The following is a 57173-nucleotide window of genomic DNA, read 5'->3' as shown; positions in this document are numbered from 1 at the left end:
GCCAGAGCGTCACCTCGCGGGCGGCGCTCGCCGCTCCCCGGCCGCGGGCCTGGATCGTCAGCTCCCGGCACCGCAGGCGCCCCCGTCCTTCCCCGAGCCCGCCCCAGCTCTGCCGCACCGGCGAGACCGTCACGTCGGCGCCCGCCCACGCCCCCGCCGGCATGAGCACGCTGCCCCGCTGCCGGGCCCGCGCCGCCAGCCGCCCGGCCACCGCCGGCTGGAGCGTGCCCGGCACCGCCGCCACCACGATGTCCACCCCGTCGAGCAACGCCGCGACGATGCCCGCCCATTCGGCCCCGGGGTCAGGCACCAGCGCCAGCCGCTCGAGCGCGATCCCCATCTCGGCCGCCGCCACCGGACTCAACGCAGGCATCCCCACCACCGCACACCACGACCCGGCCCTGCTCGCCGCCGCCAGCAACGCCAGCAGCACCGACGACGTCTGCACCGCGATCGTCGCCCCCCGCCGCAGCCCGCCTCCCGGCAGCAACGCCCGCAGCCCCGCGAGCACCGGCAGGACCTTCCCCACCCCGATCCCCGCCTCAGCGGTGTGCTCACTGGCCGGCCGCACCGTCCCGGCGCTGACCAGCCCCGCCAGCCCCCGCCCACGCTCCCCCTTGCCCCGCCCCTCCCCCACCGCCCACAACTGCGCCCCGCCCCGCCCTTCCCTGGTTTCGCGAGGGGACCGGGCTTCGCGGACATCGGCATCGTGGACATCGCGGACAGCTCGGGGCTCGCGGGGATCGGGGGTGGGGGTGGGGACGGGCTGGAGGGCGCGGTGGAGGGCAGGGGTGGTCACGCCGCCGGTCCTGGGCACAGCGTCGTCGTCGACGTGTGCGTCAGAGGACTCGGCGGCCGCCGAAGCCGACATGCCAGCCACGGCACCTGCTCCCCCACTGTTGTGCTGTTCTCCCGCCGCGCCCGGGCCGCCACTCCGACGACCGCACGCGACGCTGTCCCGCTGCCCTGTCCCGCTGCCCTGTCCTGCTGGGACCGGGGCCCGGCCGGCCCGTCCCGCTGTGCTGTCCCGTCCGGTGAGCGGCCCGCGATGCCCTCGTCCGATGCCGGCCCTTGGAGGGGCTCGCCTGCTCAGCGCGAGGCGAACCTTCCAGGGCGACGACGGAACGGCGGGGCTGACGTCGTGGATGGCGGCCGGCCCGGATGTCCCGCGCCGCCGGCCCGGCAGGGCCACCGGCGCGACCCGGCCATGAGGCTGATCAGTGTGCGCAGGGCTCGGGTTCTTGATGATCCGGAAGAGTTTGTGCTGCTGTGACGACACAAAGTCTTCCGGATCATGGGGAAGAACCGCCCGGCGGTCGCGGCTCAGCGGCCGGGCCCAGCAGGGCTGAAGGTTCACGGGTCAAGGCTTCACCGGCCGGTTTTCCGATGCCGCCCCCGGCGCCCCCACGCTCGGGAACGGCCAGGCACGGCATGTCGAGGGCCATCCGTGGCCAGTTGCGAAGTGCATGACGGAAGCAACCGCTCCATCACCGGAACCCCGACCCACCCGGGCTGCCGGCAGTGCCAGCACTGTCCGGGCAGGCCGGCGAACCGGCTGGGTCAGGAGCGTCGACCGAGTCGGCCGGGAGCCTTGCCGGGCTGACCGGGCGTGGCGGGCCGACCGGTCTGGGTGGGGCGAGCGGGCCGGGCGGTGGCCTGGTCCGGTCGTGGTGTGCCGGCACCGCCGCGGGTCAGCTGGCGAGGCCCTCGAGCCTGGGCTGATAGGAGAAGCCGAGCCCGACCTCCACGACCGCGATGAACTGCTCCGCGGAGCGCATGAGGTCGTCGGCCTCCCGGGCGGTGACCACCCGCGGAATGCCCGCCTCGGCGGCGGAGCGCTTGCTGGCGCCGGCGGCGAAATAGGCGGCCCACTCGGTCAGCTCGGGTGCGACGAGCACCAGCAGCGACCAGACGCTCGTCACGCGGCTGCGGCGGCCCGGCGCGGCGGGCACGGCCCGGGCGGCGAGGACGGCGGCGGCGGCGCGGAGCGCGGCGAGGTGGGCGGTGGCATAGCGCATGCCGTCGGTGCGGATCTCCGCCGCCTCTTCGAGGCCGCGGCGGGCGAGGGTCAACAGCTCCCGCGGGGTGCGGTGGGGAAGCGCATGCGCGGGAACCGGAAGCTGCTGCCGCGACGGCAGGTTGCCGGCTTGGCCTTGGAGTGCACCACCGGCCGGGCCGGCGACCGGAGCGGTGGCCGGGGCGGTCGGGAATCGACTGACGTTGGACGAGGGGGTCGAACGGTTCGTCGGCATCGGTGTCTCCCTCTGCGGTGCGTCGGCGGGTCCCGCTCTGGGTCCCGTGGTGCGTGCGTGCCGCCGCTGGGGGAGTAGCGATGGCACGCGGGCCGGGCGATGGTCGGGCAACGTCGAACAGCGACGTCGCCGGCCGGGCGTGGAGCTTCCCCACACCACCCCCGGCCGGCGGGCCGGCTGGGTCGCTGCCCGCCGCCCGGGGGTCGTGGGCGGCGGGCAGCGACCCCACCTGAGGCCAGACCCGCGAAAATCCGGCCTCCGCGGTGTCGCGGACCGCGCTCGGGAAGAACGCCGCGAATCGCCTTCCCGAAGCAGTTCGAACACTCGTTCGACTGGGGTAAGACTACACCCGGGGGGCGGGGGAGGCGCAACGGCGCGGGGAGAATTTTCGAACATCCGTTCGCACGATCATTCGACAGTGGCGCCGTCCGGAGCGGCAGGGGCAGGGGCACCGTCCAGCGGTGCGGCGGACCCCGGATCAGGGTGCAGGTGCGTGCGCTGCCCGTCGTGGTCGAAGATGCAGAGGATCTCCGCCGGCCCGCCGTGCGCCCCGAACGCGTGCGGCGTCATCGTGGAGAACTCGGCGGCCTGGCCCGCTTCCACCAGGATGGTCCGCTCCCCCAGCCGCAGTACGACAACACCTGACAGCACCGTGAACCAGTCCTTGCCCGGATGCACCCGCAGCTCGGCGGGGACCGGCCGGGTGATGCGCATCTTGGCCACCGACACCCCGTGCGGCCCCGGCTCCCGGGTCATCATCCAGGTGGTCACACCGTGCGCCACGTCGCGCCGCGGGCGGATCACCACGTCCTCGTCGTCGACGGACTCCACGAGCTGGTCGAGAGTGGTCCCGAGCGCCCGCGCGATCGGCGCGAGCTGGTCCAGGGCGATCCTGCGGTGGCCCGTCTCGATCCGGCTCAGCGTGGAGGGGCTCAGGTAGCACCGGGAGGCGAGGTCGTCGAGCGACCAGCCCCTGGCCACCCGCAGCCCGCGGATCCGCTTGCGCACCAGGCCGTCGAGCGAGTCGTCTTGCGTCATACGCAAGAGCATATGTCGTAGAAGCAAAATCCGGCTATGGTCGTGCCATGGCACACGACCACGGCAACCACCACCACAACCACGACCACGGGGCCCTCACCGAGATCCTCGACCTCGACGCCGAGGTGCTGCACGAGCACCTCACCGAGGTCATGGCCTGGGTCCACGAGCGGGCCGGCGCCGTCTCGACCGTCCTGGACCTGGGCGCGGGCACCGGCGCCGGCACCCTCGCCCTCGCCCGCCGCTTCCCCGGCGCCACCGTCACCGCCGTCGACGTGTCGCCGGAGATGCTGCACCGCCTGCGGCACAAGGCCCACGCCGCGGGACTCGCCGACCGGATCCGCACGGTGGAGGCCGACCTCGACACGGCGGAGCACGACGACCAGCACGACAACCAGCACAATGACCTGGTGTGGGCGGCCAACTCGCTGCACCACCTGGCCGACCCGGTCGCCAGCCTGTCCCGCATCCGCGCCGCGATCCGCCCCGGCGGGCACCTGGTGGCCTTCGAGATGGACTCGTTCCCGCGGTTCCTGCCCGGCGACGAGCTCGAGACCCGCTGCCACGCCGCGGTCGCCGAGGCCCGCGCCGCCGACATGCCGCACCTCGGCGCCGACTGGGGCCCGCTGCTGCGCGCCGCCGGCTTCACCGTCGAGGACCAGCACCGCTTCGAGATCGACCTGAAGCCGCCACTGCCGGAGGCCGCCGGCCGCTACGCGCAGGCGACCCTGCGCCGCCTGCGGCACGGCCTGGAGGACAGGCTCGGCCCCGAGGACCTGGCCGCCCTGGAAAGGCTGGCCGACACCGTACACAACCGGCCGGATCTCACCGTCCAGGCACGCAGGACCGCCTGGCTCGCCACGCCGTAAGGGGCACAATCCAAGACCACACCTGACCTGTACCCTCTGCGGGTGACCCACCAGCCCCGACCCGTCGCCGGTGTCGCGATGGTCCTCGCCGGCAGCGCCCTGTTCGCCGTCAACGGCACCGTGTCCAAGCTCGCCGCCGGCACCGGGATCGACGCACCGCAGCTCACCACGCTGCGGGCCGGCGGGGCCGCGCTGGGACTGTTCGCGCTCGCGCTGGTGTTCCGCCCGGCCCGGCTACGGATCAGCCGCCGCGAGGTGCCGATGCTCGTGGCGTACGGTCTCGCCGGTTTCTTCCTCGTCCCCATGCTCTATTTCGTGGGGATCGGGCGGCTCCCGGTCGGCATCAGCCTGCTGTTCGAATACACCGCGCCGGTACTGGTGGCGCTGTGGGCAAGATTCGTCCAGGGACACAAGGTGCGGCCGCGGCTGTGGGTGGGACTGGCCGCGAGCCTCGCCGGGCTCGCCTGCGTCGCGGAGATCTGGGGTGAGCTGCGCCTCGACGGGATCGGGGTGGCCGCCGCACTCGGCGCCGCCGTGCTGCTCGCCGTCTACTACCTGCTCAGCGCCCACGGTGTGGCAAGCCGCGACACCCTGTCGCTGACCGCGTACGCGTTCGGGGTGTCCGCCCTCGCCGGGTCGGTGGTCCGGCCGTGGTGGGACTTCGACTTCGCCCGCACGACCGTGACCACCCACGGCGTCCCGGTGTGGGTACTGCTGCTGTACGTGGTGATCGGCGGGTCGATCGCGCCGTACCTGCTGCTCGCCGGGGCGATGCGGCACCTGCCGCCGACGAGCGTCGGGATCATCGGCATGTCGGAGCCGGTGATCGCCACCGCCGTCGCCTGGCTGGTCCTGCACGAGCACCTGAACGTCGCGCAGCTCTGCGGCGGCGCCCTGATCCTGGCCGGTGTCGGGCTCGCCGAGACCGCGCGCGTCCAGACGACGCCGGCCGAGCGCCGTCCCGAAACTGTCGGTGCCCCGAACTAGAGTCGACGCCATGCAGCTCCACCCAAACGTGCAAGCGATGCAAGACGCTCTCGACGCCGCCGGCGCCCGCGCCGCCGACGGCACCCCGTGCCAGGTCAAGATCCTCACCGAGGCGGTGCACACCGCCGCCGCGGCCGCCGCGGCGGTCGGCGTCGAGGTCGGCCAGATCGCCAATTCGCTGATCTTCGACGCCGACGGCGACCCGCTGCTCGTCCTCACGTCCGGCGCGCACCGCGTCGACGTCGGGAAGGTCGCCGCGCTGCTCGGCATCGCCAAGAGCAGGGTCAGGCGGGCCAGCGCCGAGTTCGTCCGCGAGCACACCGGCCAGGTCATCGGCGGGGTGTCGCCGCTGGCCCACCCCAAACCGGTGCGCACCCTCGTCGACGTCGACCTCGCGCAGTATGGCGAGCTGTGGGCCGCCGGCGGCATCCCCCAGTCGGTCTTCCCCGTCACGTATGACGAGCTGGTCCGCATCACCGACGGCACCCCTGCCGAGGTCGCGTGACGGTCCGGCTCCACGTCTGGCGCGTCCGCAGGCGCGCGGTGCCCCTCGCGTTCTGGGGCATGGCCGCCGACCGGCGGAGGCTGCGCCGCCAGGCGGGCTTCGTGAAGCTGCTCGGCACCGGCAGGGGCAGCGACTTCGGCGCGGGCAAGGCCGACCTGACCCGCTGGGCGGCGATCATCGTCGGCGACGCCATGGTCGCACCGCCGATGCGCGGCGCGACCGCGAGCTGCGTCATCACTCTGGAGCCGGTCGCGAGCCGCGGGACGTGGGCCGGGCAGGAGCCGTTCGAGCCGGCGGCGCCCCCGTCCGGGACCGGCATGATCGCGGTCCTGACCCGGGCCAGGCTGAAGACCCGCAAGGCGCCCGCGTTCTGGAAGGCGATCGATCCCGTTTCCCGGGCGCTGCCCGGCGCCGAGGGCATGATCTGCGCGTTCGGCGTCGGTGAGGCGCCAGTAGGATTCCAGGGCACGGTCAGCCTCTGGCGCAGTGCGGCAGATGTCATACGCTTCGCGTACCGTCAGCCCGAGCATGCCGCCGTCGTGGACCGCACGGCCCGCGAGGGCTGGTATGCGGAGGAGTTGTTCGCCCGGTTCCGTGTGCTGGACGTCGCCGGCGACCGCGAGGTGATCGGTTGGAGGGACAGCCCGTGAGGCTCGTGCGGTGGCGCGGGGACGACCTCCTCGCGCGGCTCGACGACGTCATCGCCGTCTATGGGGAGGCGATGGGCTATTCGGTGCAGCTCCTGCAGACCCGGCGCGGCTATGTGGCCGGGCACACCCGGCGCGAGTCGTTCCAGGCCGTCGCGACCCTCGACGACGACGACAACCTGCTCGGCTTCGGCTATGGCTACCGCGGCGCGTCCGGGCAGTGGTGGCACGACCAGGTGCGCAACGCGCTGCGCCGCGAGCACCGCAAGTTCTGGCTCGGCGACTGCTTCGAGCTCGTCGAGCTGCACGTCCGCCCGCACGCGCAGGGTCACGGCATCGGCGCCCGCCAGCTGCACGACCTGCTCACCAACGCGCCGCAGCAGACTGCGCTGCTGTCCACGCCCGAGGCGCCCGAGGCGACGTCGCGCGCCTGGCGGCTCTACCGGCGGTTCGGCTTCGTCGACGTCCTGCGGCACTTCAACTTCCCGGGCGACGACCGCCCGTTCGCCGTCCTCGGCCGGCAACTCCCGCTGTGAAGGCGCTCTGGGCGCTGCTGGCGGCGCTCGTCCTCACCGAGATCGCCTATCCGCTGGTGCACGGAGACACCCGGGCGGCGCTCACCATTGCCACCGTCGTGACCGGCTACGTGCTGTCCGTCGGGCACGCCTGGTTGTCCCGGGGGCCGCGCGCCGCCGCCGTGCTCGTCCTCGTCACCACCGGCGGCGGGTTCGCGGTCGAAGCGGCCGGCAGGTCGACGGGCTTCCCCTTCGGCGACTACGACTACGCCGGTTCGCTTGGGCCCAGGCTGCTGGGCGTGCCACTGGTGATCCCCCTCGCATGGACGTGGATGGCGTGGCCCGCGTGGCTCGCCGCCGCCCGACTCACCGGCCGGCCGTGGCTGCGGGCGGGCGCCGCCGGGGTGGGCCTGGCCGCGTGGGACCTCTTCCTCGACCCGCAGATGGTCGCCGAGGGCCACTGGCGGTGGGAGGCACCCGGAGCGACCCTGCCGGGCGTCCCCGGCATCCCGTTGACCAACTATCTCGGTTGGCTGCTGGTCGCGTGGGTCCTGGCGGCGGCGCTCACCCTCATGGTGCCCGACGGTGACGGCGACGACCGGCCGATGCACGCGCTGTACCTGTGGACGTACGGCTCCAGCATCCTCGCGCACGCGGTGTTCCTCGGCATGCCGGCGTCGGCGGCGTGGGGCGCCCTGGGCATGGGCCTCGTGGCGGTCCCCTTGGCGGTGACCCTGTGGCGCTCACGATCATGACGTCGGTGGTGCTCGCGCTGACCGCGGTGGTGCTCGCGCTGACGGTGCACACGCTGATCAACGCACGGTTGCTCCGCCGGCCGCCGGGCGCCCCGCTCCTCGCCGCTCGCGCCGCCGCTTCTCCTGTCGCCGCTCCGGCGGCGGCGGTGCTGCTGCCGTTGCGGGACGAGGTGGAGCGGGTCGAGCCGTGCCTGCGTGCGCTGCTCGCGCTGGACGGCGCGCCGCGACTGCTGGTCCTCGACGACGGCTCCACCGACGGCACCCCCGACCTGGTCAGGTCGATCGGCGGCGACCGGGTCACGCTGCTGACCGGCAGACCGCTGCCACCGGGCTGGCTCGGCAAGCCCCACGCCTGCCAGCAGCTCGCCGACGCCGCCGATGCCGACCTGCTGGTGTTCCTCGACGCCGACGTGGTCCTGCGCCCGGACGCCCTCGACGCGGCCGCCGCGATGCTCGGCGACGCGGGGGCCGACCTGCTCAGCCCGTACCCGGGAATCACCGCGACCGGTGCCGGCGAGCGGCTCGTCCAGCCGTTGCTGCAGTGGTCGTGGCTGACGTTCCTGCCGCTGCGCGCGATGGAGCGCTCACCGCGTCCGTCCCTCGCCGCGGCCGGCGGGCAGTTCCTGCTGGTCAGGCGTGCCGCATACGACCGCGCCGGCGGGCACGCCGCGGTCCGCGACAAGGTCCTGGAGGACATCGAGCTGGCCCGCGCGGTGAAACGCTCCGGCGGCAGGATCGCGCTCGCCGACGGATCCGACCTGGCGACCTGCCGCATGTACACGTCCTGGCGCGAGGTCGTCGACGGCTACAGCAAGTCGCTGTGGGCGTCGTTCGGCTCGCCCTCCGGCGCGTTCGCCGTCGTGTCGCTGCTGCTCTGCCTGTACGTGCTGCTGCCCCTCACCCTCGTCGCCGGCTACTGGCAGGGGCTGGCCGGATACCTGCTCGGCGTCGCCGGGAGGGTCGTCAGCGCCCGAACGACCGGCGGGCGGGCGTGGCCGGACGCCCTCGCCCATCCCGTGTCCGTGCTGCTGTTCGCCTGGCTCGTCGCCCGGTCCTACCGCCGGCGCGGCCGGGTCACCTGGAAGGGCCGCCCCACATGGCGGCCGTGACCGTCACCCGGCAGGGGCGCCGCGCATGGCGACCGTGACCGTCATCGGTGCCGGGGTCGGGGGGCTCGCCACGGCGGCCAGGCTCGCCGCGGCCGGGCACAAGGTCACCGTCTTCGAGCAGGCGGCGACCGCCGGCGGCAAGCTCGGCCGGCACGAGCGGGTCACCGACGCCGGCACCTTCCGGTTCGACACCGGTCCCAGCCTGTTCACGCTGCCGCAGGTCGCGGCGGAGCTGTTCGCGCACACCGGCGGCCCCGCTCCGGAGCTCGACCTGGTCGCGCTGGATCCGCTGGTACGACACCGCTTCCCCGACGGCACGACCCTCGACTCCTGCGCGGGGGCGGGCTTCGAGGACCGCATCGCGGCCACGTTCGGCGCCGGGGCCGCGGACGACTGGCGGCGGCTGTGGCAGCGGGCCGCCCGCGTCTGGGAGACCTCGTGGCGGCACGTCCTCACCGCCCCCGTCGACAACCCGCTCCAGCTCGCCGGCCTGGCGTGGCGGCTGCGGGACCTGGCCGCGATCGCGCCCGGACAGACGCTGCGCGGCCTGGGCCGCCGGCACCTGCGCGACCCGCGGCTGCGGATGCTGCTGGACCGGTACGCCACCTACACCGGCGCCGATCCCCGCCGCGCGCCGGCCGCGCTGCTCGCGATCCCTTACGCGGAGCTGGCGTTCGGTGGGTGGTACATCCGCGGCGGCCTCGGAACGCTCGCCGACGCGCTGCTCGCCCGGTGCGCGGCCCTCGGCGTGACCGTCCACCTCGGCACGCCGGTCGAGTCCGTCCTCGTGGAAGGCCCCCGGGCCGCCGGGGTCGTCCTCGCCGGCGGCACCACGGTCCGCTCCGACCTGGTCGTCGCCAACGCCGACGCCCTGCACGTCTACCGCGACCTGCTCCCGTCGCCGCGCCGCGCGGCCGGCCTGCGGCGGCGCAGTCTCGGTGGGTTCGTCCTGCTGCTCGGCGTCCGCGGCACCACCCCGGACCTCGCGCATCACACCGTGTTCTTCCCGCGCGACTACGACGCCGAGTTCGACGCGATCTTCGGCACTCCGGCCCGCCCTCCGGACGACCCAGCCGTGTTCGTCACCGCCGCCGACGACCCTGCCGCCCGCCCCGCCGGCCACGAGGCATGGTTCGTCCTCGTCAACGCCCCACCGCACGGCGACTCCGGGAATCTCGCCTCGCGGTCCCCCGGTGGGTCCTCGCAGGCCTCTTTCTCGTCTTCGCGGGCCTCCGGCGCGTTCTCGCGGGATTCGAGCTCGTCCTCGCGGGCTTCTGGCTCGGCCTCGCGGGGCTCTGGCTCGTCGTCGCAGGGTTCTGGCTCGTCGTCGCAGGGCTCCGGCTCGGTCTCGCGGGGCTCCGGCGACTTCGACTGGCGTGCCCCAGGTGTCGCCGACGCCTACGCCGACCACGTCCTGTCGATCCTCGCCGCCCGCGGCGCCGACGTCCGCGACCGCCTGCTGTTCCGCGACGTGCTGACCCCGGCGGACCTGGAGACCTCGACCCACTCCCCCGGCGGCGCCATCTACGGCACCGCCAGCCACGGCCTCACCGGCCTGCTCCGCCCCCCGACCCGCGGCGCGGTCCGCGACCTGTTCCTGGTCGGCGGCTCCGTCCACCCGGGCGGCGGCCTACCGTTGGTCATGCTGTCCGCAAAGATCGTCGCCGACCGCATCGGCCCCGCCTAGCCGCCCTCACCGGCGCCGCTCAGCACCGTCCGCCAGCCCATCAGGGCGCTCCACGCGCCTCCGCCCGGCCACCACACCTGCGCCGCTGAACATCGTCCCCGCCCGGCCGGCCGGATCGGCTCCACTGAGCCTCGACCGGTCGGATCGGCGCCGCGGAACATCGGCGCGCTGCCCGTCCGGCCGCCGCGCCGGCACTCGACATCGGCTCCGCGCGGCCGGCCTCAGCGGCACCGCTCAACAGTGGCCTCGGGTGGCCGGCCGCGCCGGCACGCTCGACGCCGGCTCCGGCCGGGTCCACGGCGGCCGGTGTCGGCGGCGGCCGGTGTCGGCGGCGGCCGGTGTCGGCGCTGTTCAGGACAGGGCGCGGCGGACGCCGGCGATGAGCTGGGCGAATCCGGCGGCGGTCAGGGCGGCCATGGCGATGAGCACGGCGAGGACCGTGGCGTCCTGCCAGTGGCCCGCGACGGCGGCGATCGCGAGGAGGCCGAAGATCGTGACGAGGACTCGGGTCGGGCGTTCCGCGACGGTGACGGTGCCGATGTCGGACATGCCGGCGACGGTGGCCCGGGCACGGACGTACTCGTGCAGCCACATCACGCCGCCGCAGGCCACGGCGAGCCAGGCGGGGCCGCCGAGGAGGACCAGCGCCACGAGCCAGCAGGCCTCGGCGACGCGGTCGGCGGCGGAGTCGTAGACCTGGCCGAGGCGGCTCGCCCTGCCGGTGACCACGGCCAGGACGCCGTCGACGGTGTCCGCGACCGCTGACAGCAGCACCAGGACCGCCCCGGCGAACGCCCAGCCGCGGCCGCCCGCCACCGCGAGCGGCACGGCGATGGAGAACAGCAGGCCAAGGACGGTCACAGCGTTCGGACTGCGCACCCCGGTCCGGACCAGGACGGCGCCCAGTTCGTACGACATGCGCAGCCAGCCCCGCACGAGCGGTGTCGCGGACCGAGGGTCATAGCCGCCGTGCGCCGCCGCCCAGCGCTCGGCGTAGCCGTCCCAGTCGCGGACGTCAGGCGCGCGTGCCGACACCGAGCTGCTGCCAGACCTCCCGGGTCGCCGTCGACCGGTTGAGCGTGATGAAGTGGATCCCGGGCACGCCCTCGTCGAGGAGCCGCTCGCACATCTCGCTGGCCAGGTCGATGCCGAGGCGCCGCACCGCCTGCGGGTCGTCGGCGACGCGCTCGAACCGGGCGGCGAGCGCCGGCGGGAACGGCGCGCCGGACAGCTGCTGCGAGCGCGCGATCGTGCCGATCGCCGTGACCGGCATGACCCCGGCGACGACCGGGGTGTCGCAGCCGGCCGCCGCGACCCGGTCGCGCAGCCGCAGGTAGTCATCGGCGTCGAAGAACATCTGGGTGATCGCGAAGTCGGCGCCGGCCCGGCATTTGCGGACGAAGTTGACCGTGTCGGACTCGATGTCGGCGGACCTCGGATGCTTGTACGGGAACGCGGCCACGCCGATGCTGAAGTCCCCCGACTCGCGGACGAGCCGGACGAGCTCCTCCGCGTAAAGCACACCTTCCGGGTGCTGGACCCACTCGCCCATCGGGTCGCCGGGCGGGTCGCCGCGCACGAGCAGGAAGTTGCGGATGCCGGCGCCCGCGAGCTGGCCGATGACGTTGCGCAGCTCGGCGACCGAGTGGTTGACCGCGGTCAGGTGCGCCATCGGCAGCAGCGTCGTCTCCGTCGCCACCCGCTCCGTCACGGCGACGGTGGTGTCCCGGGTGGTGCCGCCCGCACCGTACGTGATGGAGACGAACGACGGTCTGAGCGGCTCCAGCTCCCGGATCGCCTGCCACAGCTGGCGTTCGCCTTCCGGGGTCTTCGGCGGGAAGAACTCGAAGGAGAACGTCGGCGCCGGCGCCGCGATCAGGTCACCGATCGCCGCGGGTCCGCCACTCATCACTGAAGGAAGTCCAGATGCCACGGTACCGACTGTAGTGCCACCGCCACCGCCACCGCACCGCTGAATCGTGTCGTACCCCTGGGGTAGAAAGAGGTTGGACGGTTCGACGTTCGAGGGCATCGCGAAGCCCGCGGCGCGCCGGGTCGTCCTGCTGGACCGCGAGCGGACGGGGGTCGCTGGTTCCAGGAGGTCGTGACCCATGTCTCAGACGATCGATCCGACCGAGTCGCTCGGCGCGCTGCTGACCCGCGTGCGCCAGGCGCAGGGCAAGTCGCAGGTGCGGCTGGCCGGGCTGCTGTGCGCGGCGTCGGGGCAGCCGACGCTGACCCGCCACGAGGTGTCCCGGTGGGAGCGGGAGGAGCGCATCCCGAGCCAGGTCTGGCTGGGCTGGCTCGCGCTCGTGCTCGACACCCCGCTCGACGAACTGGAGCGCGCCGCGGCGCGGACCCGGCGGCGGAGGGAGCCGACCATGACCCGCACCACGACGACCGGCACGGCGACGACCCGGCCCGCGCCGGCCCGCGTCACACCATCCGGCGGCGCTCCCCCGGGCGGCGAAGGCCCGGGCGTGCGGGTCGCCGAGCTGCGCCGCATGGATGACCTCGTCGCCGGGCCTGAGCTGGTCGCGCTCGTGCTCGCCGACCTGCGGTCCGCCATCCGCGACGCCGGGACGGGCCGCGGGTCGCCGGGGCGGGTCGCCGAACTGGCCCAGTTGCACGCCTGGGTCGCCATCGACGCGGGCCGGGCCCCGCTGGAGGGTGTCCAGCGGGGTGGCGTGCGGGCAGCGGGCGCCGCCGGCGACCGGGCGCTCGCCGGGCACCTGCTCGGTTGTGTCGCACAGGCCGCCGCCGAGCGGGGTGACGGGCCGGCCGCGCTGCGCGCCGCCTTCGCCGCCGAGCGGGTCGCGGCCCGGTGCGACCCGGCGACCAGCACGGCGCTCGCGTTGCGGGTCGCGTTCGCCGCCGCCGTCTCCGGCGACCAGCGCACCTGCGACGCCGCACTCGCCACGGCGGAGCGCTCGCACGGCCGCCGGGAGCGGGCGTCCGACCCGCCATGGCTGTATTGGCTGGACGACGCCCACGTGCATGCCCTCACCGGCCTGTCCCTGACCGCGGCGGGCCGCCCGGCCGCCGCACTGCCCCACCTCGCCGCCGCGGCACGTTCCCCGGCCGTCCGGTTCCGCGCCGCCGGTCTCGTCGCCGCCGCCATGGCCCGTGCCCACCTGACCGCCGGCGACCTCGACGCCGCGTGCGCCGCCGCCTCCGAGGCGCTGCTCGCGTGCGTCGACTCGGGCTCGTTCCGGGTCCTGCGCCGGCTCCGCCGCCTCGAGTCAGCCCTGCACGCCGCCGTGGGAGCAGGCAGGCTGCCCGCGTCGTTGATCGCGTATTCCCAGCTGGCCGGGTCCGCCGCTTCCTGCCTGCCGGGCGCCGCCCCGGCACCACCGGGCCAGGCATCCACCGTCCCGCTCATGGCACCCGTGTCCACGATCGCGGTGGCCTCCGCGTCTTCGGCTGCGGTCGGCTCGGAGCGGCTGCGGGGAAGGGTGGCCAGCTGAGGGGAAGGGTCGCCAGCTGACCGGCCGGGGCCGGCCCGGCCGCGCCACCCCGCCGAGCTCGTCGAGCTCGTCGAGGAGCTCGAGCGGCAGCGACCAGCAGGGTCGACCGAGGGTGGCGCCGGTGACGGTGGGCGAGGGGGCGGGTGCGGTGCGTTGTCGCAGGTCGGGTTGTGTCGGCCGGATGGGGGAACAGGGGGGCGGGACGGTGGACGGGAGGCGGGACCGGAGCGGCGGGCGGCGTGGTTTCGGGCTAGCGTCTCTGCCGTGACGCACCCCTTCCTCGACCGGGCCGAGCTTCGCACGCGGGTCCGGCAGGCACTCGACGACTTCCTGCGGCGCCGGCGGAGCAGGCTCGCAGAGATCGAGCTGGAGGCATTGGCCCCGGTCGCCGACGCGATCGAGGCGTTCGTGCTGCAGGGCGGCAAACGGCTGCGGCCCGCGTTCGCGTACTGGGGATATCGCGGCGCCGGCGGGGTGGATGACGACGCGGTGGTGGCCGCGGTCGCCGCGCTGGAACTGGTCCAGGCGAGCGCCCTGATCCACGACGACGTGATGGACGGGTCGGAGACGCGGCGCGGGGAGCCGGCCGTGCACCGGCGGTTCGCGAAGCTGCATGCCGAGCAAGGCTGGCGCGGGGACGCGGCAGGGTTCGGCACCGCCTCGGCGATCCTGCTCGGGGACCTGTGCCTCGTGTGGTCCGACGAGCTGCTGCACGCGAGCGGGCTTGATCCACGGACCTTGGCCAGGGCGCGGCCGGTGTTCGACGACATGCGGACCGAGGTGACCATCGGGCAGTACCTCGACGTGCAGACGCAGGCGACCGGGGACACGTCGACCGCGCGGGCGAGTCTGGTGGCGCGGTTCAAGTCGGCGAAGTACACGATCGAGAAGCCGCTGCTGCTCGGCGCCGCGATCGCCGGGGCGCCGGCGGAGCTGAACAAGGCCTATGAGGGGTACGGGCTGCCGCTCGGCGAGGCGTTCCAGCTGCGCGACGACGTGCTCGGCGTGTTCGGCGACCCCGAGGTGACGGGCAAGCCCGCCGGCGACGACCTGCGCGAGGGCAAGCGCACGTACCTGGTCGCGGCGACACTGGAGAAAGCCCGGATGCACGACCTCGGCGACCCGGACCTCGACGCCGAGGGGGTCGCCCGGTTGCGGGAGGTCATCGTCGGCAGCGGCGCCCTCGACCGTACGGAACGCAGGATCGCCGACCTGACCGAGGAGGCGATGCACGCGCTCGACGGCGCGCAGATCACGGCGGAGGCGCGGGAGGTCCTGACGGGTCTGGCCCAGGCGGCGACGCAGCGGACAGTCTGACCCACAGTGACAGCGTCACCACGATCAGCGCGAAGCCGAACAGGAGATCCTCGACCGGGGCGTACACGAGCCGCAGCCCGAGAATGTCGGACGGGTTGTACAGGACCACGCCCCGGCCGGTGAGGATGCCGTTGGACAGCAGCTGGAAGCCGAAGATGATCGGGTAGGTGGCCCAGAACACGCGCCCGAGCACGACCCGGCCGCGGATCACGAAGACGTCGATGAGGACGGCGGCGACGACCCCGGCGACGGCCGCCGTGGTGTAGGTCATGCCCGGCGCCGGGCGGCGAGGCGCAGCAGCGTCTGGCGGGTCGCCTCGAAGCCGAGGATCGCGCAGACGGGCACGACGAGGAAGAACAGCACCTCTTCCAGCGGCAGGCCGCCGGGGAGGACCACGCCGGTCATCTGCGCGGGGTCGAACGTCCAGTGCCCGGCGCGGATCGCCAGCAGGTCCCAGACCACGAACACGGCCGCGACCGGGGTGATGGTCAGGACGAGCCGCCGTGCCTGCCGGAGCACGCCGACCTTCAGCAGCGGCTCCAACCAGAGCGCACCGAAAAGGCAGCCGGCGAGCACCAGCAGGTACGTGCAGTGCCGGAGCAACTCAGAAGCCCAGAGCCTGCGCGCGGCGCTTGACCTCGGTCGCCCGGTTGCCGCGCAGCGCCTCGGCGGGGGTGCCCGGCAGGGTGTCGTCGGGCGTGTACAGCCACCGCAGGGCGTCATCGTCGTTGTACCCAGCGTCGTGCAACACCGTGAGGACGCCGGGCAGGTGCTTCACCACACCGTCGTCGCTGATGAAGTCGGCCGGTACGCGCAGCACGCCGTCCTGGCGGACGGCGAGGAACTTGCGCTCCCGGACGAGCTGGTGCACCCGGTTCACCGGGATGCCGAGGCGTTCGGCGACGTCCGGCATGGTCAGCCACTCGGTGGGGCCCACAGGTTGTTCGGTCACAGGGAACACAGTGCCATGTCGCTGATGCGACGGCTGACGGAGGGGAACGGCTGTGGGGCTCTGGCTCAAGGTCCACCGCGAGGTCACCGGTGCCTGGCGTTCCGCGTGCTACGACGTCTACCGCCAGGTGAGCCGGCGCAAGCTGGCGCAGCTGCTGACCGAGGAGACCACCGAGTTCGTGAGCCCGGCCCGGCACCGGGCCGGGCCGGGTCCCCGCCGGCCGCGCCGGGTCGCGGCGACCAGCGGCGTCGCGCTGCTCGTCGCCGGTGGGGCGGCGGGCACGTACCTCGCCGTCGCGGGCGGCCTGACCGCGCTGCGCATGCCGCCCCCACCCGCGCCGGTCGCCGCGGCGGCGGAGCCGGCGGCGGCCGCGTCGGACACCACGAGCACCGCGGGACCGACGACCGCGCCGACCGCGGCCCGGCCGCAGGTCCGCAGGTCCGCGGCGCCGCCGGTCCTGGCGATGCCGGTCGGCCCGCCGCCCGCCGTGGTGCCCACCACGAACCGCCCGGAGAGCACGCCGACCCCCTCGGCGAGCCCCAGTCCGACCGTTTCACCCAGTCCGTCACCCTCCGCGTCCGGTCCATCGCCGACCAGTACGGTCTCAAAAACCCCGAAACGGGGACAAACCAATGATGGTATGGCAGGACGCTGAGGAATCGGGTTCACCAGCCGTACACTCGCAGCCAATGGATACCACGGTCGCCGATCCCCTACTCGGTGCGCTTGTAGACGGGCGCTACCGCGTTCGCACCCGTGTCGCCAAAGGCGGCATGGCGACGGTCTACACCGCGCTCGACGAGCGGCTCGAGCGCACCGTCGCCCTCAAGATCATTCACCCTGGCCAGTCGCGCGATCCGCACTTCGTCAACCGGTTCACCGACGAGGCGAAGACGATCGCGCGGCTCACCCATCCGAATGTCGTCGCCGTGTACGACCAGGGCACGCACCAAGGGCTGCCGTATCTGGTCATGGAGTTCGTGCGGGGCCGCACGCTGCGCGAGATGCTCGCCGAGCGCCGCCGCCTGCAGCCGCAGGAAGCCCTCGCGATCATGGAGCAGATGCTCGCCGCGATCGCGGCCGCGCACCGCGCCGGGCTCGTGCACCGCGACGTCAAGCCGGAGAACGTGCTCGTCGCGGAGGCCCCCGGCGACACGCACAACATCATCGACGGCGTGGTCAAGGTCGCCGACTTCGGGCTCGCGCGCGCGGTCGAGGCCAGCGCCGACGAGACCGGGTCGCACCTGATGGCCACGGTCGCCTACGTCGCGCCGGAGCTCGTCACCGACGGGCACGCCGACCCGCGCACCGACGTGTATTCCGCCGGCATCGTGCTGTTCGAGATGCTCACCGGCCGGGTGCCGTATGAAGCGGACCGGCCGGTCGAGGTCGCGTGGCAGCACGTCGACCGGGACGTGCCGTTCCCTTCGCGGTACACACCGGGACTCCCGCCGGCCGTCGACGACCTGGTGATCAGGGCGACCCGGCGCGACCCCAACGCCCGGCCGACCGACGCCGGCGCGATGCTCGCCGAGGTGCAGGCAGCCCGCGATGACATCGGCGTGGAGCTCGCCACCCGCTCCCGCCCCCTGGCGCAGCCGACGGTGATCGTGCCGCAGATCGAGTCGGTGCCGCAGAACGTGTACCGCACCGGGTCGATGTCGGTCGAGCCGGCCCGGCCGTCGTGGGCGAAGCTGCCCAGCCCCGGCCCCGCGCAGCCACCGGCCCGCCGGCGCAGGGCCCAGCCGGAGCCGGTCGGTCCCGCCGCGAAGGTCGCGGAGCTGCTCGCGCAGATCAACGCCAACCCGCGGACCCGCCTCGCGGTGATCGCCTCGATGCTGACGCTGGGCCTGCTGGTGGCCATCGGTGGGTACTGGATCGGCGTCGGCCGCTACACCGACGCGCCGGACCTGACCACGATGACCAGCGACATGGCCGGCCAGCAGGCGAAGGCCGCCGGGTTCAAGGTGAAGTTCGGACCGCCGAAGTTCGACACGAAGATCGCGAAGGACAAGGTCCTCGCCCAGGACCCGGCCGCGCACGCGCGGATCCTGGACGGCGGCACGATCACGCTGACGCTGTCGCTCGGCCCCGAGATCCACAAGGTCCCCGACATCGCCGGCAAGGAGTACGACCTCGCCCTCGTCGACATCCAGGCCACCGGCCTGCAGGCGGCCAAGGGTGAGAAGTACGACGACGCCGTCCCGGCCGGGTACGTCGTGGAGACCGACCCGAAGATCGGCACCGAGGTCAAGCCCGGCCAGACGATCAAGGTCTTCGTCAGCAAGGGCCCCAACCCGGTCAAGGTCCCGCTCGTCATCGGCAAGAACGTCGAAGAGGCCAAGCAGTCCCTCACCAAGGTGAAGATCACCGTCGGCAAGATCGAGGCCGTCGACAGCGACAAGCCGAAGGACCAGGTCGTCTCGCAGAGCATCGGCGACGGCAACAGCGTCACCGACGGCATGGTCATCGACCTGCAGATCTCGAAGGGCCCGGCGCTCGTCACGCTGCCGGAGGTCCGCGGTATGCAGCTCGACCAGGCCCGGCAGGCCCTGGAGGCGATGGGGCTCGGCGTCGACGTGCAGGGCTTCGGCACCGTCCGCCAGATGGACCCGGCGCCCGGCACCCAGGTTCCGCCCGGCACACGGGTCCGCCTGCTGGCGTACTTCTAGTGCTCGGCTCGACACCGGTGGGCGGGCACGCGCCCGCCGCCGGTGGTCTGGCCAAGGCGTCGCTGCGCTACGTCGGGCAGACGGACGCGACCGCCGTGCAGGTCTACGTGTCCAACCCGCGCGGCTGGGCCCTCACCGAGGGCGATCCAGGTCAGGACGCCGCGTTCCTCGCCGGCTGCGGCTCGCTCGGAGTTTCCGCCTTCGTTCATGCCGCGCTGCTGGTCAACCTCGGCTCCCCGACCGAGGCCACCGTCGAGCGCTCGGTCGCCACCCTCGAGCACGCCCTGCGCCGCGGCAAGGCGATCGGGGCGCAAGGAGTGGTGTTCCACGCCGGATCGGCCGTCGACGCCGCCCATGCCGAGAAGGCCCTGGATGTGGTACGAACCGTGCTCCGGCCCCTCCTCGACCGGGCCGCGACCTCGGGTTGGCCGCCCCTGCTGGTGGAACCGAGCGCCGGCGGCGGCCGCTCGCTGGCGTCCCGGGTCGAGCACCTGGAGGCGTATCTCGCCGCCGTCGACCACCACCCGCAGCTCGGCGTCTGCTTCGACACCTGCCACGCCTGGGCGGCCGGCCACGACCTCGCGGCCCCGGGCGGCATGACGTCGACCCTCGACGCCCTGATCCGCGCCGTGGGCCCGGACCGTCTGCGCCTGATCCACGCCAACGACTCGAAGGACACCTGCGGCTCGACCCGCGACCGCCACGAATCCCTCGGCAAGGGCACCATCGGCGCGGCGGCGTTCGCGGAGCTCGTCGGCCACCCCGCGGCCGCGGGCGTACCGCTGATCGTGGAGACCCCGAGCGGCGACCTCTCCGCCGACCACGCCGCCGACATCGCCCTCCTCCGCGCCGCCCGGTCGACCGCGGAAAGTGTCGTACCGGGGCGGTAGCGTTCCGGGTATGGCGGGGATTGGATGCGGGTCGGCTGCGAGGGCGCACCGCCGGCCGGCGTGGTGGGTGTTCGGCTGGTTCTCGCGCACCCGGCCCGACGGCGCGGCGACAGCCGAGCGAGGGCGGACCATGACGGGGCTGATCAGCGGATCACCGCCGGCTCGGTGACGGCCACGCCGAGACCGCCGTACGCAGTGGCCGGCCGCGCAAATCTGGTCGACTGACCCGGCCGGACTGCGCGAACCGGGGCTGGCTGAGCAACGGATCACGGCCTACCCCGGCGACCCCGGCGACCCATGGCGGACCGAGCGACGAAACGACGAAACACAGCCAACTCAGGAACCCCAACGCCGAAGCCGCCACACGCCGCAGCAGACCGAGCCGCCTGGCGGACCGAGCCGACACGCGGACCACCGCCAGCCCAGGACGGCTACGCCGAGACCGCCGTACGCCGCCGGCGAACCACGGCGGACCGAGCGACGAAACGACGCAACACGGCCAGCGCAGGGACCCGCTACGCCGGGACGGCCGCACGCTGAGGCCGACCGGGTGGACCGCTGTGACCGCGGCCGAGTCCGCCGGCTGTCGGGCCGCCGCACGTGTGGGGGCGGGGTGGCCGAACAGGGGACGGCGATCCCCGGAATGTCAGGTCAGGAGTTTGGTGAGGACGGCGGCGGCGGTGGTGACGGCGTCGTCGGTGAGGTCGAGGTGGGTGGTCAGGCGGACGGTGCGCGGGCCGAACGGGGAGACCAGGACGCCCTGGTCGCGGGCGGCGGCGGTCAGCTGGGCCGCGTCGAGCGGGGCGTTGCGCAGGTCCAGCATGACGAGGTTGGTCTCGACGCGGGACGGGTCGGTGACGCCGGTCGGGGCGAGGGCTGAGGCGAGGTGGCGGGCCTTGGCGTGGTCGTCGGCGAGGCGGTCGATGTGGTGGCGGAGGGCGTACAGGCCGGCGGCGGCCAGGATGCCGGCCTGGCGCATGCCGCCGCCGAGGCGTTTGCGGATGAGGCGGGCCTCGGCGATGCGGGCCGCGGAGCCGATGACCAGGGAGCCGACGGGCGCGCCGAGGCCCTTGGACAGGCAGACGGACATGGTGTCGAAGAGCCGGCCGTATTCGAGCAGCGGGACGCCGGTGGCGACGTGGGCGTGCCAGATGCGGGCGCCGTCGCAGTGCAGGAGCAGGCCGTTGTCGTCGCAGACGGCGCGCAGCGCCTGCAGGGAGGACAGCGGGATGATGGTGCCGCCGTCGCGGTTGTGGGTCTGCTCGACGGCGATCGCCCTGGTGGGGACGGTGTAGCCGCCCGGCTGGCGGATCATCGAGGCGACGGTCGCCGGATCCAGGGCGCCGCCGACGGCGGGCCACGTGCGGGTGGAGATGCCGCCGTACGCCGCGGCCGCGCCCATCTCGTAGGTGACGACGTGGGCGTCGGCGTCGCAGAGGAGTTCCTCGGCGCGCGGGACGACGAGCTGCACGGCGATCTGGTTGGCCATGCAGCCCGACGGCGTGAACAGGGCGGCCTCGTGGCCGAACAGCGAGGCCGCGTAGGACTGCAGCTCGTGCAGCGTGGGATCCTCGTCGAACACGTCGTCGCCGACCGGCGCCTCGGCCATGGCGGCACGCATGGCCGGCGTCGGGCGGGTGACGGTGTCGGATCGCATGTCCGCCACCGAAGTCACGGACCGCGGGCCCGCCACCCCTGACGCGGTCTGTGGGCCCGCCACCCCAGGCGCGGTCTGCGGGTCCGCCGCCCCTGACGCGGACCGCGGGTCCGCCGCCGCGCCGGTGGAACCGTCAGCCACGCAGCATCTCCGCGACGAGGAACGCCAGTTCGAGGGACTGCTGCGTGTTGAGCCGCGGGTCACAGGCGGTCTCGTAGCGGCCGGGGAGGTCCTCGTCGACGATCGCCTGGGCGCCGCCGAGGCATTCGGTGACGTCCTCGCCGGTGAGCTCGACGTGCAGGCCGCCGGGGTGGGTCTCCAGCTCGCGGTGGACCTCGAAGTAGCCGAGGACCTCGTCGACGATCCGGTCGAAGTGCCGGGTCTTGTATCCGTTGGAGGACTCGTGCGTGTTCCCGTGCATGGGGTCGCACTGCCAGACGACGCGGCAGCCGGCGGCGGTGACCTTCTCCACGATCGGCGGGAGCGCGTCGCGGACCTTGTTGCTGCCCATGCGGGCGACGAACGTGAGCCGGCCCGGGATGTTGTCGGGGTTGAGCTTCTCGAAGAGCTCGAGGGCCTGCTCGGGCGCGGTGGTGGGGCCGAGCTTGACGCCGATCGGGTTGGCGATGCGCGACATGAAGTCGACGTGGGCGCCGTCGATCTGGCGGGTGCGCTCGCCGATCCACAGGAAGTGCCCGGACAGCCCATACGGACGGCCGCCGGCGATGCGGGCCAGGGGCCGCTCGTATTCCAGGGCGAGGGCCTCGTGGGAGCAGTACAGGGTGACGGTGCGCAGCGCCTCGTCGTCGTTGACGCCGCAGGCCTGCATGAAGCGCAGGGCGCGGTCGATCTCGCGGGCGATCGCCTCGTAGCGCTGACCGGCCGGCGAGGTGACGACGAAGCCCTTGTTCCAGTCGTGGACGGCGTGCAGGTCGCCCATGCCGCCGCCGAGGTATGCGCGGAGCATGTTCATCGCGCTGGACGAGTTGGCATACGCCCGGACCATCCGCTGCGGGTCCGCGATGCGCGCCTGAGGGTCCTGGTCCAGCGAGTTGATCATGTCGCCGCGGTACGCCGGAAGGCCGAGCGAGTCGAGGGCGGCGGAGCGTGGCTTGGTGAACTGGCCGGCCACGCGGCCGAGCTTGATGACGGGCAGGGACGCGCCATAGGTGAGCACGACGGCCATCTGCAGCAGGGTGCGCGCGTTGGCCAGGACGTGCGCCTCGGTGTTGTCGGCGAACGTCTCGGCGCAGTCGCCGCCCTGCAGCATGAACGCCTTGCCGTCGGCGACGAGGGCGAGCCGCTCGCGCAGCTGGTCGACCTCGTAGGGCGCGACGATCGGCGGCACCGACGACAGCAGCTGACCGACCTCGTCGACCGCCTGCTGGTCGGGCCACGGCGGGGTCTGCGCCCGGGGCAGGGTGCGCCAGTGGTCGAGCCCGAACTCCTCGTCGTCCTCGGAGTTGCCGGCGACGGCGACGCGCGAGATCTCGGGACCGGGGTATGTGAAGTGGTGCCACTCCTGCCGCATACCTGGAAGGGTACCGACCCCCGGCGCCGGCGGGCCTGTCGCCGTCCCGCCGGTCCCGGAAACTAGGAATGCGCTGGCCGCGCGGCGGACCATGGGGGGGTGTGGGGTGGGAACCCCCCACGGGAACCGCGGGCGCGGTCCGGGGAGCCGGAAACAGCGACTACATGTTGATCATGTGTCCGGCCAGGCCGTGGATGGCCTCCTTCACCGCCTCGCCGAGGGTCGGGTGGGCGTGGACGTTGCGGGCGACCTCGTGCACCGTGAGGTCCCACTGCTGGGCCAGGGTCAGCTCGGGCAGCAGCTCCGTGACCTCGGGCCCGATCAGGTGCGCGCCGAGCAGTTCGCCGTACCTGCCGTCGCTGATGATCTTCACGAAGCCGGTGGCGTCGCCGAGGCCGTGCGCCTTGCCGTTGGCCGTGTACGGGAACTTGACGACCTTCACGTCGAAGCCCTGCTCGCGGGCCTGCGCCTCGGTCCAGCCGAAGCTGGCGATCTGCGGCTGGCAGTACGTGGCGCGCGGGATCATCACGTAGTCCAGCTCCATCGTCTCGGCGCCGGCGATGGTCTCCGCGGCGATGATGCCCATCGACTCGGCGGCGTGGGCGAGCATCAGCTTCGCGGTGACGTCGCCGATCGCGTAGATGTGCGGCACGTTGGTGCGCAGCCGCCCGTCGACGGCGATCGCGCCCCGCTCGGTGAGCGCCACCCCGGTCCGCTCCAGGCCGTAGCCCTCCACCCGCGGCTGGAAGCCGATCGCCTGGAGGAGCTTGTCCGCCTCCAGGACCTTCGACGCGCCACCGGAGGACACGGAGACCCGCACACCGTCCGGGGTCTCGTCGACGGACTCGACGCGGGTCGAGGTCAGCACGGTGATGCCGAGGGGCTTGTACCGCTTCGCCAGCTCGGCGGACACCTCGGCGTCCTCCAGGGGGACCATCCGGTCGAGGAACTCGACGATCGTGACCTTGACGCCGTAGTTGTGCAGGACGTAGGCGAACTCGACCCCGATCGCGCCGGCACCGGCGATGATGATCGACGACGGCAGCTCCTCGGCGAGGATCTGCTCCTCGTACGTGACGACCTTGTCGGACAGCGAGGTGCCGGGCAGCAGCTTGGTGGTGGCACCGGTGGCGATGATCGCGTTGGCGAACGTGACCGTGTCGTCACCGACCCGCAGCGTGTGGTCGTCCAGGAAGACGCCGCGGCCGTTGTACTGCCGGATCTCGTTCTTCTTCATGAGGTAGTGCACGCCCTTGACCCGGCCGTCCGCCACCTTCCGGCTGCGCTGGAACGCGGCGCCGTAGTCGAAGGTCACCGACCCCTGGATGCCGAACGTCTTCGCCTCGGCCGTGAAGATGTGCGCCAGCTCGGCGTTGCGCAGCAGGGCCTTGCTCGGGATGCAGCCGACGTTGAGGCAGACGCCGCCCCAGTACCTGTCCTCGACGATCGCGGTGCGCAGGCCGAGCTGCGCGGCGCGCACCGCCGCGGTGTAGCCGCCGGGGCCCGCGCCGAGCACGACGACATCGAAGTTCTCACTCATAGCCAGTCCTTGCGTTTGAAGGTGAGGTACAACGTCACGGACAGCGCCACGATCAGCACGGCGGAGACCACGAAGCCCGAACGGTGCTCGAATCCGGGAAACGGCAGATTCTGCCCGTAGTAACCCGTAACAGCGGTGGGAACCGCGATGATGGCCGCCCAGCTGGTGACCTTCTTCATGATGTTGTTCATCCGGTTGCCCTGCACCGCGAGGTTCGACTCGAGGATCGTGGCGACGAAGTCGCGCAGGCTCTCCGTCCACTCGGTGACCCGCAGCACGTGGTCGTACAGGTCCTGGTAGTACGGGGCGGTCTCCTCGTCCACGATCTTGGCCCGGATCAGGCCGTTGACCACCTCGCGCATCGGCAGCACGATCTTGCGCAGGTGGCTCAGGCTGCGGCGGAGCCGGAAGCTGCGCTGCTGCACCGCCCGCACCGCCATGGGGGTCTCCTCGAACAGCTGGTCCTCGAGGGCCTCCAGGGCGTCGTCGAGCTCCTGCACCGCGTCGAAGTGCCCGTCGACGATGACGTCGAGCATTCCGTGCACCAGGTACGCGACGCCGTGCGCCGCCAGCTCGGCGGTGTCGTCCCAGCGTTTGACGACGGCGTCGATGTCGAACCCGTCGTCGTGGACGGTGATCAGCGCGCGGGACGTGATGAACGCCGCGACCGGGTGCACGGCGAGAGCGCCGGCGTGGCCGTCGAACCCGGCCTGGTACGCGCTGAGGAACAGGTGCCCCCGGTAGTGCCCGAGCTTCGGCCGCTCCCTGGGCGACGACGCGTCCTCGATCGCCAGCTGGTGCAGCCCGAACTCCTCCTGCACCTGCTCGTACTGCCGCGGCGTCGGCGACTCGAGATCCAGCCACACGACTGTGTCAGCGGCTCGCAGGTGCTCCGAGATATCGTCGAGCGGGAAGTCCTCGGCCACCAGGTCACCGTTGCGGTAGAGCCGCGTGCGCGCCATGCGCCTCATCCAACCAGAAGGAGGCAGGCGTGGCAGCGTTCAGCGAGGCGACGCGGGTCCGGCAGATCGGCGACGGCTTCGAGGCCGAGCTCGATCCACTGTGGACCGTCGGCGGGAAGCCCAACGGCGGCTATCTCCTGGCGATCCTCGCCCGGGCGGCGGTCGAGGCGGCCGGCACACACCCGGATCCGCTGTCGGCGAGCGCCGTCTACCTGTCGCCGCCGGACGCCGGGCCGGTTTCGATCGCCGTCGAGGTGCTGCGCACCGGCCGGTCCGCGAGCCAGGTGCGGGCGCGGCTGAGTCAGAAGGACCGCACGTGTGTCGAGGCGCTGTTCACGCTCGGCGTGCTCGACGCGGCGGGCGATCCGCGCTGGGTCGACGCCGCCGCCCCGCCGGTCGCCGCCGAGCAGGACCTGCTGCCGACGCCGTCGAAGGCGCCCGGCACGGATCTGCGGATCGACATGTTGGACCAGTTCGAGCAACGCATCGACTGGCAGGCGGTCGGTGACCCGCCCGGTGAGCTGCGCGGCTGGCTGCGGCTGCCGGACGGCGCCGGCTGGGATCCGGTGTCGCTGCTGTTCGCCGCGGACGCGTTCCCGCCCGCCACGTTCACCCTCGGCGGCAACGGCTGGACGCCGACCCTCGAACTCACCGTGTACGTCCGGGCGGTGCCCTCCCCCGGTCCGCTGCGGGTCCGCCAGCGGGCGCGGCTGCTGACGGAGCACCTCGTCGACCAGGTCTGCGAGATCTGGGACTCGCAGGACCGGGTCGTCGCCCAGGCCACCCAGCTGGCGGCATACCGGATGGCCGCGCAATGAAGCTGCGCCCCGCACCGGAGGACCGGTACGGGGCGCAGCTGTGGGAGAGGAGGTTACCGCTTGACCCGTTTCCTCACGCTCTTGCTGGTGCTCCGCCAGGCGTTGACGGCCCGCTGACGCGGCGTCGGCTTCCGGCGGCTCCGCACGACCGTGACCACCGCGACGATCACGGTGGCGACTCCGGCCGCGGCGGCGGTCACCAGCGGGACGGGCCGACGACGTGCCACGTCCTTGCCCTGCTCGGCCAGTTCGGCCGCGCGCTGCTTGGTCTTGGCGGACATCGTGCCGACCTTGTCGCCAAGGTCCTCGCGAGTATCGGTGGCCGTGTCGGTTGCCCAGCCGCCGGTCTTGCTCCCGTTCGCATGTGTGACGCTCATCGCTGCCCCTTTCTCTCTGAGCGTCAGGTTGCCCACCCGAGGGGCCGCTCAATCACCGCAATGTTGTGACGACCAACGCATGGTCCGACGTGACTGCGGTACCGACGCTGACATCGGCGCAGGTGAGGCCTCTGACCAGGACGTGGTCGATCTGCTTGACGGGCGCGTCGGCGGGGAACGTGCGGACCGGGCGGAACGCCGCGAACCCGTCGGCGTACCCGGCGCCGGCGAACGCCCGCATCGACGCGTCACCCGGCTCGATGTTGAGGTCACCGGCGATGAACGTCGGCCGGCCCGCGCCGAACCGGGTCGCGAACGCCGCGATCTCCCCCACCTGGACCAGGGGCTCGGCGTCCGGCGGCGGCTGGATGTGCGTGGACACGACCGCGATCTCCCGCCCACCGAACCGCACGACGACACCCAGGGCCTGGGCGCCGGTCGGCGCGCCGACGGCGGACAGCGCGACCGTCTCGACCGCGCCGACGGGCAGGTTCGTCAGCACCGCGTCGCCCCAGACGGCGTCGGCGGCGGGGGCGAACCAGGACCGCATCCCGAGCTCGGCGGCGAGGACCCGCAGGTCGTCGTGGCCGCCGTTGAGCAGCCAGGCCCGGTCCACTTCGGACAGGACCACGACGTCGGGGTCGGCCGCCGCGATCGCGCGGGCCGCGGCGCGCGGCTGGTAGGTGCCGTCGAGCCCGAAGCCCATGCGGATGTTGTACGCGACGAGGCGGAGCCCCCGGTCGGGCGCGTCGTGCGCCGCGACCGCCGGCGTGGTCGTGACCCCGAGCAGCGGCACCAGGAGGCACACCGCGAGCGTCGCGAGCCCTGAGCGCCAGGTGAGTCCGGTCGCGGGCGCGCCGGTGCCGGACCGCAGCAGGACCCACGCCGGGGCGAGCGAGACCGCGACCGGCACCCACTGGTTCGGGTAGCCGAGGTCGTACGCCGAGTAGTAGGCGATGGCGGCGATCGCGAACACGACCATCCCGGCGACGGCGGCGTACCCGGACCGGGCACCCCGGCCGGCGTCGGCCTCCGGCGGCGCGTCGGCCCCGGCGGCGCGGAAGGCCCGGCCGAGGGCGCCGCAGCCGAGCAGCAGCGCGAGGAGCAGCCCGCCGGCGCCGAACAGGCCGAACCCGGCCGCCGCGGCCACGATCAGCACCGCGGCGACGATCCGGTCGAAGCGGCCGGAGAGCCGGCCGGTGGCCCCGGCGAGGAACCCGGCGACGGCCAGGCCGAGCAGCAGCTCCGGCGCCGCGGGCGGGGCGGTCGTCGCGACGGGCTCGAAGCGGTAGGACAGCGCGACGGTCGCGACCGCCGGGGAGACGGCGAACATGCCCGCGAGCAGGGTCGCCGGGCCGACCAGGAACCACGCCGCCGCCGAGGTCCGTCCGGGTGCCGTGCGCCACTGGTACACCAGCAGCAGCAGACACTCGACGGCGACGACCGGCGCGGCCCACCACCGCGACTGCCAGGTCAGGTCGACCGTGCGCAACGCGGCGTGCTGGAGCGCCGCGGCGGCGAGGCCGAGGGGGACGCCGGTCGACGCGGGGCCGCCCCGCACGGCCGTCGCCGCGAGCCAGGACAGGCCGGCGAGCAGGCCGGCGGAGGCGACGTAGAGCTGCGGCTGTCCACCATGGACGAACAGCAGCGCGAAGCGGGCGGCGGCGAGCCCGGCGGCCCCGGCGAACGCGACCTTGCGCGCGTCCCACCGGGCGGCGAGCGGCACCACCGCGAACGGCAGGACGAACCACAGCAGCGCGAAGGCGCCCATGAGCTCGGCCGGCGTCGAGGCGGCCTGCCCGAAGATCGTGATGATCGACGGGAGCCAGACCCGGAGCAGGTCGACCAGCAGCAGGATCCCCGCGGCGGTGCTCAGCAGCGGGGCGGGGATCCGGGGATCAGTCCTCGCGAACGACAACCTGGACGGCGGCGTCATCGTCGAGACGATAGCCGACGCCGCGGACCGTGGCGATGATCCGTGCCGCCTCACCGAGCTTGACCCGCAGGCGCCGCACGTGGACGTCGACGGTCCGCTCGGTGCCGACCATGTCATAGCCCCAGACCTGGCGCAGCAGCTGCGCCCGGCTGAACACCCGGCGCGGGTGCTCGCACAGGAACAGGAACAGGTCATATTCCCGGCGGGTCAGCGGCACGGGCGCGCCGTCGCGCAGGACGAGCCGGGACCCGGTGCACAGATACAGCGACGGGGAGTCCGGGGCGGCCGCGCCGATGCGCTTGACCCGGGTGGTGTCGGCCGCCGGGCCGGCGCCGGTGTCGGTGGTCTCGACCAGGCGCAGGTTGCGCCCGGTGTGCTGGGACGGCCCGTGCTGCAGCGTGTGCGCCGGGGCGGCCGCGCGCTGCAGGGGTGCCGGGGTCTGCGACCCCCGCTGGATCGACGGCTGGATCGGCTGCTGGATCTGCTGCTTGGCCTGGCTGGCGGCGAGCGCCTCAAGGTCGCTGATCAGGCGGGACGCCTCCGGTGGGAGCTCGTCACCGTTGAGGGTGATGTGCACGGTGATGGTGACCACCGATGGCGCAACCTCGGGAGCGCCGATGACCGAAATGGCCATTTTCATTTCCTCTCGAAAAGCCTTTGCAATGACGCCGAATCAACGATCAGTCGCTCGACAAAGGCCGTCGAAATGGTGTGCACGTCGTGAGACCCACGCCGGGTCAACGTGTACCTCATGGCACATGGGACCGACCTTACCAGCATCGTCACGCCGTGCGACAGAGCTGTAACCTGCCGCACAGAATTGATCGATGACAATTTGTCTGATGTTTTCGGCCGACATTCACCGGCCATTCACGACACGTCTACGAGTCCAGCTTTGTCACCGTACGGCGACGGGTCAATCTCTTCCCGCATGGTGGGACGCAGTGGGTCTTGAGGGACACTTGACCCATGCCGAGGTGCGCACATGTTGCCAACAAATCCTATCCACTAGATAGAATCTCATCGCCCATCATATGGGATCGACGCGCGCAACTCGCCGGTGCTGACAATACTCGCACCGAGCTCGCGCACCCGTTCGCGGAGCTCCCGGTCGGATGTGACCACGACAACCGGCCGGCGGCCGACATTGTCGGCGACGAGCGCGACGATGTGGTCGTCACCGGATCGCGGGGCGTCCTCGACGTGCACACCCGCGACCGGCGGCACGCCACGGGCGGCGCCCTCCACCACCAGGGTGACCGCACCGAGCAGCCGCACGGGCAGCGTCGCGGCGGCCCGTGCGGCGAGCGCGTCCCGCAGCCGGGTCGCGGCCCCGCGCCGGTCCCGCCACCAGCCGTCGGGCACGGAGCCGACGACGTTCGCGCCGTCGACCACGACCAGCGGCTCTTCCCGTTCTTCCGGCTCTCCCCGCTCCGCCTCACCACTCATGTGAGCAGTCTTACCCCGTCAATGGCCCGAACATCTCAGCAGGACCCGCACCGCGCCGATGTCGAGCACCGGAGGCGCCATGAAACAGCCGCAGGAACAGATCCGCGAGACGGCCGGTGTCACCCTGCGCGCCATTGTGCGATATGTGCGTGCCAGGGGCGGTGACAGCGCGGTCACGCACATGCTCAACCTCGCCGGCGAACACGAGCCGGCCGAGGCGTACGACGACCCCCGCCGCTGGTGGTCCTTCGAAACGAAGATCAACGTGTTCGCGGCCGCCGCGCAGACGCTCGGCGACGAGTCCGTCGGGCTGCACGTCGGGCAGAGCATCCTGTCGTACTCCGTGAACACGCCGCTGCGGCTCGGCCTGCTGCTGCTCGGCGGGCCGACCCAGCTGATCCGGCTCATCGCGACCACCAGCGCCAAGTTCAACGCCACCGCCGACATGTCCACGCTGTCCACCGGCCACGGGACGGCGCGGGTGCGGTACCGGCTGCGCGCGGGCTACCAGCCGAGCCGCTTCGACTGCGACTACACCCGCGGGCTGCTGACCCAGCTGCCGGCACTCTTCGGGCTGCCGGCCGCCACCGTCACCCACGACGTCTGCCAGGTCGAGGGCGCCGAGGCGTGCGTCTACACCGTCCGCTGGCGGCAGCGGCGGCTGCTGTCGTGGCTGTGGCCGGGCCGGCGACGGGCCGCCGACGACAGCTCCGACGACATCCTCGCCGGGCGGATGGAGCTGCTGCAGCGCACCGTCGCCGAGCTCGTCGCCGCCGAGCGGCCCGAGCGGGCCCTCGCCGTCGTCGCCGACCGGGCCGGGTACGCGGTCAACGCCCAGGCCTTCCTGCTCGTCGCCTCCCCCGCGCCGGACCAGCCCCGCCGGGTGCACGGCTACGGGCTCACCGAGGCGGAGATCGCGGTGCTCACCGACGCGCCGCCGACCAGCTTCGCCGGCACGCTCGTCGCCGACATCGCCTCACCCAACCGGTACTACGGCTATCTCGTCGCCTTCTGCGAGGACTTCTTCGACGCCGAGCGGCGGATGCTCGACGCCTACGCGAACCTCGCCGCCGTCGCACTCGACGCGCTGTCGGCCCTCGAAACCGCCGCGGAGCGGCAGCGGACCGCGGAGAGCCTGCTCGCGCTGGCCCGCAAACTGACCCTGGCCCGGACCGCGACCGAGGTGGCCGAGGTGACCGCCGAGGCCGTGCGGTCGGTCATGGGCGCGGATTCGGCCACGGTGCTGCTGCATCAACAGGGCAAGCTGCGCATGGTCGCCAACTCGGGAGCCAGCGACAGCCGGCTGCGCAAGGCGCAGAACCTCACGGTCTCCCCGGAGGACACCGACCTCTTCGCCCGCTTCCGCGCCAACTCCGGCCAGCCGCGCGTGTACGACCGCACCACCACGGAGCCGTTCATCCTCGCGATGCTCGACGCCTTCGGCCACGACATGATGATCATCGTGGACATAGCGCTGCCGGACCACCCGTTCGGCATCCTGGTCGCCGCGTACGACACCGCGCAGGGCACCACCCGGGCCCGCGAGATCATCAACCGGATGGCGGGCGTCGCCGACCAGGCCGCGACCGCCCTGCGCACCTGCGAGCTGCTCGAAGAGACGTGGCGCCTGGCGCACGTCGACGCGCTCACCGGCCTGGCCAACCGCCGCGCCTTCATGGCCGCGCTCGACACCGCCCTGTCCGCCGGCGAGGGCGCCGTGCTGTTCATCGACCTCGACGGCTTCAAGACCGTCAACGACACCCTCGGCCACGCCGCCGGCGACGAACTGCTCACCGCCGTCGCTGGCCGCCTCGGCGCCTGCGTCCGCACCGGCGACCTCGTGGCCCGCCTCGGCGGCGACGAGTTCGTCGTGCTCACCCACGGCGCCCTGGGCGCGGGCGGCGTACCGGACCTGGCGGAGCGGATCAGGGTCGCGTTCACGGAGCCGATCGCGGTCCGCGGCGGCACGACGATCGCCGCCCGCGCCAGCGTCGGCGGCACCCGCTTCACCCCGGGCGAAGAACCCCAGCACGTCCTGCACCGCGCCGACACCGCCATGTACGAAGCCAAACGCACTGTCTCTCGTCTGAGCTTCGCTTAACTAACCACTGTCACCCGCCGGTCGCCTTCGGCGATGGCTCGCTGCCCCACCGCTTCGCGGTGGGTCCCGCCGGGGGATTCTCACCCCGGACCCCCAATGCGCCGCTCCGCGCCGCACTGCCGGCTCGGCGCGGCAGCCTCCACGCATGCGCGTGGCATCCCGGTGGCTGTGCGCCGCCATCCCGGTGATCCGGAAGACTTCTGGTCGCCAGGGCGACAACACCTCTTCCGGATCACGGAAAGGGGCGCGCGGGCGGTCAGGGGGAGAGGTGGGCGAGCATTGCCTGGTTGGCTTCCCAGCCGTCCGGGAAGCGGACCGGGACGTTGAGGTGGACCGGTTCGGCGGAGGGGTGGGTGTCGAGGAGCTCGGCGATGCCGGCCCTGGCGACCACGATGCACGAGTGCCGGTGCCTGGAGGCCAGGACGCACAAGCGGCCCGCCTCCAGGTGGAAGGCGCTGGCGTCGCGGCGGCCGGACAGCGGGTGGAGGATGACGGTCACGTCGTACTCGCGGCCCTGCAGGCGGTTCGCCGTGTCGACCGTGACGTCGCCGGCGGCGGTGCCGGCCATGGCCTGGCGGATGGCGGCGACCTGGTCGCGGTGGGCGGCGCCGACGGCGATCCGGTCGACGGTGACGGGGCGGCCGTCCGGGGCGTGCTCGGAGTAGGCGACCGGCCCACGCTGCAGCAGCCGGGTCACCAGCGCTGCGATCGCCGCCACCGCCTCACGGTCGGTGCGCACCGTGTGCCGGGCGGGGAGCTCGTGCAGCGCCCAGCCGGTGCGGCGGGCGGTTTCCAGGGTCGCGTCGAGGTCCGTGTCGTGGCGGGGGCCGCCGCCGAGCGCGTGGGCGGAGAACTCCAGGCGGCGGTCGGAAGGTTTCGTGCCCGCCTCGAAGGGGGTGAAGGGGTAGAACGCCGAGGACACCACCGACGCGGCCGACGGGGGCAGGCGCCACGACACGGGCAGGCGGTGGACGGGCAGGTCGGGGTTGTGCCGCAGGAGGACGGCGACGGCGCTCTGCATCGGGTCCCAGGACAGGCCCGCCCAGCGTTCCACGGCGACGACCGAGAAGGGGTCGAGCTGGCCGGGGTCGCCGACGAAGAGGGCGCGGGAGAAGCGGCCCGCGACGCGCAGCAGCATGTCGGAGCGCATCTGGTACGCCTCGTCGACGATCGCACGTTCCCAGCTGCCGTCGGTGACGGTGGCCCACTTGGCGGCGGTGCCGATGGTGACGGCGCTGGCGTTCATGTCGCTGACCGCGCCGCTGACGGTGACGGTGCCGTGCCTGACGACGCGCTGGGCCGGCACGTAGGTCGACGCGGACAGCCTGCCGATGGCGAGCGTCGGCGCGGCCGTGGCCAGCCGGTCGATGAGGTCGTCGACCTGCTCGTTGGTCTGGGCGACCACCATCAACCGTTCCCCGGCTTCGGCGAGTGTACGAGCGGCGCGCACCACCAGCGTGGACTTCCCGGCCCCGGGCGGGGAGTCGACGACGACGCCCCGTCCGGCGGCGGACCCGAAGTCGCTGAGGATCTCCTCGATGACGGTCATGCGTCCTCACTCCGTTCCGGGCGCCTGACCACAACCTGACCCCCTGATGACCGGCCCGAGCCGCTCCGCTGGCCGGTCATGCGTCCTCACTCCGTTCCGGGCGCCTGACCACAACCTGACCCCCTGATGACCGGCCCGAGCCGCTCCGCTGGCCGGTCATGACCAGTCCTCCACGGCGTCGTTCTCGCCGCCGCCGTACTCGACGACCGGCGGTGGGCCGCCGTGCGTCCACGGCGTGTCGTCCCGGCTCGGGAAGCGGCCCGGCGGCTGGTAGGCGTCGGTGACCGGGCCGTACGTGACGCGCTCTCCCACCTCCGGGACGGTGCCCGGCGCGGGCTGCCTCGTGGAGCGGCCCATGCCCTTGGACAGCTCCAGGACGACGTCGACGCTGGACACCGACACGACCATGGCCTGCTGGGCGAGGCGCGCCGGGGACACCAGATGCGCGCCGGGTTCGAGGCGCACCGGGTCGTCCGTCTGCACCGTGATGTGCGGGCGCAGCGCCGCCTTCTTCCCGGACGTGTCGACCCGGTTCGGGGACGCGGCGACGACCGTGCCGGTGAACGCCTCCCCCGACAGCCGGAACTCGGCCATGACCAGCGGGTCGTCGAGGGCGCGCTGCGCGTCGAAGCGGGCCTGCTCACGCTCCAGCCGGTCGAGGCGCCCGGCGGCGGCCACCGCGCTGTCCCGCCTCGGCTGCGGCAGCGCGGTCCCGTCGGCGAGGGCCATGTGGTACATCGTGAACACGTCGCGATCCATGGTCCAGCGGGTCTCCACGGAGGCCCCGGCGGGACGGCCGCGCAGGAGCCGGACGGCCTGCCAGGTGAGGTCCCAGGTGGGCCGCATCTGGTCGGCGACGGCGGCGGTGAGCGCGGCGAGGGCCCGCTCACGGGCGAAGTCGTCGGTGTCGGAGCGGGCGACCGCCGCGAGGGCCGGGGCGAGGATCTCGTTGTCGAACGTCGGGTCGGTGCTCGGCCCGGCCGGCGGGGAACGCAGCGGGTCCTCGGCGAGCGCGGCGGCCGCGGCGCCGTCGAGGCCGTCGGGCGGGTCGATCCAGCCGAGCAGCGCGGCGAGGTTGGCGTCCTCCAGGCCGCTCTGCCCGGTGGCCCAGTGGTTGCCGAGGACCTCGGTCATGGCGAGGAGCATCGCGGAGCCCGGGTGGTCGGCGCGTTCCCGCAGGAACGTGAACCACTGCCCGAGGATCGGCACGGTCCGGTGCACCGGGTACGGGCCGAACGGCCGGCGGAACCGGGTGGACCGGCCGAGCAGCCGCACGAACTCGATCCCGCCCCGGTTGGGCACGATGACCTGCGGCGCCTCGGCGTAGCGCAGCTTGGTGCCGGACGCGCCGGAGTCGACGCCGCGGGCGCAACCGTCCACGTAGGACAGCACGACACGGGCGAGCTCGGCGACGAAGTCGAAGCGCTGGGTGCGGTCGCGCGGGTTGGCGACCACGAGCAGCCGCGGCTGCGCCGGGTCGGTGCCGACGATCGCGGCGAGGGGCGCGGCGGCCTCACCGGCGAGGCTCAGCGGCACCAGCACCAAGGGCTGCCCGGCGATGTGCGTGTGCCGGACCGTGGTGAGGGGCTGCGCCTTCCCCGACTCGACCGCCTCCGCCCGCGCCAGCGCGGTCAGAATGCTCACGGCGCCGGCTCGCTTCGCTCCCCGGCACCGCGAGGCACCGCACACCGCGACATGGCTCGCTCGCTCCGCTCACTCACGGCCGGCTCGCTCCGCACCCCGGCACCGCGAGGCACCGCACACCGCGACATGGCCCGCCCGCTCCGCTCACTCACGGCCGGCTCGCTCCGCACCCCGGCACCACGAGGCACCGCACACCGCGACATGGCCCGCCCGCTCCGCTCACTCACTGGTCAGCCGATACCGTCGAGGCACTCGGTGCGCAGCTTGTGCGCGAAGCGCAGCAGGCCCGCGATCTCCTCCTGGCCGGCGCCCGGCGTCAGTGTCCCCCGCGCCAGGCCGAGGACGGTGCCGATGCTCTCCACACCGCCGAGGTCGTCCCGGACCGAACGACCCAGCGCGGACGTCGAGCCGGCCGACTCGTCACGGCAGAAGAACGCCATCTCGCACGTGCCGAGACAGTCCGGGCTGTACCGGGCGTCGATCGTGCTGACCGCCTTGCGCAGCTCGTCGGCCGGGCGGGTCGGCTGCTGGTCGGTGTCGTACGCCAGGTCGAAGGACAGCGCGGCCGGCAGCGCGTCGAGGATCGCCTCCAGGCGGGTGAGCCGGGACAGCTGCCGGCGCAGGACCGTCAGCTGCTTGCGCACGTCGACGAGGGTCGCGGTGGGCCGGTTCGCGAAGTTCTCCGGGCACACGAGCACCACGTTGTGCGACACCGTCTCCGGCGGGTGGCCGAGCTCGGCGAGCAGCTCGCGCATGGCCATGACGTACACCGCGGACTGGGTCGCGGCGGCCGCCGTCTTGCCCGGGTCGGCCTGCCCGTCGATGACCGCGAACGACTTGATCTCCACGACGTGGAACTTGCCGCCGGCCCGGAACGCGATGAGGTCCGGCTCCAGGTACGCGTAGTACCCGGCGATCTCCAGGCGCAGCATCGGATGGTCGAACAGCGTCCCGGCGTCCTCACGGTCCGACGCGGCGCGGGCGAGCAGCGCCTTCGTGCGGGCGTAGCGGACCTCGCGGCTGGCGTTGCCGCCGACGTTGGACAGGTCGTCGTAGGCCACCTCGGGGATCGCCAGGCCGAGCCGCTCGCGCAGCAGCTGCAGCAGCTCGGCGGCGCCGTCGGCCTTGACCTGCGCCTCGAACGCGTTGCCGCGGGCGATCGCGAACCTGGACTGGCCGAAGCCGGCGGGGAAGCCGAGCTGCCCGGCGACGGCGCCCTTGTTGACCCCGGCGGCGTCCATCAGTCCACGGCGGCCGCACCCCGGGTTGCTGGTGAGGGCCGCGATGGTGCGCGCGTTGTGGTTGCGCGGCGCCACCGTGCCGCGGATGCGGTCCAACCGGTCGACCAGTGGGTCCATGAGCGGTCTTCTTTCGGGGAAGCGGTTCGCGGTTTCATGTCGAGCTCGCGGTACGACGGAGGCGCTGCAACCTGGCGCCGAACAGCGCCTCGGATCCGTCCAGACGTTCTTCCGCCCTGGCCGCCGCCGCGGCGCGGTCCGCGGTGTCGGCATCCAGGTGCACGTCGAGCTCGGCCTGGGCCAGCTCGGCAACCGACCGGGGGGTGATCCCGGCGCTGCCGGCACCCGGGATGCTGGCGGCGAAGCGCCACAACAGCCGTTGGGCGTCGTGGGCGTCCTCGGGCAGCTGCGCCACCCGCTCGGCCACCTTGATCGCGCCGGCGAGGAAGTCGACGCGCGCGCTGAGCGGCCCGACGACCCTGGTCTCCAGGGGCCAGGTGGACAGCGCGAGCAGCCCGCGCGCCGGCGACAGCAGGTCCGCGGTCAGCGCCGGGCAGAGGTAGTACGGGCGGCCGAACGGCTGGACGCGGAACGAGCGTTCCTCGTCGCGGCGCAGGCTGGTGAGGCGCGCCGCGACCAGTTCGCCCGGGAAGAAGGCGTCGTGGACGGCGATGATGAGCTTCGGCGCGGCCGGGACCGTGAGCAGGGTCAGCGCGTGGTGCACCTGCTCACGGATGGACAGCATCGGCTTGTGCACCGGCTGCGGCGCCGGCCGGGCCTGGTCCTCCAGGTCGGCGAGCGCGTCGTCCCAGGCGTGCTCCGCCTGGCGCAGCTCGGCCCGCAGGGCACGGGCCTGCATCCGGTCACCGGTGGTGGCGGCCCGCCGCAGCTCGCCACGCAACCGGTCGATCCGCCGCTCGAGCATCTCGATGGTGATCGGTTCGGACACGAACGGAACGGTAGACGGTTCCAGCAAGTTCCAGCAAAGACCAGTGTCGGCGTGTCGTATTGCAATTTGACCCGAGGCGACGCCGGCGTGTCGTCCTGCATCGTCTACGCCGGTACCGGGTGCGGCTGTTCCTCGATCCGCCGCGCCGGGGCGCGGGTGGGCAGTGGGATGAGTTTGGGCTTGCGTCTGGCGGCCAGGTCCTCGACCCAGCCGAGGGCCAGGACCACCAGCGCCACCACGGCGAAGACGAGCACCAGCTGGAGCAGCCCGCTGTACGGGCCGAGCAGCGACACGCCCGCCGCGACGGCCGCGAGCCGGATGGCGGTGATCACGGCCTCGTGCCAGAGGTAGATGGTCAGCGCCCGCCGGTTGACCGCCTCGACGGCCGGTTCGGCCGCGCCGAGGCTCAGCGCCGCCGGGGCCGCGTTGAGCATCACCAGCAGGAACGCGGTCGACCACAGCACGTCGGCGACCGGCAGGTCGTTCATGTCGTAGCCGCGGGGGCCTGGGCTGCTGTAGAGCATGGCCAGGCCGATGCCGCCCATGACCAGGCACGCCGGCCAGAGCGCCTTCCTGGAGATCCGCTGCAGGATGCCGTCGTGGTGGGCGAAGCCCAGCATCCACATCGGCGCGTACATGAAGAAGTCGCGGACCATGCCGCCGGTGCCGTTCCCCGTCTCCCACATCGCGACGAGGATCCCGAAGGGGACGAGCACGGCGGGGATCGGCGCCTTGCGGAAGAGCCACAGCATGACCGGCGACAGGATGATGAACCACAGGTAGGAGCGGACGTACCAGATCTGGCTGAACCAGACCCCGCCCTTCTCCGACGTGGGCGGGTCGTCCAGCGGCAGGAACCACAGGACGAGCCGCCAGGTGTGCTCCAGGCCGCCCATGAACGTCATGAGCACCAGGGCGAACGCCCCGAGCACCCAGAACGGCACGATGATGCGGCGCATCCGGCGGCCGATGGCCTTGAGGCCGATCCCGTCGGCACGGTCGAGGGAGGCGGCCATGAGGGAGCCGCCGAGCGCGAACATGAGGCCCATGGCCGGGAACGCGACGGTCAGCCACGCGAAGCCGAGCGTGTGATAGGTCACCACCCGGACGATCGCGACGGCTCGCAGGAGGTCTACGTACCGGTTCCGCATCCCCTACAGGTTGCCCTGACGTTGTTAACGGCAACCTTGGTTCAGCTCAAAATTGGCTGTGTTTCTTCTCAAAGATCCTAGGGAGTACAAGCCGTAACCCTCCCGGCAATCGACACTGTTCACCCCAATCTCACCCGATCACCACTTTATCGATCGCCTCGCGCAGCGACTCGAAGTCGAAGCCGCCGTCGTGCGGCACGCCGTTCACGAAGAACGCGGGCGTCCCTCGCACCCCTGCGGCACGCCCCGCGGCGAGGTCGGCGTCGACGCGTTCGTAGTGGGCGCGGGTACCACCGGTGCCGGTCAGGCCGAACTGTTCGGCGTACCGGGCGAGGTCGGTGTCCTCGAGGCTGTCCTGGTGGGCCAGCAGCAGCGCGTGCATGCCCCAGAACGAGCCGACGTCGGCGGCGGCCTCGGCGAGCAGCGCGGCCGGCATCGCCCGGGGGTGCTTGTCGACGAGCGGGAAGTGCCGATAGGCGAAGCGCAGCCGCCCGGCGAAGTGCAGCTGGAGACGCTCCACGACGCCGAACGCCCTGCCCGTGTACGGGCACTGGTAGTCCCCGTACTCGAGCAGGGTGAGCGGTGCGTCGGCCGGTCCTTGCACGTGGTCGGTGTCCATACCGACGCACCTGCCCACCCGCCGGTCGTCTAGTCGAGCAGTTCCGTGACCGTGCCCGCGCCGACGGTGCGGCCACCTTCGCGAATGGCGAAGCCGAGGCCGGCGGCCATGGCGATGGGCTTGCCGAGCTCGACCGTCAGGTCGACGGTGTCGCCGGGCATGACCATGCTGACCTCACCGAGGTCGACCGCGCCGACCACGTCGGTGGTGCGGAAGAAGAACTGCGGCCGGTAGTTGGCGAAGAACGGCGTGTGCCTCCCTCCTTCCTTCGTGGTGAGCGCGTACACGTGTGCGGTGAACCGGCGGTGCGGCGACACCGAGCCGGGCAGGGCGACGACCTGGCCGCGCTGCACGTCGCCGCGCCGGACGCCGCGCAGCAGCAGCGCCGCGTTGTCGCCCGCCTCGGCCCGCTCCAGCTGCCGGCCGAACGTCTCCAGGCCGGTGACGACGGATGCCCGGGTGGGGCCCAGCCCGACGACCTCGACGGGCGCGTTGAGCTGCAGCGTGCCGCGCTCGACGGCGCCGGTGACGACGGTGCCACGGCCGGTGATCGTGAGCACGTTCTCGATCGGCATCAGGAACGGCTCGGCGAGCACCCGCTCCGGCACGGGGACGTACCGGTCGACGGCGTCGAGCAGGTCGAGCACCGAGCGCACGCCGGCCGGGTCGCCTTCCAGCGCCCGCAGCGCGGACACCCTGACCACCGGCACGTCGTCCCCTGGGAATCCGTAGCCCGTGAGCAGCTCACGGATCTCCAGCTCGATGAGGTCGAGCAGCTCGTCGTCGTCGACGGCGTCCGCCTTGTTCATCGCGACCACGAGGTGCGGCACGCCGATGCGCCGCGCGAGCAGCACGTGCTCCCGCGTCTGCGGCATCACCCCGTCGACCGCGCTGACGACCAGGATCGCCCCGTCGACCTGCGCCGCGCCCGTGATCATGTTCTTCACGTAGTCGGCGTGGCCGGGCATGTCGACGTGCGCGTAGTGCCTGGTCGCGGTCTCGTACTCGACGTGGGCGATGTTGATGGTGATGCCCCGGGTGATCTCCTCCGGCGCCCGGTCGATCCCCTCGAAGGAGGTGTACCGGTTGACGGACGGGTAGCGCTCGGCGAGGACCTTGGTGATCGCGGCGGTCAGGGTCGTCTTGCCGTGGTCGACGTGACCCATGGTGCCGATGTTGAGGTGAGGTTTGTTCCTCGTGTACGTCTGCTTGGCCATCTGACACTCCACAGTGGATGTGTGGTGGGTGTGCGGAACCGTGCGGCCACGTCGTGAGGGTGGCCGAGCCACCCTCCTCCTTCGGTTACCGCAGGAATGGCTGCGGGAGGAGGGTCAGCTTCGCAGGGCCGGGGCGCACGAGACCGCCGAGCCGGCCGATAGGCCTGACTCGAAGAGGGCGGTCGTCGTGATCACGCTGGAAACATAGCTCGCCGTCGCTGCGGCGGCAACCGGTTTACTGCTTGGGCAACCTCAACGCGATCGTGGGCGCGTCGGCCATGACGGAGTTGGGGGCGCCGCCCTTGGCCACGGACGCCGGCGGGCGGTCCGCGCGGCCGACGGTGACCTCCGGATAGAGCTCGACCTCGTCCCACTCCCCCATCGCCTGGGGCTCGCCGCGGTGCAGGTCGACCTCGCGGGGCGGGACCGACGAGCCGGTGCGGGCCAGGACCGCGGCGCCGTTGGTGCTGACGTCGGTGACCAGGACCATGCCGTCGCGCAGCTCCAGGCGGACGTGGTTGCGGCTGACGCGGCGGGTCGACTCGTCGTCGAGCCAGTTGCCGATGGTGATGCCACCCGGCTCGTCCGGTGCCCGGCCCACGACGACGGGGCGGGCCGCGGTCAGCGGGAAACGGGCGCGCACCGTGCCCTTGATCCGCACCGCCATGCTCGACGCGGGCGGGCGCGGCCCGGCGTCGATCAGCCGCTCGCCGTGCCGGGGGCACAGCGGGGCGCCGCTGGGCAGCGCGGGTGGTGGCTGCCCGGCACCGGCGGCGGGCTGCCGGCCGAACGTCGGGCAGTCGGCGGCCGGGCAGCGCCAGAACCGGCCGAGCACGGGGTGCGGTCGCGGCGACGAGCCGGTCGACGGGGCGAGGGCCAGCTCCATCCCGCCGGCCGCGCCGGTGGTGAGGTAGACCGGGCCGGGGTGACCGGGCAGCGGCGTGCGGCTGATCACCGGCAGGCCGGTGAGCCCGGCGGCCTCACGGACCCTGGCACCGGTGCGGGCGCCGGGCGGCAGCATCTCGATCAGCCCGTCGTCGGACCAGCGGCGCAGGACCATGCGCTCGTTGGAGGTGAAGTCGGTGTCGGACATGGCGCCGCGCTCGGCCACGGCATACAGGCCGACGCCGCCGTCGCCGAGCTGCCGGCTGAGGGCGTCGACGAACATGCCGAGGCGCAGCAGGGCGGCCGGGCGGCCACCGTCGAGGTCGACGCTGCGGGCAGCCTCCACCAGGTCGATGACCCCGCCGGCGGCGAGGGGGTCGACGCTCAGTCTCCGCTCGATCGCGTCGAGCGCACGGCTGGTTTCGAATCGCACCCGGTTATCATGCCGCAAAGCCGCCGTCGACCACCTCTGCGGCCGACGGCGAGCTTCACGCCGCGCTCCTCGGCTGGGGAAGGGCACCGAGCGCGGGACCCGCGACGGGGCGGGGGGCCACCCGGTCGCGGTATACATCAGCTTCACTGCATGTAACGGTACGGGTACCACCTGGTGGCGGATACAGGTGAATGCCTGAGTGAATGAGGTGTCAGGCGCCGCAGGCCGCCGCGATCGCCGGCAGCTCGTGCGCGTCGATGCCTTCGCGCTGCCACACGGCCAGGGGGTGTTCGTGGGCGCGCAGCTCGACGAGGGGGCGCAGGCCGGGCCGGCGGGTGTGCACCCGGACCCGCAGCCGCAGCGTCTCGGGGTGGCCGGGGATGCGGTTGGCGAGCTGGCCGAAGAACGGTGGCTCGGAGGCGCGCTCCGGGTCCTCCCACTGCTCGACGGCGCGGGCGAAGCCGGCCGCGCTGAGGCCGACCCAGACGCTGTAGGTCAGCGCCTCGGCCATCCCACGGACCGGGACCTCGATCAGGCCGCGGAGGAAGAAGTGCTGCTCGTCGAGATCGGGGAGCTCGACGAAGCAGAGCTCCTCCTCCAGGAACGACGCCCCGCCGACGCCGGGGACGGCCCAGGTGTCCGGCGCGGAGAACGACCACATGCTCGGCACGTCGCCGAGCTCCACGCCGCAGCACGTACAGGTGATGACGGTCACGGACACGATTCAACCACTCTGCGCGGCGAGCTCCCGGGCGCGGTCGCGGGCGGCCTCCAGGGCGGCCAGGAACGCGGCCCTGACCCCGTGGTTCTCCAGCTCACGGATGGCGTTGATCGTGGTGCCGGCCGGCGACGTCACGGCCTCGCGCAGCTTGACGGGGTGCTCGCCGGACTCGCGCAGCATCACCGCGGAGCCGATCGCGGTCTGCACGATGAGGTCGTGCGCCACCTGGCGGGGCAGGCCGAGCAGGATGCCGGCGTCGGTCATCGCCTCGACGAGGAAGTAGAAGTAGGCCGGGCCGGAGCCGGACAGGGCGGTGACCGCGTCCTGCTGCGACTCGGGGACCCGGATGGTGCGGCCGAGGGGGCGGAACATCTCCTCGGTGAGCGCGAGGTGCTCGGCGGTGGCGTGGGAGCCCGCCGAGATCGCGGTCATCGCCTCGTCGACCAGCGCCGGGGTGTTGGTCATGACCCGGACGACCGGGGTGCCCTCCGGCAGGTGCCTGGCGAAGAACGCCGTGGGCAGACCGGCGCAGAGCGACACGACGAGCTTGCCGGCGGGCAGCTTCGGGCCGAGCTCGGCCAGCAGCGCGCCGGCGTCCTGCGGCTTCACCGCGACGGTGAGCACGTCGGCTTCCAGGATCGCGGTCTCGCTGTCGACGACCCGGATCCCGTAGCGCTCCTGCAGCTCCTTCGCCCGCTCGGGGCGGCGGGCGGTGGCCAGGAGGCGGTCGGCGGACCAGCCGGCCCGCAGCAACCCGGACAGCAGCACCTCACCGAGCTTGCCGGCACCGAAGACGGCGATGGTCCGCACGAACGCACTCCCTAGGTTTGGCGACACGGCATGGACGACAGGCGGGCGACCGGCCGCCGCGGAAGCCCCGCGACCGACGACGCGGAAGCCCTGCGACCGGTCTGCACAGAAGACCCGCGACCGGACTCCGCGGAAGGCCTGCCGCCGGTCTCCGCGAAAGGCCGGCGGCCGGCGACGCGGCGGTCCGGGCGTGCCGCGCGGGCGTGCCGGCTCGGTGCGGGGCCGGACCCGCCTGACGGAAGGCGGCCGGGCCGGTGCGGTGCGGGCCCGGACCCGCCGTGCGGCAGGTGACCGGGCCCGCGGCGGGACTCAGGAGCCGAAGAAGACCTCGGCCTCGGTGTAGCGCTCGACCGGGACGGTCTTGAGCTCACGGGTGGCGTCGGCGAGCGGGACGCGGACGATGTCCGTGGACTGCAGCGCGACCATCTTGCCGAAGTCGCCCTCGTGGACGGCGTCGATCGCGCCCAGGCCGAAGCGGGTCGCGAGGACCCGGTCGAACGCGGTCGGGGTGCCACCGCGCTGGATGTGGCCGAGCACGACGGTGCGGGCCTCCTTGCCGGTCTTGGCCTCCAGCTGCTGGGCGAGCCACTGGCCGATGCCGCCGAGGCGGACGTGGCCGAAGGCGTCGAGCTCCTGGTTGTGCAGCACCATCTGGCCATCGAGCGGCTGGGCGCCCTCGGCGACGACGACGATCGGCGCGTACTGCGTCTGGAAGCGCTTCTCGACGTAGCCGGCGACCTGCTCCACGTCGAACTGCCGCTCCGGCAGGAGGATGACGTTGGCGCCACCGGCGAGGCCGGCGTGCAGGGCGATCCAGCCGGCGTGCCGGCCCATGACCTCGACGACGAGGGTGCGGTGGTGCGACTCGGCGGTGGTGTGCAGCCGGTCGATCGCCTCCATGGCGATGTTGACCGCGGTGTCGAAGCCGAACGTGTAGTCGGTCGCGCCGAGGTCGTTGTCGATCGTCTTCGGCACGCCGACGACGTTGACGCCCAGGTCGGTCAGCTTCGCCGCGACGCCGAGGGTGTCCTCGCCGCCGATCGCGACGAGCGCGTCGATGCCCAGGTCGGCCAGGTTCGACTTGATCTTCTCAACGCCGCCGTCGATCTTGAACGGGTTGGTCCGGGAGGAGCCGAGGATGGTGCCGCCGCGCGGCAGGATGCCACGGACCTGCGCGATGCCCAGCTCACGGGTGTTGCCCTCGAGCGGGCCGCGCCAGCCGTCGCGGAAGCCCACGAACTCGTGACCGTAGGTCGCGATCCCCTTGCGGACCACGGCCCGGATGACCGCGTTGAGGCCGGGGCAGTCGCCGCCCCCGGTCAGTACGCCGATACGCATGCTAGATCTTGCCTTCCTGGTTGCGGTGCTGCTCGACCGCCCTGACGGGGCACGACCGAGCCGGAGGGTCCCACTCGTTGGCGACGCTGCCGATTCACAGCGCACTGTAGTCGCTCCGCCTGAAAGTGCCGACGTCGCACCAGCCGGACCTCCCGCCTAACAGTTGTCGTCGCGGATGCCGAACATCTTGGCCGACTCGTGCTCCTGCGCCATCCGCCGCAGGGCCGCGAGCAGGGAGTCCCCGAGGATCGAGCCGACGACGGCGGCGTGCAGCCTGCCCTCGTTGTCCCCCGCCTGGGCGACGAAACGCAGGTCGTGCACCGCGATCCGCTCGACCAGGTCCGCGTAGTGCTCCAGCAGGTGCTCCACATCGGCGCCGACCTGCGCGAACGCGGCGACGACCTCGGCCGCGGACTGCCGGGTGCGGGCGTTGTCAGAGACCAGCCAGCCGCGCTGCCGGACCAGCAGCCGCACCCGTTCGTGGGCCGCCTCGAGCATCGCGGGGTCACTCGTCTCGCGGGTGCCGACGGTCGCCGGCAGGGCCCGCCCGAGCACCTCGTGCACGTCGGGGTCGGGCCGGTCCAGCTCCGTGAGCAGGTCGCGGATGGTGGCGATCGGCAGCCTGCCGATGTCCAGCAGCACCCGCACGAGCCGCAGCCGCTGGACGTGTCGATCGTCATATCTGGCCTGGTTGGGGCTGGTCAGTTCGCCGGCCGGCAGGAGTCCCTCACGCAGGTAGTACTTGATCGTCGGCACCGGCACGCCGGTCGTCTGGCTCAGTTCCGCGATGCGCATCAGGGTCCTTTCAGGGTTGACACGGATAGTGTAGCTTTCCAATAGTGGAGAGCACCACTATCCATACTGCTGGGAGCTTCTGATGCGTCTCGCACAGCTGCACCGCCCACTCACCGTCAGCGCGGCGGCGCTGACCGTCCTCGCGGTCCTCACCGGCGCGGGCGTCTTCCTCGACGACCGCGAGCTCGTCGGCGCGCCGATCTGGCTCAAGCCCTTCAAGTTCTCGGTCTCCATCGCCGTCTACTCCATCACGATCGCCTGGATGCTCTCACTGCTGGACCGCCGGCAGCGGCTCGGCTGGTGGCTCGGGACCATCAGCGTCGCCGCCCTCACCACCGAGATCGTGATCATCGTCGGGCAGGCGGCCCGCGGCCGGCAGAGCCACTTCAACAACCAGACGCCGCTGGACTCGACGCTGTACAGCGTGATGGGCGCCACGATCGCGATCGCCTGGATGTGCACGCTCGTCCTGGCGGTCCTGCTGCTCATCCAGCGGCTGCCGGACCGGGCGAACACCCTCGCCGTCCGTTTCGGCCTGCTCGTCGGCCTGGCCGGCATGATGGTCGGCTTCCTGATGACCCTGCCCACGAAGGCGCAGTTGAACCTGCCCGAGGGCGAGGCGCCCACGATCGTCGGCGCGCACAGCGTCGGCGTGGCCGACGGCGGCGCCGGCCTGCCCCTGGTCGGCTGGAGCACCACCGGCGGCGACCTGCGCGCCGGGCACTTCATCGGCATGCACGCCCTGCAGGCGCTGCCGCTGCTCGGGTTCACGCTGGCGCTCGCCGCCGGGCGCTTCGCCCGGCTGCGCCACGACCGGGTCCGGGCCCGCCTGGTGATCGTCGCCGGCCTCGCGTACGCCGCGCTCACCGTCCTCCTGACGTGGCAGGCACTGCGCGGCCAGTCCATCGCGCACCCCGACGCCCTCACGCTGGCCACCCTCGGCGGCCTGGCCCTGGCCGTCGCCGGCGGCACCGGGTGGGCACTGGCCCGCCCCCGTACCGTGGTGGCATCGACCGCTGTCACCGAATCGGCACTGAGTGGGGTCCACTGATGGCAGACACCCTGTTCGAGCTCGCGTTCCTGGTGGTCGTGCCCTTCTGGGCGCTGATGATCGTCGCGCCGGGGTGGCGCTGGTCGCGGCGGATCGCCGGGTCGATCTTCATCGCCCTGCCGGCCCTGGTCGTCTGGGCCTTCGCGATCGCGCCGGTCCTGCCGGAGTTCGCCGCGGAGATGCTCAACCCCGACCTGGCCGGCGTGCGCGCCCTCTTCGCCGACGACGACGTGGTCGCCGCCGTCTGGGCGCAGGTGCTCGCGTGGGACCTGCTGGTCGGCCGCTGGATCTACCTGGACAGCCGCGAGCGGCGGATCCACCCGCTGATCATGGCGCCGGTCATGGTGCTGACGATCCTGCTCTCGCCGATCGGGCTGCCCCTGTACCTCGCGCTGCGGATCCCGCTCACGAGGAACCGGCAGGTCACGACCCCGGACGCATGACCGCCCACCGGGCGAGGTTGTGCCGGGCGTCGACGAGCGCGTCGTGCCGTCCCTCCGCCGCCGGCAGGGGCGGCCGGCCCGACTCGTCCCAGAGCTGGCGCAGGTCCTTGGTGAACCTGGGGATCTCCCGGGGCAGCGTCGGCATCGGGCCCCACAGCTGGGCGAGGGCGACGTGGTCGTAGGCGGCGTACCAGGCCCAGAGCTCCAGCTCACCGGCCTCGCCGGCGCGCAGCGGCTCGACGAGGAACTCCAGCAGCTCCTCACGGATCCGCTCGCGGGAGCGCCACGCCTTGTCGGCCGGCGACGGCAGCTTGTCCAGGACGTTGCGGCGCACCCACGGCACGGCCCGCGACCCGTCGAACTCCGTGGAGACCGCGTAGTACTCCCGGCCGTGCTCGTCCACCACCCCGATGGAGACCAGGTCGATCAGGCGACCGTCCTCGATGAACTCACAGTCGTAGAAGTAGCGATATGCCGACACCGGTCCCATCCTGCCCCGTCACGGCCGGACGGCCCAGCGGCAGGGTAGGGCCGCAAGGTCCTCAGAGCAGCAGCGTCGCCATCCGGGTCAGTTCCGCGTGGTCGCGGGGGGTACCGCCGTCGGCGTGGATCCTCGCGGCCACGCCGGCGGCGTGCGTGGCGGTGCGCAGGGCGAGCATGGCGGGCAGCACCGCCGCGCACTCGTCGGCGGGGACCGGGCCCGCCCGCACGTAGGCCTCGACGAGCGCGTCGGCGCCCGTGCCGCCCGCGCACAGGACGGCGTGGGCCAGGTCGTACAGCAGCGGCCCGGTCCCGGCGGCGGCCCAGCCGACCAGACCGACCCGGCCGGTGGCGGCGTCCAGGCGGAAGCGGGCGGCGGCGGGCGAGCCGTGCCGGACGCCGTAGGTGAGCTGGTCGGTGACCATGATCCGGCGGACCACGGCCACGGTCTCGGCGACCGCCGGGCCGAGCCAGGGCTCCATCGCCAGGTGGGGCGCCGTCGCCGGTGCCGCCACCTGGAACTTCGCCAGGTCGGGGTGCACGAACCGGCGCAGGCTGCGGTGCGCGGCGCTCAGGGCGCCGCCCCACCACGACTGGTCCAGGGGGTCGTCGGCGCGCAGCGGGCGGCCGGGCACCATGCACAGCAGCGCGAGGACCCCGTCGCCCGCCCTGTCGCCGGCTCCCGCGGTGAGCGCGCCGTCGGCGGCCCGGACCGGACGGCCGGCGCAGATGCCCGACGCATCGACGTGTTCCGCGGCACACAACCCGGCCTCGAAGCCGCGCCGCGCGGACGCCGGAGCCCATTTCACCACGAATTGGGTGTCATCCCGCCGAGACGTATCGAATTGGCAGTCGTCAATCTCGACCCGCCAGGCGGCCGCACCGACAGGAATGCACGGGCCGGGACTGCACTGCCAGCTTCTGCGCAGTGTCGTGTGCACCTGGTCGGCAGCGGGGGCCACGCTGCGCATTATGCGCCCACATCGGCGTCCGTGTCCGGTGAACGGCGAAACCCGGGGCACCGGTGCTCGCACCACCGGCGCCCCGGGCATCTCGACACCAACCCCGCCCCCCAGCGGTTCGCGTGCTGGCACTAGCCTGCCTGCGGGCTCATGCGCGGGCTGTCGGTGAGCCGATGCGGGGGATGTACAGACTCCGACACGCGCGTCATGATCTGGTAGAAGTTCCGTACTGTGCTCGCGATCACCTACGGTGATCAAGAGTCCGATCAACGCTGCACCGGGAGGGGTTTGACCGTGGAGGGTCGGCTGCCAGATCCCGGCGACGCACTGACCGGTGTGGAAATGTTCAGTGGTCTGGAGCCCGATGTGCGTCAGCGGGTCATCCAGGCGGCGGTGCCACGGACATACCGCAAGGGCCAGTTGCTGTTCGTCGAAAACGATCCGGGCGAATCACTCATCGTGCTCAAGCGCGGCGCGGTGATGGTCTTCCGGACCGCGCCGACCGGCGAGCGCGCGGTCCTCTCGGTGGTCCGCCCGCCCGACACGCTCGGCGAGGTGTCGCTCCTGGACGGCGCGGCCCGCTCCGCGTCCGCGGAGGCGATCGAGGACTGCCAGGCCCTGGCGCTGTCCCGGCACGCGTTCATCGAGCTCGTCCACGCCAACCCGCGCATCCTCGACGCGGTGATGCGCTCCCTGGGCGCGCTCATCCGGCGGCTCACCGAGCAGAACGCCGACCACGTCTTCCTCGACCTGCCCGGCCGGGTCGCCAAGACCCTCGTCCGCCTCGCCGGCGAGACCAACGCGCCGATGGTGACGATCGAGCTCAACCAGAGCCAGCTGGCGGAGATGGCCGGCGGCTCGCGGCAGAGCGTCAACCAGGCGATCGGGTCGTTCGCCAGCCGCGGCTGGCTGCGCACCGAGGGTCGGCGGATCGTCGTCACCGACCTCAGCGCCCTGCGCCGCCGCGCCGGGATGACCGACCGCTGACCTGCGGTCCGCACCACCTTTCGCGCCACCGTGCCGCGTGCCACAACGCGGTGGCCGGTCGGGTCCCCGACGTGTGAGGATGTGCGGGGACCTGAAGTCAGGGAGTGTCGGCGATTTCCAGTCAGTGCGCACGCTGCGGCCGCCAGTCGGGCGACGGTGACCGGTTCTGCGGTGGATGCGGCGCCGAGCTCAGTCCTGCCTGCGCGACGTGCGGCCGCACGCTGAGCCCCGACGCCTCCTTCTGCACCGGCTGCGGCACCCCCCGCGCCGCCTCCGGCACCACCGGCGGGCAGGGGCGCTCCGACCGTGGCGGTGGTCACATGGGCCGGGCCACCGTGCCGATCCCCGCCACCCGCAGCGAGGACCGCCGCCGCATCAGCGTCCTGTTCGTCGACCTGATCGACTTCACGCCCTATGTCGAGCGCGCCGACCCCGAGCTGGTCCGCGAGCTGCAGAAGGGCTTCTTCTCCACCGCGCGCGAGGTCATCGGGCAGTACGGCGGGGTGGTCGAGAAGTACATCGGCGACGCCGTGATGGCCCTCTTCGGCGCGCCCGTGGCGACCGAGACCGACGCCGTGCGCTGCGTGCGGGCCGGGCTGGAGCTGCAGCGGGTCCTCGCGCGGTACGCCAGCACCGGCGACGGCGAGCGGGCCCTGCGCTTCCGCGTCGGCGTCGCGACCGGCGAGGCCCTGGTCGACGTGGCCGCGGCCCGCGACGGCGGCCAGGCGATCGTCGCCGGCGACGTGGTCAACACCGCCTCCCGCCTGCAGTCCCTCGCGCCGCCCGGCGGGGTCCTCGTCTGCGGCAGCACGTATGCGCTGACCAAGTCCTCGATCCGCTACGAGGCGCAGCCGCCCGCCACCCTGCGCGGGCGCTCCACCCCGACCGAGGTGTGGCTCGCGCTCGCGCCGCTGCGGCGCAACCACCCCGACCGGGAGGCCGGCTCCACGCCCCTGGTCAACCGCACCCACGAGCTGAGCCTGCTGGTCAACGCCCTGCACCGGGGGTTGCGGGAGCGCACCCCGCAGCTGGTGACCGTGATCGGGCACGCCGGGATCGGCAAGAGCCGCCTGGTGCACGAGCTCTTCCTGCACGCCGAGCGGCTCTTCGACGCGCCCGTCGCGTGGCGGACCGGGCGCTGCCCGCCCTTCGGGGAGAACGTGACCTACGCCGCGCTCGCCGACATCGTCAAGGCGCAGGCCGGCATCCTCGACACCGACAGCGCCGAGACCGCCCGGGAGCGGCTCGACACCGCGCTCAGCGTGATCGTCACCCCCTCCGAGGCGGAGCGGCTCGCCGACGCGCTCAGCCCGCTCGTCGGCCTGCCCGGCCCGAAGCTGGCCCCCGACGAGACCGAGTCCGCCTGGCGGCGGTTCGTCGTCGCGCTCGCCGCCCACCGGCCGACCGTCCTGGTCTTCGAGGACCTGCACTGGGCCGACGAGTCGATGGTGCGGTTCGTGGAGCGGCTGGGCGCGTCGGTGCGGGACGTGCCGCTGCTGCTGCTGTCGACGGCCCGGCCCGAGTTCCTGGAGCGCAACGCCAGCTGGGCGGGGGCCATCGCCGGCTCGGTCACGATCACCCTGCCGCCGCTGCGCGACGCCGAGATCGCCACCATGTACGCGCACCTGCTGGGCCAGGCGGTGTTCCCCGGCCACTCGCTCAACTCCCTCGTCGAGCTCGCCGACGGCAACCCGCTCTACGCGCTCGAATACACCCGCATGCTCGCCGAGCAGGGCAACGTGCGCACCTCGGCCACCCTGGCCCGGGTGCTGCCGATGCCGGACAGCGTCCACGCCGTCATCGCCAACCGGGTCGACCTGCTGGAGGCCGCCGACCGCGCCGTGCTGCAGGCCGCCGCCGTCGTCGGGATGAACTTCTGGCCGGGCGCCGTCGCGGCCGCGATGAGCCGCCCCGCCGACGGCATCGAGCGCTCGCTGCGCCGCCTGGAGCAGCGTGACCTGATCCACGAGCAGGCCGCCTCCACGATGGAGGGGCAGACGGAGTACCGCTTCGGCCACGTCCTCGTCCGGGACGTCTGCTACCAGCGGCTCCCCCGCACCGAGCGGGTCGCCCGGCACGAGCTGACCGCCGCCTGGCTGGACAGCGTCGCCGCCGACCGGGACACCGACCTCGCCGAGGTGGTCGCCAACCACCGGTACACGGCCTACGAGATCGCCGGGTCGCTCGGCCTCGACGCGCCCCGCTACAGCGTGCCGGCCCGCGACGCGCTGCAGCGGGCGGCCCGCCGCACGTATGCGCTGCACGCCCTCGACGCGGCCGCCGCCCACGCCGGCAAGGCCCTCGCGCTCTGCGACGACACCACCGACCAGGGTGAGCGGCTGCGGATCGAGCTCCTGGCCACCGAGATCGCCTTCTACGCCGATCCGGACGCGTTCCTCGGCACCGGCGGCACGGATCAGCTCGCCCGCCTGGCGGAACGCCTGTACGCCTCCGGAGAACAGGCCAGCGCCGCCCGGGCCTGGACCATCCGTGGGCAGGTCGCGTGGCTGCGCGCCGACCGGCTCGGCGCACTGTCCTGCCTGGACCGGGCCGTCGAGCTCTTCGACGAGCTGCCCGACGCGCCGCAGAAGGCCGACGCCTACGCGGAGCTCGGCCGGCTGCACATGTCCAACTTCGAGGTCGAGCCGGCGGTCGCCGCGGCCAGCGCCGCCGCCGAGATCGCCGACCGGCTCGGCCTGGTCGAGGTCGCCACCAGCGCCCGGATCACCATCGGCACCGCGCTCTTCCAGGCCGGCGACCGGTCCGGCCTGGTCGAGCTGCAGGCCGCCCTGGAGGTGTGCCGGGAGCGGCGGCTGCTGTCGGAGCACCGGGCGATGCGCAACGTCGCCTGGGCGCTGCTCGAGGACGGCGACTGGACGGCCTCCGCCGCCATGTACGAGAGCACCCGCCACACGGTGCCCGGCAGCCACACCCTCGCCACCGGCTACTCCAACGTGGCGCAGGTCGCCTACTTCACCGGCGACTGGGCCACCCTCATCGAGGTCGCCGAGCGGGCGCCCGCCTCCGAATGGGACCTGCAGGTCCGCGGCGCGCACGCCTGGATGAAGATCCTGCGCGGCGAGCCCTGGGTCAACGCCGAGGAGATCGAGGACCTGGTCGCCGCGGGCCGGCGCAGCGGCTTCTACCGCCTGCAGTGGACCGTCCTCGGCCACGGCGCCCTCTGCCGGGCGCTGCAGGGCCGCTCACGGGACGCCGAGACGCTCATCGTCGAGCTCGCCAAGACGTGGCGGGAGGTGCGGGCCATCGCCAGCGGCGAGTGGATCGACGCGACCGCGCACGCCGCCGTCCTCGCCGGGCGGGTCGCGATGATGGCGATCCGCGACATGCTCGCCGACGTGCCGCACCGCACCCCGTGGGTCGAGGCGGCGATGCGGACGATCACCGGGGCGATCGCGTTCGTCGACGGCGACTTCGCCCGCGCCGCCGACATGCATCTCGCCGCCGCGGAGCTCTACGACGAGATCCCCAACGCCTCCGCCCGCATCCTGTCGCTGACGTGGGCGGTGCAGGCGCTCGGCCGGCTCGGCCCTTCCGCGGCCGACCGTCTCGAGCCGTGGCGGAGCGAGCTGGTGGCCTTCTCGACCCAGGCCGGCGCGCCGCTGCTGCTGACCCTTGCCGAGCTGCCGCCTACGCCGCTATAGGCTGCTTGTCGGGCTCCGGCGCACTTTTCACCTTTTGTGCGTACATATCGATGTACTCCCGGCCGGACAGGGTCATCAACTCGTACATGATCTCGTCGGTGACGGCGCGCTCGATGAACCGGTCGCCGGCCATGCCCGCATAGCGGGAGAAGTCCAGGGCCGGGCCGAAGCGGATGTGCACGCGCTTCAGGTTCGGCAGGATCTGCCCGATCGGCTGCACCTTGTCCATGTTCATCATCGCCACCGGCACGACCACGGCACCGGACTCCAGCGCGAGGCGGGCAACCCCGGTCTTGCCCCGGTAGAGCCGGCCGTCCGGGGAGCGGGTGCCCTCCGGGTAGATGCCGAAGACGCCACCCTCCCGGAGGATCTTCAGGCCGACCTCCAGGGCGGCGCGGGCGGCCTTCCCGCCGGACCGGTCGATCGGGACCTGGCCCGTGCCGGCGAAGAACAGCTTGATCAGGCGGCCCTTGATCCCTTTTCCGGTGAAATATTCCGCTTTCGCAGGGAAGGTGACCCGCCGCTTGACACTCAGCGGCATGAAGATCGAGTCCGCGAACGACAGGTGGTTGCTGGCGATGATCACGGGCCCCTCGGCGGGGACATGCTCGAGCCCCTCCACCCTGGGACGGAAGATGAGCTTCAGCACAGGCCCGAGGACGATGTACTTGAGGAACCAGTAGAGCACCGCTCAACCTTCCAAGATCTGCCAGACAATCGGTGATGACCGTCGCAAAGAGCCTACGAACCAGTTCGGCACACCACAACGCACTCCCGGAAGCACCGTTGCGCGTGTCAGGATTTCCGTCAGCGGTTTTTTTCGCGGCGGACCGGTCGTCGCGATGTCGGCCGCGGGGAGGGGCAGGCTGTGCCAGGGGGTGGGGCGCGGCGCGGCCGGCGCGACAACGGCCTGGTGGCGCAGGAGTATGCGGTGGTGGGAGACGTCGATCCCAGGGTCGGCGAGCATCTGCTGGACGTGCTGGCGGCGGGCGGGATCGCCGCCTATCTTCAGCCTGCCACCGATCTGCACCCGGTGACCCGCACCACGACGCTGCCCGCCAGACCCACCGACCGGCTCTACGCTGATCGTGACCACCTCGCCACCGCCCGCGACTATCTCAGCCAGCTCACCGCTGTGCCCGAGCAGCACACCCCACCCGCCGAGGCGCCCCAGCCCGCCAAGGCGACCCCCGCCCCGGAGGCCAAGACGAGCCGCAAATCGGACGACGAGACGTTCGCCAGCATCATCGCCGGCTTCCACACGACCGTCGATCCGACCAGCGTGCCCTGGCCCGCCGCCGAGGACCTCGACTCCTCAGGCTCCGCCGCCCCCGACATGGACACCGAGCCGGCCCCGCGCACCCCGCTGCGCCGCGCCTCCGACGCCGTCGACCGGTCGCTGCTGGACAGCCTCGACTCGTTCGGCGCCGACCTGCCCGACGACGAGGACGACGAGGCGGGCTACACGCCCCCTCCCCCGCCGCCGCTGCCGCGGATCGCGCCGTCGACGCTGGTCGCGGTGGTCGCCCTGGTCGCGGGCCTGCTCCTGCTGATCTGGCCCGACCTGCTGCCGGTCTTCGGGCCGCAGTCGACCCTGTTCCTGGGCTTCGCGCTGCTGCTGAGCGGCTTCGTGACCCTGATCCTCCGCCTGCGCCCCGGCGACGAGGAGGACGACGACCCGGACAACGGCGCCCGCGTCTAAAGGCGTGTCTGGTAGGTGGGGCCGCAGCCCGGCATCCACTTACCAGACACGCCTCAGCTCCCGGGTTTCTCGAGCCAGTCGAGGATCGCGTCGATGGGCTCCTGCCAGCGGGCGTCGAGCATCATGTCGTGGCCCATGCCCGGGAAGAGCAGCGGGGAGCCGCCGTAGCGGCGTGCCACCCACTCCAGGGCGGCCGCGGACACGATGCGGTCGTCGGGGCTGCCGGCGACGAGGACCAGCGGGTTGCCGACCGCCGGCTCCGGCTCCTGGCGGCGGACGAGCTGCCGTTGCGCGCCGGCCGGGACGCGCTGGAGGCGGGCGGCGTACGACTGGGCCGCGTTCGCCGGGAGGGTGCTGCTGAACAGCTGCGACCGGCGCAGCGCGACGCGCCCGCCGAACAGGCCGGGGATCGTCCCGGCGGGGTTGCGGCGCAGCAGGCCCAGGGCGGTCGCCGGGCCGCCGAAGACCGGGGCGACGAGCACCCCGGCGCGGGCCGGGTACCGGGCCAGGGCCATGGCGACGACCAGGGCACCGGCACCGTGGCCGACGAGGACCGCCTGCCTGGGCAGGGCGGCGGCGACCTGGGTGACGTCGTGGACGTAGTCGCGCAGCCGGGCGTCGGGGTCGGGGCCGCTGCCGCCGTGGCCGCGCAGGCTCATCGCGGAGGCCGGGAAGCCCCGCTGGGCGGTGTGCTCCAGCCAGTGCTGGGCGAAGGCCCAGGCGCCGTGGCCGTACCCGGGGACGAACAGCACCGGCGGCCGGTCCCCGTCAGCGGCGTCGTCGGGCCGCTCGGTGAGGACCTCACGCCGGACGGGCTTCGCCGGGTCGGACCATTCGCCGGGGCGCATGACGCGCGTGGCCGGCGGGACACGGGTGGTCAACGGACCGCCTCCAGCTCGTGCAGGGACTTCTCCAGCTCCTGCAGGTACACGAAGTGACTCACCTCGAACCAGTGCCGGGTCGAGTCGGTGACCTTGCCGGCGGTGAAGCGGCGGTCACCGTCCTGCCGCAGCCTCGCCCACAGGGCCTGCGCCTTCGCGGGTGACGCGTCCAGCACGCGCAGCCACTGGGCGATGAACACGGTCTGCCAGTGCGAGAGGGTGAACACGCCCGAGTCGGGTTGCAGCAGCCCGGCGACGGCGAGGGTCGGGTGGGTCCGGGACAGCATCTGCAGCGCGAGCCTCGGGCGGCCGCTCGGGTCCGTCGACAGCAGCTCCGGCGCGAGGAAGTCGAAGCTCGGCACGTACCCGGTGGCGAAGACGACCAGGTCGGGCTCGACGGTGCGGCCGTCGGACAGGACGACCTCGGTGCGGTCGAACCGTTTGATGTCCGGCAGCGGGGTGATCCCGCCGTGGCCGAGGTAGTACGGCAGCTGGCTGTTGACGAGCGGGTGCATCTCGAGCAGGCCGTGGTCGGGCTTCGGCAGGCCGAAGCGGGTCAGGTCGCCGACCGTCATGTTGATCGTGCGTTGCAGCAGCCACTGGCGCAGCCGGAACGGCAGCCGCATCGCGAGGATCCGGTCGTTGACCTGGTCGGCGGGCTTGCCGAGGGCGTACTTCGGCGCGTACCAGTACCCGCGGCGGGTCGAGTGCCAGCACTTCGCGGCCTGCTGGGCGGCCTCGACGGCGATGTCGCAGCCGGTGTTGCCGGCGCCGACGACGAGCACCTTGCGCCCGCGCAGCTGGGCCGCGTCCTTGTACTGGCCGGCGTGGATGACCTTGCCGCGGAACTCGTCCAGCCCCTCGTAGTCGGGCATCTTCGGCGACCAGTTGTGCCCGTTGGCGGCGACGACGGCGGCATAGCGCATGGTGCGGGGCGCGCCGCCCCGGGAGCCGCGCACGGTGACGTCCCAGCGCGGCGGCCCGCCGGCGGGGTCCTCGGCGGGCTCGACCTTCGCCACGTCGGTGCCGAACCAGATGTGCTCCCGCAGCGAGAAGTGGTCGGCGTACCGCTCGAAGTACGCCAGGAGCTGCGAATGGTGCGGGTAGTCGGGCCAGTCGTCGGGCATCGGGAAGTCCGGGAACTGGGTGAACGGCTTCGAGCTGATCAGGTGGGTGCTGGCGTAGACGGGGCTGCGGTCGTGCCGCCAGTTCCACCCGCCGCCGACGCCGGTCTCGCGCTCGTAGCAGTCGACGCCGAAGCCGGCCTCGCGGAGGTTCTTGATCGCGGCGAGCCCGGTGCCGCCGGCGCCGATGACACAGACGGTGTCGCCACGGTCGTAGACGGGCTCGCCGTCGCGCCAGTGGGTCGCGCCACCGTCCAGCTGGTCGAAACTTGTCACCCGCGTCGTCTCCCCACTGCACCGCGCATGCTTCGTCGCGGCCAGATCCTCGTCCGCTCGGCGCTGGTTTGTCCAGTCCCGCCCGTCGCCGTTTCCCATGATCCGGAAGACTTTGTGTCGTCAGGGCACAATGCCGGTGAGTTAAGCGTTCAGGGTGATGGATGGGGCTGGATGGTGACTGTGAAGGTTGCTGTCCAGTTTCGTTGTTTGCGGCCGGGTGGTT

General features: G+C 72.9%; 52 protein-coding genes and 1 pseudogene (1 of these 53 running past the window's edge). 19 read left to right on the top strand and 34 right to left on the bottom strand.

Annotation, left to right across the window (positions count from 1 at the left end; all coding sequences use genetic code 11):
* From ABZS58_RS28010 to ABZS58_RS28000, 3 genes and pseudogenes are all read right to left on the bottom strand, one after another.
* Positions 1-571: pseudogene (locus ABZS58_RS28010) on the bottom strand (hypothetical protein) (its annotated part extends 5 nt beyond the left edge of the window); the annotation flags it as partial.
* Positions 572-1691: 1120 nt separating this feature from the next.
* Positions 1692-2252 carry an SAV_6107 family HEPN domain-containing protein gene (locus ABZS58_RS28005; RefSeq protein ID WP_354786193.1) on the bottom strand — a complete coding sequence of 187 codons (561 nt, stop codon included), beginning with the start codon at positions 2250-2252 and terminating at the stop codon, positions 1692-1694.
* Positions 2253-2660: 408 nt separating this feature from the next.
* Positions 2661-3290: a helix-turn-helix transcriptional regulator gene (locus ABZS58_RS28000; RefSeq protein WP_354786192.1), complete on the bottom strand. Its 630-nt coding sequence runs from the start codon at positions 3288-3290 to the stop codon at positions 2661-2663.
* Between the two features lie 47 nt (positions 3291-3337).
* On the opposite strand from ABZS58_RS28000, the gene ABZS58_RS27995 reads away from it, so the two are divergent.
* The 8 genes from ABZS58_RS27995 to crtI are packed head-to-tail and all read left to right on the top strand — an operon-like array spanning position 3338 to position 10364.
* On the top strand, positions 3338-4159 hold the full coding sequence (locus ABZS58_RS27995) for a methyltransferase domain-containing protein (protein ID WP_354786191.1): 822 nt from the start codon (positions 3338-3340) through the stop codon (positions 4157-4159).
* Positions 4160-4201: 42 nt separating this feature from the next.
* Positions 4202-5146, top strand: coding sequence for an EamA family transporter (locus ABZS58_RS27990; RefSeq protein ID WP_354786190.1), 945 nt, complete (start codon positions 4202-4204; stop codon positions 5144-5146).
* 10 nt (positions 5147-5156) lie between these two features.
* On the top strand, positions 5157-5651 hold the full coding sequence (locus ABZS58_RS27985) for a YbaK/EbsC family protein (protein ID WP_354786189.1): 495 nt from the start codon (positions 5157-5159) through the stop codon (positions 5649-5651).
* Positions 5648-6301 (top strand): monooxygenase, encoded by a 654-nt coding sequence (locus ABZS58_RS27980; protein WP_354786188.1) that lies wholly within the window; start codon positions 5648-5650, stop codon positions 6299-6301. The genes ABZS58_RS27985 and ABZS58_RS27980 overlap by 4 nt, the downstream gene beginning before the upstream one ends.
* Positions 6298-6834, top strand: a complete 537-nt coding sequence (locus tag ABZS58_RS27975) for a GNAT family N-acetyltransferase (RefSeq protein WP_354786187.1) — start codon at positions 6298-6300, stop codon at positions 6832-6834. The genes ABZS58_RS27980 and ABZS58_RS27975 overlap by 4 nt, the downstream gene beginning before the upstream one ends.
* The gene (locus ABZS58_RS27970) at positions 6831-7568 is read left to right on the top strand and encodes a carotenoid biosynthesis protein (protein ID WP_354786186.1); all 738 of its coding nucleotides are present in this window, start codon (positions 6831-6833) and stop codon (positions 7566-7568) included. Before ABZS58_RS27975 ends, ABZS58_RS27970 begins: the two co-directional genes overlap by 4 nt.
* Positions 7565-8677 (top strand): glycosyltransferase family A protein, encoded by a 1113-nt coding sequence (locus ABZS58_RS27965; protein WP_354786250.1) that lies wholly within the window; start codon positions 7565-7567, stop codon positions 8675-8677. Before ABZS58_RS27970 ends, ABZS58_RS27965 begins: the two co-directional genes overlap by 4 nt.
* Before the next feature lie 25 nt (positions 8678-8702).
* Positions 8703-10364 carry a phytoene desaturase family protein gene (gene crtI / locus ABZS58_RS27960; RefSeq protein WP_354786185.1) on the top strand — a complete coding sequence of 554 codons (1662 nt, stop codon included), beginning with the start codon at positions 8703-8705 and terminating at the stop codon, positions 10362-10364.
* A 351-nt stretch (positions 10365-10715) separates the two neighbouring features.
* Here crtI and ABZS58_RS27955 read toward each other — a convergent pair whose 3' ends face one another.
* Both ABZS58_RS27955 and metF read right to left on the bottom strand, forming a co-directional pair.
* Positions 10716-11399: a CDP-alcohol phosphatidyltransferase family protein gene (locus ABZS58_RS27955; RefSeq protein ID WP_354786184.1), complete on the bottom strand. Its 684-nt coding sequence runs from the start codon at positions 11397-11399 to the stop codon at positions 10716-10718.
* Positions 11380-12297: a methylenetetrahydrofolate reductase [NAD(P)H] gene (metF, locus tag ABZS58_RS27950; RefSeq protein WP_354786183.1), complete on the bottom strand. Its 918-nt coding sequence runs from the start codon at positions 12295-12297 to the stop codon at positions 11380-11382. The genes ABZS58_RS27955 and metF overlap by 20 nt, the downstream gene beginning before the upstream one ends.
* Positions 12298-12475: 178 nt before the next feature.
* Here metF and ABZS58_RS27945 point away from each other — a divergent pair, with 178 nt between their 5' ends.
* Positions 12476-13831, top strand: coding sequence for a helix-turn-helix transcriptional regulator (locus tag ABZS58_RS27945; protein ID WP_354786182.1), 1356 nt, complete (start codon positions 12476-12478; stop codon positions 13829-13831).
* Positions 13832-14095: 264 nt separating this feature from the next.
* Positions 14096-15148: a polyprenyl synthetase family protein gene (locus ABZS58_RS27940; protein WP_354786181.1), complete on the top strand. Its 1053-nt coding sequence runs from the start codon at positions 14096-14098 to the stop codon at positions 15146-15148.
* On the opposite strand, the gene ABZS58_RS27935 is transcribed toward ABZS58_RS27940, so the two are convergent.
* The 4 genes from ABZS58_RS27935 to ABZS58_RS27920 form a co-directional block, all read right to left on the bottom strand.
* Positions 15084-15419 carry a lycopene cyclase domain-containing protein gene (locus tag ABZS58_RS27935; RefSeq protein ID WP_354786180.1) on the bottom strand — a complete coding sequence of 112 codons (336 nt, stop codon included), beginning with the start codon at positions 15417-15419 and terminating at the stop codon, positions 15084-15086. The two genes, ABZS58_RS27940 and ABZS58_RS27935, sit on opposite strands and share 65 nt — an antisense overlap.
* On the bottom strand, positions 15416-15751 hold the full coding sequence (locus ABZS58_RS27930; RefSeq protein ID WP_354786179.1) for a lycopene cyclase domain-containing protein: 336 nt from the start codon (positions 15749-15751) through the stop codon (positions 15416-15418). Before ABZS58_RS27930 ends, ABZS58_RS27935 begins: the two co-directional genes overlap by 4 nt.
* Before the next feature lies 1 nt (position 15752).
* Complete coding sequence (locus tag ABZS58_RS27925) at positions 15753-16109, bottom strand: Rv2175c family DNA-binding protein (protein ID WP_354786178.1); 357 nt, start codon at positions 16107-16109, stop codon at positions 15753-15755.
* A gap of 108 nt (positions 16110-16217) precedes the next feature.
* Positions 16218-16619 (bottom strand): hypothetical protein, encoded by a 402-nt coding sequence (locus tag ABZS58_RS27920; RefSeq protein WP_354786177.1) that lies wholly within the window; start codon positions 16617-16619, stop codon positions 16218-16220.
* Between the two features lie 170 nt (positions 16620-16789).
* Here ABZS58_RS27920 and ABZS58_RS27915 point away from each other — a divergent pair, with 170 nt between their 5' ends.
* Both ABZS58_RS27915 and ABZS58_RS27910 read left to right on the top strand, forming a co-directional pair.
* Positions 16790-18772, top strand: coding sequence for a PASTA domain-containing protein (locus tag ABZS58_RS27915; protein WP_354786176.1), 1983 nt, complete (start codon positions 16790-16792; stop codon positions 18770-18772).
* A complete protein-coding gene (locus ABZS58_RS27910) occupies positions 18772-19662 on the top strand; it encodes a deoxyribonuclease IV (RefSeq protein ID WP_354786175.1) in 891 nt (296 codons plus the stop codon). Before ABZS58_RS27915 ends, ABZS58_RS27910 begins: the two co-directional genes overlap by 1 nt.
* Before the next feature lie 646 nt (positions 19663-20308).
* Here ABZS58_RS27910 and ABZS58_RS27905 read toward each other — a convergent pair.
* The 4 genes from ABZS58_RS27905 to ABZS58_RS27890 form a co-directional block, all read right to left on the bottom strand.
* Positions 20309-21328 (bottom strand): GntG family PLP-dependent aldolase, encoded by a 1020-nt coding sequence (locus ABZS58_RS27905; RefSeq protein ID WP_354786174.1) that lies wholly within the window; start codon positions 21326-21328, stop codon positions 20309-20311.
* Positions 21329-21452: 124 nt separating this feature from the next.
* A complete protein-coding gene (locus ABZS58_RS27900) occupies positions 21453-22850 on the bottom strand; it encodes a class II 3-deoxy-7-phosphoheptulonate synthase (protein ID WP_354786173.1) in 1398 nt (465 codons plus the stop codon).
* 160 nt (positions 22851-23010) lie between these two features.
* Positions 23011-24390: a dihydrolipoyl dehydrogenase gene (lpdA, locus tag ABZS58_RS27895; protein ID WP_354786172.1), complete on the bottom strand. Its 1380-nt coding sequence runs from the start codon at positions 24388-24390 to the stop codon at positions 23011-23013.
* Positions 24387-25352 (bottom strand): magnesium transporter CorA family protein, encoded by a 966-nt coding sequence (locus tag ABZS58_RS27890; RefSeq protein WP_354786171.1) that lies wholly within the window; start codon positions 25350-25352, stop codon positions 24387-24389. Before ABZS58_RS27890 ends, lpdA begins: the two co-directional genes overlap by 4 nt.
* A 29-nt stretch (positions 25353-25381) precedes the next feature.
* On the opposite strand from ABZS58_RS27890, the gene ABZS58_RS27885 reads away from it, so the two are divergent.
* On the top strand, positions 25382-26170 hold the full coding sequence (locus ABZS58_RS27885) for a thioesterase family protein (protein WP_354786170.1): 789 nt from the start codon (positions 25382-25384) through the stop codon (positions 26168-26170).
* 53 nt (positions 26171-26223) lie between these two features.
* On the opposite strand, the gene ABZS58_RS27880 is transcribed toward ABZS58_RS27885, so the two are convergent.
* The 4 genes from ABZS58_RS27880 to ABZS58_RS27865 form a co-directional block, all read right to left on the bottom strand.
* Complete coding sequence (locus tag ABZS58_RS27880; protein WP_354786169.1) at positions 26224-26583, bottom strand: hypothetical protein; 360 nt, start codon at positions 26581-26583, stop codon at positions 26224-26226.
* Between the two features lie 16 nt (positions 26584-26599).
* Positions 26600-28483 carry an endonuclease/exonuclease/phosphatase family protein gene (locus ABZS58_RS27875; protein WP_354786168.1) on the bottom strand — a complete coding sequence of 628 codons (1884 nt, stop codon included), beginning with the start codon at positions 28481-28483 and terminating at the stop codon, positions 26600-26602.
* Positions 28446-29117 carry a winged helix-turn-helix domain-containing protein gene (locus ABZS58_RS27870; protein ID WP_354786167.1) on the bottom strand — a complete coding sequence of 224 codons (672 nt, stop codon included), beginning with the start codon at positions 29115-29117 and terminating at the stop codon, positions 28446-28448. Before ABZS58_RS27870 ends, ABZS58_RS27875 begins: the two co-directional genes overlap by 38 nt.
* Positions 29118-29503: 386 nt before the next feature.
* Positions 29504-29932, bottom strand: coding sequence for an NYN domain-containing protein (locus ABZS58_RS27865; protein ID WP_354786166.1), 429 nt, complete (start codon positions 29930-29932; stop codon positions 29504-29506).
* Between the two features lie 79 nt (positions 29933-30011).
* Here ABZS58_RS27865 and ABZS58_RS27860 point away from each other — a divergent pair, with 79 nt between their 5' ends.
* Positions 30012-32033 carry a sensor domain-containing diguanylate cyclase gene (locus ABZS58_RS27860; RefSeq protein ID WP_354786165.1) on the top strand — a complete coding sequence of 674 codons (2022 nt, stop codon included), beginning with the start codon at positions 30012-30014 and terminating at the stop codon, positions 32031-32033.
* A gap of 256 nt (positions 32034-32289) precedes the next feature.
* Here the strand turns inward: ABZS58_RS27860 and ABZS58_RS27855 are convergent, their stop codons facing one another.
* The 12 genes from ABZS58_RS27855 to ABZS58_RS27800 form a co-directional block, all read right to left on the bottom strand.
* Positions 32290-33582, bottom strand: coding sequence for an AAA domain-containing protein (locus ABZS58_RS27855; RefSeq protein WP_354786164.1), 1293 nt, complete (start codon positions 33580-33582; stop codon positions 32290-32292).
* A 156-nt stretch (positions 33583-33738) separates the two neighbouring features.
* Entirely contained in the window at positions 33739-35226 is a 1488-nt protein-coding gene (locus tag ABZS58_RS27850) for a hypothetical protein (RefSeq protein ID WP_354786163.1), read from the bottom strand.
* Between the two features lie 230 nt (positions 35227-35456).
* On the bottom strand, positions 35457-36584 hold the full coding sequence (locus ABZS58_RS27845; protein WP_354786162.1) for a hypothetical protein: 1128 nt from the start codon (positions 36582-36584) through the stop codon (positions 35457-35459).
* A 34-nt stretch (positions 36585-36618) separates the two neighbouring features.
* Positions 36619-37413: a hypothetical protein gene (locus tag ABZS58_RS27840; protein WP_354786161.1), complete on the bottom strand. Its 795-nt coding sequence runs from the start codon at positions 37411-37413 to the stop codon at positions 36619-36621.
* A 104-nt stretch (positions 37414-37517) separates the two neighbouring features.
* Positions 37518-38564, bottom strand: coding sequence for an acyltransferase (locus tag ABZS58_RS27835; RefSeq protein ID WP_354786160.1), 1047 nt, complete (start codon positions 38562-38564; stop codon positions 37518-37520).
* A gap of 130 nt (positions 38565-38694) precedes the next feature.
* Positions 38695-39183 carry a DsbA family protein gene (locus tag ABZS58_RS27830; RefSeq protein WP_354786159.1) on the bottom strand — a complete coding sequence of 163 codons (489 nt, stop codon included), beginning with the start codon at positions 39181-39183 and terminating at the stop codon, positions 38695-38697.
* A 29-nt stretch (positions 39184-39212) separates the two neighbouring features.
* Positions 39213-40400 (bottom strand): elongation factor Tu, encoded by a 1188-nt coding sequence (gene tuf / locus ABZS58_RS27825; RefSeq protein ID WP_354786158.1) that lies wholly within the window; start codon positions 40398-40400, stop codon positions 39213-39215.
* 235 nt (positions 40401-40635) lie between these two features.
* Complete coding sequence (locus ABZS58_RS27820) at positions 40636-41718, bottom strand: FHA domain-containing protein (RefSeq protein ID WP_354786157.1); 1083 nt, start codon at positions 41716-41718, stop codon at positions 40636-40638.
* Positions 41719-41929: 211 nt separating this feature from the next.
* Positions 41930-42439, bottom strand: a complete 510-nt coding sequence (locus ABZS58_RS27815) for a DUF2199 domain-containing protein (RefSeq protein ID WP_354786156.1) — start codon at positions 42437-42439, stop codon at positions 41930-41932.
* Between the two features lie 3 nt (positions 42440-42442).
* A complete protein-coding gene (proC, locus tag ABZS58_RS27810; protein WP_354786155.1) occupies positions 42443-43249 on the bottom strand; it encodes a pyrroline-5-carboxylate reductase in 807 nt (268 codons plus the stop codon).
* Positions 43250-43558: 309 nt separating this feature from the next.
* The gene (locus ABZS58_RS27805; protein WP_354786154.1) at positions 43559-44587 is read right to left on the bottom strand and encodes a 6-phosphofructokinase; all 1029 of its coding nucleotides are present in this window, start codon (positions 44585-44587) and stop codon (positions 43559-43561) included.
* Positions 44588-44743: 156 nt separating this feature from the next.
* Positions 44744-45382, bottom strand: coding sequence for a MerR family transcriptional regulator (locus tag ABZS58_RS27800; protein WP_354786153.1), 639 nt, complete (start codon positions 45380-45382; stop codon positions 44744-44746).
* A gap of 82 nt (positions 45383-45464) precedes the next feature.
* On the opposite strand from ABZS58_RS27800, the gene ABZS58_RS27795 reads away from it, so the two are divergent.
* Both ABZS58_RS27795 and ABZS58_RS27790 read left to right on the top strand, forming a co-directional pair.
* Complete coding sequence (locus ABZS58_RS27795; RefSeq protein WP_354786152.1) at positions 45465-46433, top strand: hypothetical protein; 969 nt, start codon at positions 45465-45467, stop codon at positions 46431-46433.
* Complete coding sequence (locus ABZS58_RS27790; protein ID WP_354786151.1) at positions 46433-46876, top strand: ABA4-like family protein; 444 nt, start codon at positions 46433-46435, stop codon at positions 46874-46876. The genes ABZS58_RS27795 and ABZS58_RS27790 overlap by 1 nt, the downstream gene beginning before the upstream one ends.
* Here the strand turns inward: ABZS58_RS27790 and ABZS58_RS27785 are convergent.
* Positions 46857-47357: a polyadenylate-specific 3'-exoribonuclease AS gene (locus ABZS58_RS27785; protein ID WP_354786150.1), complete on the bottom strand. Its 501-nt coding sequence runs from the start codon at positions 47355-47357 to the stop codon at positions 46857-46859. The genes ABZS58_RS27790 and ABZS58_RS27785 overlap by 20 nt on opposite strands.
* Positions 47358-47418: 61 nt before the next feature.
* Positions 47419-48168, bottom strand: a complete 750-nt coding sequence (locus ABZS58_RS27780; protein WP_354786149.1) for a serine kinase — start codon at positions 48166-48168, stop codon at positions 47419-47421.
* Positions 48169-48612: 444 nt separating this feature from the next.
* On the opposite strand from ABZS58_RS27780, the gene ABZS58_RS27775 reads away from it, so the two are divergent.
* Positions 48613-49305, top strand: a complete 693-nt coding sequence (locus ABZS58_RS27775) for a Crp/Fnr family transcriptional regulator (RefSeq protein ID WP_033362537.1) — start codon at positions 48613-48615, stop codon at positions 49303-49305.
* A gap of 104 nt (positions 49306-49409) precedes the next feature.
* Positions 49410-52967: an adenylate/guanylate cyclase domain-containing protein gene (locus tag ABZS58_RS27770; RefSeq protein ID WP_354786148.1), complete on the top strand. Its 3558-nt coding sequence runs from the start codon at positions 49410-49412 to the stop codon at positions 52965-52967.
* Here the strand turns inward: ABZS58_RS27770 and ABZS58_RS27765 are convergent.
* Complete coding sequence (locus ABZS58_RS27765; RefSeq protein WP_354786147.1) at positions 52954-53655, bottom strand: lysophospholipid acyltransferase family protein; 702 nt, start codon at positions 53653-53655, stop codon at positions 52954-52956. The genes ABZS58_RS27770 and ABZS58_RS27765 overlap by 14 nt on opposite strands.
* A 180-nt stretch (positions 53656-53835) precedes the next feature.
* On the opposite strand from ABZS58_RS27765, the gene ABZS58_RS27760 reads away from it, so the two are divergent.
* On the top strand, positions 53836-54669 hold the full coding sequence (locus tag ABZS58_RS27760; protein ID WP_354786146.1) for a DUF308 domain-containing protein: 834 nt from the start codon (positions 53836-53838) through the stop codon (positions 54667-54669).
* Between the two features lie 53 nt (positions 54670-54722).
* Here the strand turns inward: ABZS58_RS27760 and ABZS58_RS27755 are convergent, their stop codons facing one another.
* Complete coding sequence (locus ABZS58_RS27755) at positions 54723-55517, bottom strand: alpha/beta fold hydrolase (RefSeq protein WP_354786249.1); 795 nt, start codon at positions 55515-55517, stop codon at positions 54723-54725.
* A 29-nt stretch (positions 55518-55546) separates the two neighbouring features.
* Positions 55547-56950 carry an NAD(P)-binding domain-containing protein gene (locus ABZS58_RS27750; protein WP_354786145.1) on the bottom strand — a complete coding sequence of 468 codons (1404 nt, stop codon included), beginning with the start codon at positions 56948-56950 and terminating at the stop codon, positions 55547-55549.
* Between the last annotated feature and the right edge of the window lie 223 nt (positions 56951-57173).

Origin of the sequence: Dactylosporangium sp. NPDC005555, assembly GCF_040605635.1 — a bacterium.
GTDB lineage: Bacteria > Actinomycetota > Actinomycetes > Mycobacteriales > Micromonosporaceae > Dactylosporangium.
The sequence above is the reverse complement of the archived record's forward strand: the minus strand, read 5'-3'. Positions and strand labels throughout refer to the sequence as shown.

What these genes read in the sequence shown, in the direction of transcription:
- ABZS58_RS28005 (WP_354786193.1), bottom strand. Translation starts at nt 2,252, where the DNA reads ATGCCGACGAACCGTTCGACCCCCTCGTCCAACGTCAGTCGATTCCCG.
- ABZS58_RS28000 (WP_354786192.1), bottom strand. Translation starts at nt 3,290, where the DNA reads ATGACGCAAGACGACTCGCTCGACGGCCTGGTGCGCAAGCGGATCCGC.
- ABZS58_RS27995 (WP_354786191.1), top strand. Translation starts at nt 3,338, where the DNA reads ATGGCACACGACCACGGCAACCACCACCACAACCACGACCACGGGGCC.
- ABZS58_RS27985 (WP_354786189.1), top strand. Translation starts at nt 5,157, where the DNA reads ATGCAGCTCCACCCAAACGTGCAAGCGATGCAAGACGCTCTCGACGCC.
- ABZS58_RS27965 (WP_354786250.1), top strand. Translation starts at nt 7,565, where the DNA reads ATGACGTCGGTGGTGCTCGCGCTGACCGCGGTGGTGCTCGCGCTGACG.
- crtI (WP_354786185.1), top strand. Translation starts at nt 8,703, where the DNA reads ATGGCGACCGTGACCGTCATCGGTGCCGGGGTCGGGGGGCTCGCCACG.
- ABZS58_RS27945 (WP_354786182.1), top strand. Translation starts at nt 12,476, where the DNA reads ATGTCTCAGACGATCGATCCGACCGAGTCGCTCGGCGCGCTGCTGACC.
- ABZS58_RS27935 (WP_354786180.1), bottom strand. Translation starts at nt 15,419, where the DNA reads ATGACCTACACCACGGCGGCCGTCGCCGGGGTCGTCGCCGCCGTCCTC.
- ABZS58_RS27915 (WP_354786176.1), top strand. Translation starts at nt 16,790, where the DNA reads ATGGATACCACGGTCGCCGATCCCCTACTCGGTGCGCTTGTAGACGGG.
- ABZS58_RS27900 (WP_354786173.1), bottom strand. Translation starts at nt 22,850, where the DNA reads ATGCGGCAGGAGTGGCACCACTTCACATACCCCGGTCCCGAGATCTCG.
- lpdA (WP_354786172.1), bottom strand. Translation starts at nt 24,390, where the DNA reads ATGAGTGAGAACTTCGATGTCGTCGTGCTCGGCGCGGGCCCCGGCGGC.
- ABZS58_RS27890 (WP_354786171.1), bottom strand. Translation starts at nt 25,352, where the DNA reads ATGGCGCGCACGCGGCTCTACCGCAACGGTGACCTGGTGGCCGAGGAC.
- ABZS58_RS27875 (WP_354786168.1), bottom strand. Translation starts at nt 28,483, where the DNA reads ATGACGCCGCCGTCCAGGTTGTCGTTCGCGAGGACTGATCCCCGGATC.
- ABZS58_RS27870 (WP_354786167.1), bottom strand. Translation starts at nt 29,117, where the DNA reads ATGGCCATTTCGGTCATCGGCGCTCCCGAGGTTGCGCCATCGGTGGTC.
- ABZS58_RS27865 (WP_354786166.1), bottom strand. Translation starts at nt 29,932, where the DNA reads ATGAGTGGTGAGGCGGAGCGGGGAGAGCCGGAAGAACGGGAAGAGCCG.
- ABZS58_RS27860 (WP_354786165.1), top strand. Translation starts at nt 30,012, where the DNA reads ATGAAACAGCCGCAGGAACAGATCCGCGAGACGGCCGGTGTCACCCTG.
- ABZS58_RS27855 (WP_354786164.1), bottom strand. Translation starts at nt 33,582, where the DNA reads ATGACCGTCATCGAGGAGATCCTCAGCGACTTCGGGTCCGCCGCCGGA.
- ABZS58_RS27845 (WP_354786162.1), bottom strand. Translation starts at nt 36,584, where the DNA reads ATGGACCCACTGGTCGACCGGTTGGACCGCATCCGCGGCACGGTGGCG.
- ABZS58_RS27835 (WP_354786160.1), bottom strand. Translation starts at nt 38,564, where the DNA reads ATGCGGAACCGGTACGTAGACCTCCTGCGAGCCGTCGCGATCGTCCGG.
- ABZS58_RS27830 (WP_354786159.1), bottom strand. Translation starts at nt 39,183, where the DNA reads ATGGACACCGACCACGTGCAAGGACCGGCCGACGCACCGCTCACCCTG.
- tuf (WP_354786158.1), bottom strand. Translation starts at nt 40,400, where the DNA reads ATGGCCAAGCAGACGTACACGAGGAACAAACCTCACCTCAACATCGGC.
- ABZS58_RS27805 (WP_354786154.1), bottom strand. Translation starts at nt 44,587, where the DNA reads ATGCGTATCGGCGTACTGACCGGGGGCGGCGACTGCCCCGGCCTCAAC.
- ABZS58_RS27800 (WP_354786153.1), bottom strand. Translation starts at nt 45,382, where the DNA reads ATGCGCATCGCGGAACTGAGCCAGACGACCGGCGTGCCGGTGCCGACG.
- ABZS58_RS27795 (WP_354786152.1), top strand. Translation starts at nt 45,465, where the DNA reads ATGCGTCTCGCACAGCTGCACCGCCCACTCACCGTCAGCGCGGCGGCG.
- ABZS58_RS27790 (WP_354786151.1), top strand. Translation starts at nt 46,433, where the DNA reads ATGGCAGACACCCTGTTCGAGCTCGCGTTCCTGGTGGTCGTGCCCTTC.
- ABZS58_RS27755 (WP_354786249.1), bottom strand. Translation starts at nt 55,517, where the DNA reads ATGCGCCCCGGCGAATGGTCCGACCCGGCGAAGCCCGTCCGGCGTGAG.